Annotated in this window: 44 protein-coding genes, 2 tRNA genes and 2 pseudogenes (1 of these 48 running past the window's edge); 9 read left to right on the top strand and 39 right to left on the bottom strand. The window is 70.9% G+C overall.

Annotated elements, in window-relative coordinates; genetic code table 11:
* The 4 genes from AB0G52_RS23705 to proB form a co-directional block, all read right to left on the bottom strand.
* Window positions 1-137: the 5' portion of a hypothetical protein gene (locus tag AB0G52_RS23705; protein ID WP_132886801.1), read on the bottom strand. The gene continues 448 nt to the left of window position 1, outside the view; 137 of the gene's 585 nt are visible here — the first part of the coding sequence; its start codon is at window positions 135-137; its stop codon lies beyond the left edge, outside the window.
* Window positions 138-342: 205 nt separating this feature from the next.
* Window positions 343-1,629 (bottom strand): glutamate-5-semialdehyde dehydrogenase, encoded by a 1,287-nt coding sequence (locus tag AB0G52_RS23700; RefSeq protein WP_132886802.1) that lies wholly within the window; start codon window positions 1,627-1,629, stop codon window positions 343-345.
* Between the two features lie 96 nt (window positions 1,630-1,725).
* Window positions 1,726-2,154 (bottom strand): hypothetical protein, encoded by a 429-nt coding sequence (locus AB0G52_RS23695; protein WP_132886803.1) that lies wholly within the window; start codon window positions 2,152-2,154, stop codon window positions 1,726-1,728.
* Window positions 2,155-2,277: 123 nt separating this feature from the next.
* Window positions 2,278-3,384, bottom strand: a complete 1,107-nt coding sequence (proB, locus tag AB0G52_RS23690; RefSeq protein WP_132887055.1) for a glutamate 5-kinase — start codon at window positions 3,382-3,384, stop codon at window positions 2,278-2,280.
* Window positions 3,385-3,629: 245 nt separating this feature from the next.
* Here proB and AB0G52_RS23685 point away from each other — a divergent pair, with 245 nt between their 5' ends.
* On the top strand, window positions 3,630-5,024 hold the full coding sequence (locus AB0G52_RS23685; protein ID WP_361338363.1) for a polysaccharide pyruvyl transferase family protein: 1,395 nt from the start codon (window positions 3,630-3,632) through the stop codon (window positions 5,022-5,024).
* A gap of 47 nt (window positions 5,025-5,071) precedes the next feature.
* Here AB0G52_RS23685 and AB0G52_RS23680 read toward each other — a convergent pair whose 3' ends face one another.
* From AB0G52_RS23680 to AB0G52_RS23665, 4 genes are all read right to left on the bottom strand, one after another.
* Window positions 5,072-6,232, bottom strand: coding sequence for a glycosyltransferase family 2 protein (locus tag AB0G52_RS23680; RefSeq protein ID WP_132887056.1), 1,161 nt, complete (start codon window positions 6,230-6,232; stop codon window positions 5,072-5,074).
* Between the two features lie 390 nt (window positions 6,233-6,622).
* Window positions 6,623-8,737: a hypothetical protein gene (locus AB0G52_RS23675; protein ID WP_361338361.1), complete on the bottom strand. Its 2,115-nt coding sequence runs from the start codon at window positions 8,735-8,737 to the stop codon at window positions 6,623-6,625.
* Window positions 8,738-8,891: 154 nt separating this feature from the next.
* Window positions 8,892-10,391, bottom strand: a complete 1,500-nt coding sequence (locus AB0G52_RS23670; protein WP_132886805.1) for a bifunctional cytidylyltransferase/SDR family oxidoreductase — start codon at window positions 10,389-10,391, stop codon at window positions 8,892-8,894.
* A 262-nt stretch (window positions 10,392-10,653) separates the two neighbouring features.
* Window positions 10,654-11,208: a hypothetical protein gene (locus AB0G52_RS23665; protein ID WP_361338647.1), complete on the bottom strand. Its 555-nt coding sequence runs from the start codon at window positions 11,206-11,208 to the stop codon at window positions 10,654-10,656.
* 104 nt (window positions 11,209-11,312) lie between these two features.
* Here AB0G52_RS23665 and AB0G52_RS23660 point away from each other — a divergent pair, with 104 nt between their 5' ends.
* Entirely contained in the window at window positions 11,313-11,459 is a 147-nt protein-coding gene (locus AB0G52_RS23660) for a hypothetical protein (protein ID WP_361338644.1), read from the top strand.
* Here the strand turns inward: AB0G52_RS23660 and AB0G52_RS23655 are convergent.
* From AB0G52_RS23655 to AB0G52_RS23625, 7 genes and pseudogenes are all read right to left on the bottom strand, one after another.
* A pseudogene (locus AB0G52_RS23655) lies at window positions 11,396-11,845 on the bottom strand (PhoD-like phosphatase N-terminal domain-containing protein); the annotation flags it as partial. The gene AB0G52_RS23660 and the pseudogene AB0G52_RS23655 overlap by 64 nt on opposite strands.
* 223 nt (window positions 11,846-12,068) lie before the next feature.
* Window positions 12,069-13,508 (bottom strand): GTPase ObgE, encoded by a 1,440-nt coding sequence (gene obgE, locus AB0G52_RS23650; RefSeq protein WP_132886806.1) that lies wholly within the window; start codon window positions 13,506-13,508, stop codon window positions 12,069-12,071.
* Window positions 13,509-13,635: 127 nt separating this feature from the next.
* Window positions 13,636-13,890, bottom strand: a complete 255-nt coding sequence (gene rpmA, locus AB0G52_RS23645) for a 50S ribosomal protein L27 (protein WP_007381992.1) — start codon at window positions 13,888-13,890, stop codon at window positions 13,636-13,638.
* A gap of 14 nt (window positions 13,891-13,904) precedes the next feature.
* Window positions 13,905-14,225 (bottom strand): 50S ribosomal protein L21, encoded by a 321-nt coding sequence (gene rplU / locus AB0G52_RS23640; protein ID WP_004931419.1) that lies wholly within the window; start codon window positions 14,223-14,225, stop codon window positions 13,905-13,907.
* A 265-nt stretch (window positions 14,226-14,490) separates the two neighbouring features.
* Window positions 14,491-18,795, bottom strand: a complete 4,305-nt coding sequence (locus tag AB0G52_RS23635) for an Rne/Rng family ribonuclease (RefSeq protein WP_361338358.1) — start codon at window positions 18,793-18,795, stop codon at window positions 14,491-14,493.
* A 274-nt stretch (window positions 18,796-19,069) separates the two neighbouring features.
* Window positions 19,070-19,834 carry a TIGR03936 family radical SAM-associated protein gene (locus AB0G52_RS23630; protein WP_361338357.1) on the bottom strand — a complete coding sequence of 255 codons (765 nt, stop codon included), beginning with the start codon at window positions 19,832-19,834 and terminating at the stop codon, window positions 19,070-19,072.
* 120 nt (window positions 19,835-19,954) lie between these two features.
* Window positions 19,955-20,161, bottom strand: a pseudogene (locus AB0G52_RS23625) (hypothetical protein); the annotation flags it as partial.
* A gap of 264 nt (window positions 20,162-20,425) precedes the next feature.
* Between AB0G52_RS23625 and AB0G52_RS23620 the strand changes: the two are divergent.
* Entirely contained in the window at window positions 20,426-20,779 is a 354-nt protein-coding gene (locus tag AB0G52_RS23620; RefSeq protein WP_132886809.1) for a DUF805 domain-containing protein, read from the top strand.
* Window positions 20,780-20,837: 58 nt separating this feature from the next.
* Here the strand turns inward: AB0G52_RS23620 and AB0G52_RS23615 are convergent, their stop codons facing one another.
* Complete coding sequence (locus AB0G52_RS23615; protein WP_132886810.1) at window positions 20,838-21,305, bottom strand: hypothetical protein; 468 nt, start codon at window positions 21,303-21,305, stop codon at window positions 20,838-20,840.
* Between the two features lie 243 nt (window positions 21,306-21,548).
* Here AB0G52_RS23615 and AB0G52_RS23610 point away from each other — a divergent pair, with 243 nt between their 5' ends.
* Entirely contained in the window at window positions 21,549-23,294 is a 1,746-nt protein-coding gene (locus AB0G52_RS23610; protein ID WP_361338354.1) for a diacylglycerol kinase family protein, read from the top strand.
* A gap of 48 nt (window positions 23,295-23,342) precedes the next feature.
* Here AB0G52_RS23610 and AB0G52_RS23605 read toward each other — a convergent pair whose 3' ends face one another.
* From AB0G52_RS23605 to AB0G52_RS23595, 3 genes are all read right to left on the bottom strand, one after another.
* Complete coding sequence (locus AB0G52_RS23605) at window positions 23,343-26,072, bottom strand: HAD-IC family P-type ATPase (protein ID WP_361338352.1); 2,730 nt, start codon at window positions 26,070-26,072, stop codon at window positions 23,343-23,345.
* A 39-nt stretch (window positions 26,073-26,111) separates the two neighbouring features.
* A complete protein-coding gene (locus tag AB0G52_RS23600; RefSeq protein WP_132886812.1) occupies window positions 26,112-27,038 on the bottom strand; it encodes a polyphosphate kinase 2 family protein in 927 nt (308 codons plus the stop codon).
* 196 nt (window positions 27,039-27,234) lie between these two features.
* Complete coding sequence (locus AB0G52_RS23595; protein WP_132886813.1) at window positions 27,235-27,474, bottom strand: DUF6400 family protein; 240 nt, start codon at window positions 27,472-27,474, stop codon at window positions 27,235-27,237.
* Window positions 27,475-27,662: 188 nt separating this feature from the next.
* On the opposite strand from AB0G52_RS23595, the gene AB0G52_RS23590 reads away from it, so the two are divergent.
* A complete protein-coding gene (locus tag AB0G52_RS23590) occupies window positions 27,663-28,868 on the top strand; it encodes a cytochrome P450 (protein ID WP_132886814.1) in 1,206 nt (401 codons plus the stop codon).
* A 69-nt stretch (window positions 28,869-28,937) separates the two neighbouring features.
* Here AB0G52_RS23590 and AB0G52_RS23585 read toward each other — a convergent pair whose 3' ends face one another.
* From AB0G52_RS23585 to AB0G52_RS23535, 11 genes are all read right to left on the bottom strand, one after another.
* Window positions 28,938-30,920 carry a TIGR03960 family B12-binding radical SAM protein gene (locus AB0G52_RS23585; RefSeq protein WP_132886815.1) on the bottom strand — a complete coding sequence of 661 codons (1,983 nt, stop codon included), beginning with the start codon at window positions 30,918-30,920 and terminating at the stop codon, window positions 28,938-28,940.
* A 103-nt stretch (window positions 30,921-31,023) separates the two neighbouring features.
* Window positions 31,024-32,526: a CYTH and CHAD domain-containing protein gene (locus tag AB0G52_RS23580; protein ID WP_132886816.1), complete on the bottom strand. Its 1,503-nt coding sequence runs from the start codon at window positions 32,524-32,526 to the stop codon at window positions 31,024-31,026.
* A 137-nt stretch (window positions 32,527-32,663) separates the two neighbouring features.
* Complete coding sequence (rodA, locus tag AB0G52_RS23575) at window positions 32,664-33,863, bottom strand: rod shape-determining protein RodA (RefSeq protein WP_132886817.1); 1,200 nt, start codon at window positions 33,861-33,863, stop codon at window positions 32,664-32,666.
* Window positions 33,860-36,112 carry a penicillin-binding protein 2 gene (gene mrdA, locus AB0G52_RS23570; protein WP_361338348.1) on the bottom strand — a complete coding sequence of 751 codons (2,253 nt, stop codon included), beginning with the start codon at window positions 36,110-36,112 and terminating at the stop codon, window positions 33,860-33,862. The genes rodA and mrdA overlap by 4 nt, the downstream gene beginning before the upstream one ends.
* Before the next feature lie 85 nt (window positions 36,113-36,197).
* A complete protein-coding gene (gene mreD, locus AB0G52_RS23565; protein WP_132886819.1) occupies window positions 36,198-36,875 on the bottom strand; it encodes a rod shape-determining protein MreD in 678 nt (225 codons plus the stop codon).
* 13 nt (window positions 36,876-36,888) lie between these two features.
* Window positions 36,889-37,842, bottom strand: a complete 954-nt coding sequence (gene mreC, locus AB0G52_RS23560) for a rod shape-determining protein MreC (RefSeq protein WP_132886820.1) — start codon at window positions 37,840-37,842, stop codon at window positions 36,889-36,891.
* Between the two features lie 154 nt (window positions 37,843-37,996).
* The gene (locus AB0G52_RS23555) at window positions 37,997-39,016 is read right to left on the bottom strand and encodes a rod shape-determining protein (RefSeq protein ID WP_046734341.1); all 1,020 of its coding nucleotides are present in this window, start codon (window positions 39,014-39,016) and stop codon (window positions 37,997-37,999) included.
* 345 nt (window positions 39,017-39,361) lie between these two features.
* Window positions 39,362-39,775, bottom strand: coding sequence for a nucleoside-diphosphate kinase (ndk, locus tag AB0G52_RS23550; RefSeq protein WP_132886821.1), 414 nt, complete (start codon window positions 39,773-39,775; stop codon window positions 39,362-39,364).
* Between the two features lie 63 nt (window positions 39,776-39,838).
* Window positions 39,839-40,210, bottom strand: coding sequence for a DUF4233 domain-containing protein (locus AB0G52_RS23545; RefSeq protein ID WP_132886822.1), 372 nt, complete (start codon window positions 40,208-40,210; stop codon window positions 39,839-39,841).
* Window positions 40,211-40,212: 2 nt separating this feature from the next.
* Window positions 40,213-41,724: a folylpolyglutamate synthase/dihydrofolate synthase family protein gene (locus AB0G52_RS23540; RefSeq protein ID WP_361338345.1), complete on the bottom strand. Its 1,512-nt coding sequence runs from the start codon at window positions 41,722-41,724 to the stop codon at window positions 40,213-40,215.
* A gap of 601 nt (window positions 41,725-42,325) precedes the next feature.
* A complete protein-coding gene (locus AB0G52_RS23535; protein WP_132886823.1) occupies window positions 42,326-44,950 on the bottom strand; it encodes a valine--tRNA ligase in 2,625 nt (874 codons plus the stop codon).
* 136 nt (window positions 44,951-45,086) lie between these two features.
* On the opposite strand from AB0G52_RS23535, the gene AB0G52_RS23530 reads away from it, so the two are divergent.
* Window positions 45,087-46,073, top strand: a complete 987-nt coding sequence (locus AB0G52_RS23530) for a hypothetical protein (RefSeq protein WP_132886824.1) — start codon at window positions 45,087-45,089, stop codon at window positions 46,071-46,073.
* Between the two features lie 78 nt (window positions 46,074-46,151).
* Here the strand turns inward: AB0G52_RS23530 and clpX are convergent, their stop codons facing one another.
* The 5 genes from clpX to AB0G52_RS23505 form a co-directional block, all read right to left on the bottom strand.
* Window positions 46,152-47,438, bottom strand: coding sequence for an ATP-dependent Clp protease ATP-binding subunit ClpX (gene clpX, locus AB0G52_RS23525; RefSeq protein WP_132886825.1), 1,287 nt, complete (start codon window positions 47,436-47,438; stop codon window positions 46,152-46,154).
* Between the two features lie 202 nt (window positions 47,439-47,640).
* Complete coding sequence (locus AB0G52_RS23520) at window positions 47,641-48,306, bottom strand: ATP-dependent Clp protease proteolytic subunit (RefSeq protein WP_132886826.1); 666 nt, start codon at window positions 48,304-48,306, stop codon at window positions 47,641-47,643.
* Between the two features lie 70 nt (window positions 48,307-48,376).
* Complete coding sequence (locus AB0G52_RS23515; RefSeq protein WP_132887059.1) at window positions 48,377-48,982, bottom strand: ATP-dependent Clp protease proteolytic subunit; 606 nt, start codon at window positions 48,980-48,982, stop codon at window positions 48,377-48,379.
* Between the two features lie 344 nt (window positions 48,983-49,326).
* The gene (tig, locus tag AB0G52_RS23510) at window positions 49,327-50,727 is read right to left on the bottom strand and encodes a trigger factor (RefSeq protein WP_165939242.1); all 1,401 of its coding nucleotides are present in this window, start codon (window positions 50,725-50,727) and stop codon (window positions 49,327-49,329) included.
* 187 nt (window positions 50,728-50,914) lie between these two features.
* Window positions 50,915-50,991 (bottom strand) — tRNA-Pro (locus AB0G52_RS23505).
* A gap of 164 nt (window positions 50,992-51,155) precedes the next feature.
* Between AB0G52_RS23505 and AB0G52_RS23500 the strand changes: the two genes are divergently transcribed.
* Window positions 51,156-51,226 (top strand) — tRNA-Gly (locus AB0G52_RS23500).
* Window positions 51,227-51,324: 98 nt separating this feature from the next.
* Here AB0G52_RS23500 and AB0G52_RS23495 read toward each other — a convergent pair.
* Complete coding sequence (locus tag AB0G52_RS23495) at window positions 51,325-51,519, bottom strand: hypothetical protein (protein WP_046734331.1); 195 nt, start codon at window positions 51,517-51,519, stop codon at window positions 51,325-51,327.
* Between the two features lie 460 nt (window positions 51,520-51,979).
* On the opposite strand from AB0G52_RS23495, the gene AB0G52_RS23490 reads away from it, so the two are divergent.
* Window positions 51,980-53,125, top strand: a complete 1,146-nt coding sequence (locus tag AB0G52_RS23490; protein WP_361338341.1) for an acyltransferase family protein — start codon at window positions 51,980-51,982, stop codon at window positions 53,123-53,125.
* A 6-nt stretch (window positions 53,126-53,131) separates the two neighbouring features.
* On the opposite strand, the gene AB0G52_RS23485 is transcribed toward AB0G52_RS23490, so the two are convergent.
* Window positions 53,132-53,584, bottom strand: coding sequence for an HD domain-containing protein (locus tag AB0G52_RS23485; RefSeq protein ID WP_361338339.1), 453 nt, complete (start codon window positions 53,582-53,584; stop codon window positions 53,132-53,134).
* Window positions 53,581-54,744 (bottom strand): PP2C family protein-serine/threonine phosphatase, encoded by a 1,164-nt coding sequence (locus AB0G52_RS23480; RefSeq protein ID WP_361338337.1) that lies wholly within the window; start codon window positions 54,742-54,744, stop codon window positions 53,581-53,583. Before AB0G52_RS23480 ends, AB0G52_RS23485 begins: the two co-directional genes overlap by 4 nt.
* Before the next feature lie 174 nt (window positions 54,745-54,918).
* On the opposite strand from AB0G52_RS23480, the gene AB0G52_RS23475 reads away from it, so the two are divergent.
* The gene (locus tag AB0G52_RS23475) at window positions 54,919-56,160 is read left to right on the top strand and encodes a GNAT family N-acetyltransferase (protein ID WP_361338335.1); all 1,242 of its coding nucleotides are present in this window, start codon (window positions 54,919-54,921) and stop codon (window positions 56,158-56,160) included.
* A gap of 25 nt (window positions 56,161-56,185) precedes the next feature.
* On the opposite strand, the gene AB0G52_RS23470 is transcribed toward AB0G52_RS23475, so the two are convergent.
* The gene (locus AB0G52_RS23470) at window positions 56,186-56,989 is read right to left on the bottom strand and encodes a DNA-formamidopyrimidine glycosylase family protein (RefSeq protein WP_361338333.1); all 804 of its coding nucleotides are present in this window, start codon (window positions 56,987-56,989) and stop codon (window positions 56,186-56,188) included.
* Window positions 56,990-57,671 lie beyond the last annotated feature (682 nt).

Raw genomic sequence — 57,671 nt, 5'->3', positions numbered from 1 at the left:
TCGTGGATCACGGCCGCCTTCACGAAGGCCTCGTCGAAGACCACGGTGTCGAATTCCTCGTCCGACATTCCGTGGTCATGGTCGTCGTCGGGATCCCAGCCGTCAGAGAACGGCGTGCCCCCCACGTCCTCCGGCACGGATCCAGAGTAGACCTGGGGGGTCAATTTGGGCAGACGGTATGGAAATTCATAGACCCTGTGAGACGCCTCTCACCCCGGCGTCCCACGCCCCGCCAGGGCGCCGCACGCCCTGCCGCGCGCCGGTGCGCCGTACGACGCCCTGTTGGGCCGTACGGGTGCCGGCGGCGGCTGCGGTACCGCTCACCGCTACCGCTTACCGCTGTCAGCGGCGGATGTGGCCGTCGCCGGTGACGATGTACTTGGTGCTGGTCAGCTCAGGCAGCCCCATGGGGCCGCGGGCGTGCAGCTTCTGGGTGGAGATGCCGATCTCGGCGCCGAAGCCGAACTGGCCGCCGTCGGTGAACCGGGTGGAGGCGTTCACGGCGACGGTGGTGGAGTCGACCAGCTGGGTGAAGCGGCGGGCGGCCTGCTGCGAGGTGGTGACGATGGCCTCGGTGTGCCCGGAGGTCCACAGCCGGATGTGCTCGACGGCCTTGTCGAGGGAGTCGACGACGGCGGCGGCGATGTCGTAGGACAGGTACTCGGTCTCCCAGTCCTCCGGGACGGCCTCGACGACGGTCGCCTTGGAGTCCTTGGCGTAGGCCAGGACGCGTTCGTCGGCGTGGACGGTGACACCGGCCTCGGCGAGGGCGTCCAGGGCGCGCGGCAGGAACTCGGGGGCGATGTCCTGGTGGACGAGGAGGGTCTCGGCGGCGTTGCAGACGCTGACCCGCTGCGCCTTGGAGTTGATCAGGATGTCGATGGCCATGTCGATGTCGGCGTGGGCGTCGACGTAGACGTGGCAGTTGCCGGTGCCGGTCTCGATGACGGGGACCTTGGACTCCATGACGACGGTCTGGATGAGGGAGGCCCCGCCGCGCGGGATGAGGACGTCGACGAGGCCGCGGGCCCGCATCAGCTCGTGGACGGACTCGCGGCTCTCGCCGGGCACCAGCTGGACGGCGTCGGCGGGCAGCCCGGCGCCGCCGACGGCGTCCCGCAGGACCCTCACCAGTGCCGTGTTGGACTCGAGGGCGGAGGCGGAGCCGCGCAGCAGGACGGCGTTGCCGGACTTCAGGCAGAGGGCGGCGGCGTCGACCGTGACGTTCGGACGGGCCTCGTAGATGATGCCGACGACACCGAGGGGAACGCGGACCTGACGCAGGTCGATGCCGTTGGGGAGGGTGGAGCCGCGGACGACCTCGCCGACCGGGTCGGGCAGCTTCGCCACGTCACGGACGTCGGAGGCGATGGCGCGGACCCGCTCGGGGGTGAGCGTGAGACGGTCGACGACGGCTTCGCTGGTGCCGTTCTCGCGGGCCTTGGCGACGTCCTTGGCGTTGGCCTCGACGACTTCGCTCGTACGAACCTCCAGGGCGTCCGCGATGGCGAGCAGCGCGTCGTCCTTCACCGCACGCGGCAGCGGGGCGAGGTCGGCGGCTGCTGCCTTGGCGCGGTAGGCGGCCTGGGTGACCGGGGACATGGCGTCGTACGGCGAGAGCGTGGTCATGAGGGAAGGGTAGTGCGCCCCGGCCGGCCGTTCACGCGTCATCCCACCTCGCGAGACGTGGTCCTTGACGGGTGATACCGGCCGGGGGCGGGGGCGTCAGAACGGGTGGATACCGACCGGTGTCGCCGGGGGCGGGCCGTAGCCCTCGGCGATGCGCTGGTGGTAGGTGGCCCGGTCGATGACCTCCAGGCCGACGATCTCCCAGGCGGGCAGTCCGGCGGTCTGCCGGTGTTCGCCCCACAGGCGCAGCGCGACGGCGGCGGCGTCGTGGAGGTCCCGGGCCTCTTCCCAGTAGCGGATCTCGGCGTGGTCGCAGGCGTAGCGGCTGGTGAGCAGGAACGGGTGGTCGTGGGCCAGTTGTTCGAGTCCGCGGCGCAGTTCCGGCAGGGGGACCTCGGCACCGCGGACGCCGAGGGTGACGTGCCACAGCCGCGGCAGGTCCTTCGGCTCCTCGTAGGTGTCCCCGGCCGCGACGCTCGTCAGAGCTCCGCGGGAGGCCGCAGCCCCAGGGCGCACTCGTCTCACGACGGCCTCCTTCAGCTGTCCTCGTGCGGAACGTGGTCCTGAGACAAAGTTGAGCAGGCCGCAAGGGTTCGTGTGGCGGTTTTACGGAACGTCCCCCACCGGGGGCCGTCGTCGTGCCCGCTTTTACGGGTGCAGGATCACCAGGTCGTCCCTGTGTACGACCTCCCGTTCGTACGCCGGGCCGAGTTCGCGTGCCAGTTCCCTGGTCGATCGCCCGATCAGCTGGGGGATCTCCTTGGCGTCGAAGCTGACGAGCCCGCGTGCCACCGGCCGCCCGGCGGTGTCGCGCAGTTCCACCGGGTCACCGGCGCTGAAGTCGCCTTCGACGGCGGCGATCCCCGCGGGCAGCAGGGACTTGCGGCCCTGGACGACCGCGCGTACGGCGCCGTCGTCGAGGGTGAGCGAGCCCTGTGGGGTGGAGGCGTGCTGAAGCCACAGGAGGCGGTCTGCGGACCGTTTGCCCGCGGGGTGGAAGTAGGTGCCGGTGTCGCCGCCGAGGAGCGCCTCGGCGGCGTGCACGGCGCTGGTGAGGACGACGGGGATGCCGGCGGCCGCGGCGATCCGGGCGGCTTCGACCTTGGTGACCATGCCGCCGGTGCCGACACCGGCCTTCCCGGCGCTGCCGATCTCGACGCCGACGAGGTCCTGCGGCCCCTTCACCTCCGCTATCCGCGAGGTGCCGGGCCGGCTGGGGTCGCCGTCGTAGACGCCGTCGACGTCGGAGAGAAGGACCAGGAGGTCCGCGTGGACGAGGTGGGCGACGAGGGCGGCGAGGCGGTCGTTGTCGCCGAAGCGGATCTCGTCGGTGGCGACGGTGTCGTTCTCGTTGACGATCGGGAAGGCGCCCATCGCGAGCAGCTTGTCCAGGGTGCGCGAGGCGTTGCGGTGGTGGGCGCGCCGGCTCATGTCGTCGGAGGTGAGCAGCACTTGGCCGACCCGCACGCCGTAGCGGGCGAAGGAGGCGGTGTAGCGGGCGACGAGCAGGCCCTGGCCGACGCTGGCGGCCGCCTGCTGGCGGGCCAGGTCCCGGGGGCGGCGGCGCAGACCCAGCGGGGCGAGACCGGCGGCGATCGCGCCGGAGGAGACGAGGACGATCTCCCGTTCCCCGCCGCCGCGGCTCTTGGCGAGGACGTCGACGAGTGCGTCGACGCGGTCGGCGTCCAGGCCTCCGGAGGCGGTGGTGAGCGAGGAGGACCCCACCTTGACGACGATCCTGCGGGCCTCGCCCACGGCCTGCCTTGCCCTTGCCACGTCCCGTCCCCACTTCCTCGCGTGTGGCAGCAATCTACGCGAAGCGGTTGTGCGCGGACGCTTCGGTCCAGCCTCCGGACAGTGACACGGACAGCGGCACGAACAAGCCTGTGGTAACCGGTCGATCACGTTCCGCTCATGGCAAAAAGGTTGCCCTGACTCCTTATGGAAATCGAAGAGAACGCAAAGTTAATTTGAAGTTTGTGTCATCTAAAGTTCGAAGCGTGAAGCGCATCCTGCTCAGGTCGGGCAAGAACCCCTACGACGTCGTCACCCTTGAGGAGGCCCTGCACCGGGACGTCATCGCCACCAACTCGGGCAACCTGATCTTCAGCGACGCCGCGCACAAGATCCTCACGGCGCCGGACACCGATGTCGTCTCGAACGGCATACCCTCCGACGTCTCCGCAGCCGGACGCATCAACGACGAGTACGACGCGTTCGTCATCCCGCTCGCCAACGCCTTCCGGCCGTCCTTCGAGGGCTCGTTGAAGCGGATGACCCGGCTGATCTCGAAGTTGCGCATACCGGTCGTCGTCCTCGGAGTGGGAGCCCAGACCGGAGTCAGCTACAACCCGGAACGGCTCAGGCGCATGGAGCCGACCGTGCGGGAGTTCTGTTCCGCGGTGCTGGAGCGCAGCGCGTCGATCGGTGTGCGCGGCGAGTTCACCGAGCAGTACCTGAAGAACATGGGCTTCAAGGATGTCGAGGTGATCGGCTGCCCCTCGATGTTCATGTACGGCGATCGGCTGTCCGTGCACAAGACGGCACCGGAGTTGACGCCCCGGTCCCGGATCGCGCTCAACGGTTCGCACAGTGCCGTACGCACGCAGGGCCTGGACCGGATCATCACGCGCACTCACGAGCGCTACCCGAATCTGTGCTTCATCGGCCAGAACCTCAGTGACGCCCGCCAGTTGCACTGGCGGGACCTGTCGGACCCGAACGCCGCGGTGACCGCGATGCCGACCCACCCGGACCATCCGATGTACCGCGAGGACAAGGTCCGGGTCTACGTCGATCCGGTCACCTGGATCAACGATCTGCGTTCCTTCGACTTCTCCTTCGGTTCGCGCATCCACGGCAACATCGCGGCGCTGCTCGCGGGCACGCCGGCCACCGTGCTGTGCGGTGACTCGCGGACGCTGGAGTTGTGCCGGTACTTCGAAATTCCGCACCGGCGGCTGGACCAGGCGGTCAAGGACCCGGCCTCGGCGGACCCGGCGAAGCTGTACGCGCAGGCCGACTTCGGCGGCCTGCTCGGCGGCCACCTGGAGCGTTTCGACCGGTTCACCGGGTTCCTGGACCGGAACGGGCTGCAGAACACGTTCACGCACGGCGACGGCGGGGCGGCCTTCGAGGAGCGGATGGGCGCGCTGACGTTCCCCGCGGGTGTGCGCCCCTGGAACGACGCGGACCCGGCCTCGCTGACCTCGCGGTTCGGCTGGCTGCACACCCGGATCGACGAACTGTCGCTGGACAACGCCCGCCTGCAGAGGGAACTGGCGCGTTCCGGGGCCAGGATCAAGTCCGTCGGCGCGCAGCCGGCGTCGGTCTACCGGCGGGCCCGGCGGGCCGTGGGCCGGCCGATCCGCAAGGCGTTGGGGACGGGCCTGTAGGGCGGCGGGTGCCTTTGGGGCGGCTGATATGGACGCCTGGTTGCCGGTCAGGCCGCGGCGGCCTTGACTCCCCGTGCGGGCAGCGAGCGCCGGACCTTGCGCATGGCACGCCGCAGGAAGGTGTTGGCGGCGTCCTCGCGGTAGCCCTCGACGGAGCGGGCCTCCCGGGGTTCGGCGAGGTAGATCCAGTCGGGGACACCGGCCGACTTCGAGCGGAAGTACGGGTAGGCCAGGTAGACGGCGGTGCCGCGCTTCTCCAGGACGGCATCGGCCTGCTTCTTGGCGCGGACGAACTCGATGACGTCGAGGAGGAGGTCGGGGCGCCGTTCGGCGACCAGGTGAAGTCTCAGCCGTTCGTGCACTCTGAGCCGGCGGGCGACTTCCGGGTTCCAGTGGGCGTCCATCAGCGGCCCGGCCAACTCCATCTTGTGCCTGCGCACCTCGTCGTCGTCCTTGAGGAACTTGGGGCCGAACTGCGGGAGCAGGGTGACCAGGAACGGCCGGACCATGAGAGTGTCGCGACGCGGTCCTGCCGGAACCATGTCGGCGATCAGTTTCATCAGGGCGCGGGCGGAGTCGAAGCGCAGGGTGTAGCTGCCGCTCTTGGTGACGTGTTTTCCGTCGTCGCGGCCGACCAGGTAGTAGCAAGGGTAGTCGGCAACGACGGAGACGCCGTCGGCGCGGAGATAGGCCTCCATGGTGAACAGCGCGTCCTCGCCGGTCCACAGGGACTCGTCGAAACGCATGCCGTGCCGTTCCAGGAGCGCGCGGCGGAAGAGTTTCTGGGCGCTGAGCGTGAACTTGATGTTGGAGGAGAAGACGTCGGTACGGTCGAGGGTCTTGCCCCACATCGACGCGGGAGGTTTGCGGTTGATTCCCTCGACCTTGCCGAGGACGACGTCGGTGCCGTTCTTGTCCGCCATGGCGACCATGCGCTCCAGGGCCTCGTCGCCGAGGCGGTCGTCGGCGTCCAGGAAGAACACGTAGCGGCCGGTGGCCCTGGTGAGGCCGACGTTGCGGGGGCCGCTGGGGCCGCCGGAGTTCTCCTGGCGGATCACGGTCACGGGCATCGCGGCGCGGGCCGCGAACTCCTCCAGGCACTCCCCCGTGCCGTCGGCCGATCCGTCGTCGACGGCGATGACCTCCATGCGTGCCGGGTCGAGGGTCTGGCGCTCCACGGAGGCCAGGCATTCGACGAGGTACGGCATCGCCTCGTACGCCCCGATGATGACGGTCACATCAGGCTGCGCAACGACGGTCACGTTTCTCCCTAGTCAATGGTGCGTTCCCCCAGTGTCGGCTCAGTCGCAACGTTCTAGATGGCTGATCGACGCGACTGGTTGCCCAGGAACACCCTTTCGGTGACCCAGCTCACATGACAGGGATGCGGCCGGACGGTGTACGGCGGGTTACGTCGGACAGTACGGATGTGCAGTAAGAGCCACTCAGCGAATACCGCGAACCGCCGGTAAGAAGACGCGCCCACAATCACTAAGCAACGGTAAGAAGACGATTTCGAGGGACGCCGAACGGGCTCGGTCCCGGAGAGGAGTCCCCGGGACCGAGCCCGTTCGGTGTGTGGCGCGCGGGTGAGTGTGTCAGCCGGCGGTGGTGGTGCCTTCCGCTTCGCTGGCGGCCTTCAGCGTGTCTCCCGGCAGCGCCTCGGCGATGTCGGCCGCTTCCGCGTCACCGGCCGCGATGCGGGCCTGCTGGCCCAGGTTGCGGGCCTCGGCCTTGCGGGCGAGGGCGGCCACCGCGTCGTTGAACTGCTGGATGGAGGTCGGCTCGTCCGGGCCCAGCAGGTAGCGCTTGAGTTCTTCGCGGTCCGCGGCCAGCGGATCGGCGGACGGATCGCGGACGGCGTCCAGCAGGGCGCCGAGTTCCTTGGCGCTGTTGGAGAGGATCACGGCGGCCCGCACCGCGGTGTTGGCCTGCTTGAACTCCTCCACTCCGACGCCGGCGGAGTCGGTGACGGCGTACGGCTTGCCGCTCGCGATGAAGTCGGAGACCACGCTGGAGATGTCGGAGACCATGGCGTCGGAGACGTTGAAGCAGTCGTACAGGCGCGGTTCGGCGCCCGTGATGACCCGGTGCTGGTGCGTGGGGAAGGAACGCCACAGAGCGTCGTTCCACTCGGCGCGCAGCCGGGCGACTTCTTCGTGCTTCTTCAGGTCGACGACGTCGTCCCGGCTGGCCTCGGCCTCGTCGCGCTTCTCGTCGCCGGTGCCGGTCAGCTCGACCAGGCGGGCCTCGATACGGGTGAGCTCGGCCTGGGCTGCCGCCTGGGCGGCCGTGTCGGCGGTGAAGCGGGGGTCGGTGGCGCGCTGGGCGGCGGCCTTCTCGATGAGGGCGGTGACCCGCCGGTGGGCGGCGCCCGCCTCGGGACTGACCGTGCCGGTGAAGGGGTGCGGCTTGTACAGGACACGGACCGGCGGGTCCGCCTTGACCAGCTTCTTCACGATGTTCTCGCCGGCGAGCACGAGGGAGGTGTTGCCGGGGTTGCCGTCCCAGCCTTCCCAGGTGGGCGCGTAGAGAACGGTGGGGATCCGGCCGTCGGGTACGCCCTGCCAGTGCTGGATGGGGGCCAGCTGGGGGCGGCCGACCTCGACGATGTCTTCGTCGCGGACCCCGACGTCGGCGAGGGCGTAGCGGTCGCGGCCCGCACGGCCGGCGGTCCACACCTCGTCGTACACCTTGCTGAACGGGTTGACGCTGGCCAGCTTGTCGCTGTCGCCGTGGCCGATGAAGACGTGCTTCATCGTGGGGACGCGCAGCAGGTGGATGTTCTTGCCGACGTTGGCCGCGTAGAGGGCGACGCGGACCGTGGCGAGGTCCATGTTCATCAGGTGCACGCCGCCGGGCACGCAGATGACGGGGACCGTGGTCGGGGCGAGGCTCTGCAGGATGACGCGTTCGCGCAGCAGGATCAGCGGGCGTGAGTCCAGCTGCTCCATGGTCTCCAGCCACATGTTGACCTGGTAGGCGGAGTCCTTGGAGCCGGAGAAGTACAGGACGGTCTCGGGCTTGTACTCGCCGAGCCAGTCGTCGACGGCGGCCAGGACGGTGTCGGCGTCCGGCGGGGTCTTGCGGCCGCGTACGTAGGGCATCAGCACCAGCACGTACAGCGAGCCGAGGCCGAGGGTGAGGCCGATGCCGGTGATGCCGGCGACGGCGCTGGTGGTGACTCCCGAGATCAGCAGGCCGACGACGGCCGCGAGGTCGAGATGGAGCATCTTCTCGGCGGAGCGGTCCAGCAGGCCCTGCGGCGGGGCGTCCGGGATGCGGATGCGGGACTTGAGGTCGACGTTGCGGGTGGCGACCGGCATCCGGCGGCGGTTGCGGATCAGCTGGACCAGTGCGCCGTGCGGGGCCTGCAGGCCGTAGAAGGCGATGAAGCAGGCGATGGCGCCGTAGAAGATCAGACCGTTGTGGAGGTCCATGCGGGCCAGCAGCAGGATCAGCAGCAGCTGCCGGATCAGGAAGCGGATCGACAGGCCGGCCCGGACCTTGCTCAGACGGCTGATGAGGTAGCTGCCCTTGCGGTGCAGGTAGTGGTCCGCCAGGTACGTGACGGCGGCCGCGGCCGCGAAGGCGTAAACGCTCGGGACGAGCGCGGCGATCATGAGCACCGGGAAGCCCAGCATCATGAGTGCCGCCGCGGCCAGCTCGGCCGCGCTGCCCACCCGGGCGACGCGAATAGCGGTGGATATCACGGAGAACCTTTTGCTGACAAAAAGGCCTGTATTTGACCTTGCGGACGATCTGGTGTGGTAGTCGATCTGAGGTTTTTACGGTTCAGGCCCCTGTGAATGCTCAAGGAACACGCAACCACAGAGGCCTGAATTACAGATAACTATTGGAAGTTGATTATGCCACGCCGTCCTGCCGGTCCAGGACACTGGCCAGGGCCTGTTCGAAGCCGGAGGCCTGGCCGGCGGCGGCCGTCGGGTCCTGCTGGCGGACGTCGATGACGTGGCCGGTGAGTTCGGAGAGCAGCACGTCGAGGGAGGTGCGGGCGACGGCTTCGGAGGAGAGCAGGGAGCCTGCCGGTTCCTGGCCGAAGGCCTTGGTGCGCATGGGGGTGGCGGTGCGCTCGGGGTTGATGCAGTTGACCCGGATGGAGTCGCCGGCCCACTCGTCGGACAGCGCCTGGGTGAGGTTCACCATGGCGGCCTTGGTCGAGGAGTACAGGCTGTACTCGGCGCGGCCGCGGGTGTAGCTGCTGGAGGTGTAGAGGAGCAGCTGACCGTTGGTCTCGGCGAGGTACTTGTAGCTGGAGCGGGCGATCTGTACCGGGGCCAGGTAGTTGACCTTCAGGGCCTCTTCGATGGTGGCGTTGTCGGTCTCGGCGAGCTTGCCGATGCGCAGGACGCCCGCGGTGTTGACGACGTAGTCGATGCGGCCGGTCTCGGCGTAGGCCTTGGACAGGGCGTCGTCGACCTCTTCCGGGTTCTCCACGTGGGTGCCGGTGGTGGAGCGGCCCAGGGCGTAGACGGTGGCGCCGTAGGACTCGGCCAGTTCGGCGATGTCCTTGCCGATGCCGTACGAACCGCCGAAGATCACCGCGGTCTTGCCGGTGAGCAGTTCGCGGTAGGCGTCCTCGCCGTTCTGCTCGGGGGCGGCGGTGGAGGCGAGCTGGAAGAGCTTGTCGGCGATGAAGACGTCGACCGGCTGAGTGACCTTCATGTTGTACTCGTCGCCGGCGACGACGTGGATCGGCACGTCCGGAAGGTACTTCAGCACGACGGAGCAGTCGTCGGTGGCCTGGAAGTTGGGGTCGCCGGCGGCGACCTCGTAGGCCCGCTTGATCGTGGACAGCTTGAACGCCTGCGGGGTCTGGCCGCGGCGCAGCCGGGAGCGGTCCGGGATCTCGGTGATGAACTCGCCGTCCTCGCCGTGCGTGCGCGTGACGATGATGGTGTCGGCGGAGGGGATGGCGACGTCGACGGCCTGGTAGCGGTCCAGCGCGGCCACGCAGTCGTCGATGACGCGCTGCGACAGCAGGGGGCGTACGGCGTCGTGGAAGAGGACGTTGAGGTCCTCTCCGGCGGCCAGTCCCTCACCGAGGGCCTCGATGGCGCGCTCGGTGGTCTCGTTCCGCGTGTTGCCGCCCTCGATGACCTTCTTGACCTTGGTGAAGCCGGCCTTCGCCACGATCTTCTCGATGTCCGCGACGTAGCCCGGGGCCATCAGCACGATGATGTCGTCGATCGAGTCGGCCTTCTCGAAGGTGGCCAGGGTGTGCTCGATGACTGCCTTGCCGGCGATCTTCAGCAGCTGCTTGGGGATCGACAGACCCACCCGCTGGCCGGTGCCACCGGCCAGGATCACTGCGGTGGTTCGGGGCTTGGCTATGCGCTGGGACACAGGTGACCTACCTCGGGGCATCAGGGAACCTGGAAATGGTCCCACTTCCGGTAACCGCTGTGCAAGGTGAGCGCCGTCCACCGCATATGTACCCGCAACCTTTCATTCATCTTGCACCGCTGGTGACGGGTGCCGCTCGTCGGCCGTCCGGGGAAGTTCCGTGAATTCGCTGTGAGTAACTGCACAGTGCATTCCGATTGCGCTGCGTGACCCGACACGCCTCAGCGATGCTAAGCCGTGACATCCGGATGGCTTAGCAGAGCTAAGCCATCCGGCCCGCCCGGCTCACCGTCGTCGCAATCTCTTGAGGCATCGATGACCCAGTACCCGTACGAGTTCCCTCGATGACGTCTGGTGCACGGTCCTGGTCTTTGGCGTCGGCCGCCTGGGCGGTGCGGGCTTCTCCGGTCGCCGGTGCCGGCTGTTCGGGTACGACGGAGAGCAGGGCGAGGTCGCCGACGACGCGGACGCCCAGGGCGTCGATGCGTGCCGCCATCTCGGCGGCGATGCGGGCGGCGGCCTCGACGGCCCAGCCGGGGGTGCGGATCTTCACGTCACCGGCTGTGGGACTGCACGTGTTCTTCATATGCATGACCGCGCCGTTGCGGATGAGCTTTGAATAGAGCTCGTCGGGCAGGCCATTGCCGCGGAATTCCACGTTGAGCTTTCGCAGCATTTCGGTCTCGGCGAGGGTGAAGGAGCGGTTCGCCGCGTCCGGAACGTGCTGGAGGAGTTCTCCGGGGAGGCCGAGCAGGGCTTCGAAGGTCCGCAGCAGGCCGTCGCGGTCGCTGTCGTCGACCACGACGACGGTGATCATCCGGTTGGGGCCGACGGCGCGGCTCCAGCGTCCGACGAGCCGGTCGTGCCGGTGCTGGTGCCAGAAGCTGGGGCTGGGCTTCTCGTAGGGGCCTTGCGGAGCATGTGGTCCAGCCAGTCCTCGTCGCCCGTGCGTGGTCGTCGAAGGTGACCACCCAGGGGGCGTTCGCGCGCAACGCGGCGAGGTCGGGGGCGGTGCGGGTGCGGCTCGTCGGGGAGATCCGGCCGCCGGCGCGGAAGCGGTACCAGTAGGTGCGGCCGGGGCGCAGTCCTCGTACGTCCACGTGGACGCTGTGCCCGTAGGCGGTGCGGGCGTGCGCGGTGCCTCGGCGAACGACCTTGTGGAGGCGTTCGTCCTCGGCGATCTCCCATGCGACGGGCACGGTCTCGTCGGGCATGCCGCCGCCGTTCAGGGGGCGGGGCGAGGCGGGTCCAGAGCACGATGCCGTCGGGGAGGGGGTCGCCGGATGCGACGCCGAGGCCGAACACGTTTCGGGGAGGGGGGTTTCGGCGGCGTGGGCGGCGGTGGGCAGCCAGAGCCGGGTGGATGCGGTGGTCGTGAGGTCGGCGGCACCGGCGGTCAGAAAGCGGCGTCGGTCGGGCGGGCGGCGTCGGTCGGGCGATGGTCCTCCGGTCATGCGCGGACTCCCTTGCCACGGTGGCCTTTGGGGCGGTCTGACCTTGGGAAGCTCCCCTGGCGCGTGGGTCCGACCACTGAACCCGCCGAACGTGCGCATGACAATCAGAGGCTGACGGAAAGCCCGTTGCGGCGGGGAAGCAGATCCTGGCCGCAACGGGCGTGGTCGGGTGCGTCGGCGGACCGGCCGCTCCCGGAAGTCCGGGAGGGAGCCGGCGGCGCGGCTACTCGAAGGGGTCGAAGTCGCCGTACTCGCGCAGGGACTCGTCCCGTTCGGCCTGCCGGTCGCGGCGGCGCTGGACGGCCGGGCGCTGTTCCTCGAAGCGGTGGTCCTCGCCGCGCCGGCCGAGCATCTCGGCTCCGGACATCATGCTCGGCTCCCAGTCGAAGACGACGGCGTTGTCCTCGGGGCCGATGGCGACGCCGTCGCCGGCCCGGGCGCCGGCCTTCATCAACTGCTCCTCGACGCCGAGGCGGTTGAGACGGTCGGCGAGGTAGCCGACGGCTTCGTCGTTGTTGAAGTCGGTCTGGCGGACCCAGCGTTCGGGCTTCTCGCCGCGGACCCGGAAGAGGCCGTCGTCCTCCTTGACGACGGTGAAACCGGCGTCGTCGACGGCCTTGGGCCGGATGACGATGCGGGTCGCCTCCTCCTTCGGCTTGGCGGCGCGCGCCGCGCCGACCAGCTCGCCGAGGGCGAACGTCAGCTCGCGCAGGCCTGTGTGGGCGACCGCCGACACCTCGAAGACGCGGTAGCCGCGGGCCTCCAGGTCGGGCCGGACCATCTCGGCGAGGTCCTTGCCGTCGGGGACGTCGATCTTGTTGAGGACGACGATCCGGGGGCGGTCGCCGAGCCCGCCGTACTGCTTGAGCTCCTCCTCGATGACGTCGAGGTCGGAGACGGGGTCACGCTCGGACTCCAGGGTGGCGGTGTCCAGGACGTGCACGAGGACGCTGCACCGTTCGACGTGGCGCAGGAACTCGAGGCCGAGGCCCTTGCCCTGGCTGGCGCCGGGGATGAGGCCGGGGACGTCGGCGATGGTGTAGACGGTGGAACCGGCGGTGACCACACCGAGGTTGGGGACCAGGGTGGTGAACGGGTAGTCGGCGATCTTCGGCTTGGCCGCGGACAGCACGGAGATCAGGGAGGACTTGCCGGCGCTCGGGTAGCCGACCAGGGCCACGTCGGCGACGGTCTTCAGTTCCAGGACGACGTCCCCGAAGTCACCGGGCTCGCCGAGCAGGGCGAAGCCGGGGGCCTTGCGGCGGGCGCTGGCGAGGGCCGCGTTGCCGAGGCCGCCGCGGCCGCCCTGGGCGGCGACGTAGGAGGTGCCGTGGCCGACGAGGTCGGCGAGGACGTTGCCCGCCTTGTCCAGTACCACCGTGCCGTCGGGCACCGGCAGGACCAGGTCCTGGCCGTCCTTGCCGGCGCGGTTGCCGCCTTCGCCGGGCTTGCCGTTGGTGGCCTTGCGGTGCGGGGAGTGGTGGTAGTCGAGGAGGGTCGTCACGGACTGGTCGACGGTCAGGATGACGTCGCCGCCGCGGCCGCCGTTGCCGCCGTCGGGGCCGCCGAGCGGCTTGAACTTCTCCCGGTGCACGGAGGCGCAGCCGTGGCCTCCGTTACCCGCGGCGATGTGCAGCTCGACGCGGTCCACGAAGGTGGTCATGGTGCAGTGCCTCCAGATACTTGCGGGGTAATACCTATGTCAACACGCGAAAGGCGGACCCGCCTTCCCGATCGGGAAGTGAGGTCCGCCTCGCGAAACGTTCGGTCTGGGCCCTGAAGAATCAGGCTCAGGCGACCGGGACGATGTTCACGACCTTGCGGCCACGGTGGGTACCGAACTCCACCGCGCCGGCGTTCAGCGCGAACAGCGTGTCGTCGCCGCCACGGCCGACGCCCGCACCCGGGTGGAAGTGGGTGCCACGCTGGCGGACCAGGATCTCGCCCGCGTTGACGACCTGACCGCCGAAGCGCTTCACGCCGAGGCGCTGAGCGTTGGAGTCACGACCGTTACGGGTGGACGATGCGCCCTTCTTGTGTGCCATCTCTCCTCAGTCCCTTACTTCGCAGCCGCGGGGATCTCAGTGACCTTGATCGCCGTGTACTGCTGGCGGTGGCCCTGACGACGGCGGTAGCCGGTCTTGTTCTTGTAGCGCAGAATGTCGATCTTCTGGCCCTTGTGGTGGTCCACGACCTCGGCCTGGACCTTGATGCCGGCCAGCACCCACGGGTCGCTGGTCACAGCGTCGCCGTCGACAACGAGCAGGGTCGAGAGCTCGACCGTGTCGCCAACCTTGGCGGTGGAAATCTTGTCAACCTCAACGATGTCGCCGACAGCAACCTTGTGCTGGCGACCACCGCTGCGCACGATGGCGTACACGCGGATCTCACTCTCTCGCTCGGGAACGGCACCCCCGAAGTCCAGCCGCCCGGCATACGGGCGGCCTCTTCGGAACACCCTGTGCTCCGAAGGAAGAGGTTTACGGGGATGTGGCGCGTCCTCATATCCATGGACACGCCGACGGTCAAGGTTACGGGGCGGTGGCCGAGGGGGTCAAACCGGGCCCCGGGGTGTGGGGCCGGTCACTCGGCCCCGGGGGTGCGGTGCGGGGCCGGTCACGAGGACCGGCCCCGCGTGCCGGGCGTCAGCCCTCGTCGGAGGCGGCGGGGACCGTGGCGGTCTTCTTCGCCGTCGACTTGGCGGCGGCCGTCTTGGCGGTCTTGACCGCCTTCTTGGCCGTCGTCTTCTTCGCCGCGGTCTTCTTGGCGGCGGTCTTCTTGGCCGCCGTCTTCTTCGCCGCGGTCTTCTTGGCGGCCGTCTTACGGGCCGTCTTCTTGGCCGGGGCGGCCTCCTCGGCGGCCGGTTCCCCGGTCTCCTGGGAGGCCGGCTGCCCGGTCTCCGGGGCCTCGGCCGCCGGTGCCTCGGACTCCGCCGACGGTACGACCACGACGGCCGCCTCCTCGGACGCGGTCGGCGCGGTGGCCTTGCGCACCGCACGGCGGCGCGGACGGGCCGGAGCGGCGCTCTCGGCAGACGCGGCGGGCGCGGCCTCGGCGGCCGGTTCGGCAGCGGGCTCCGCAGCGGTTTCCGTGACCGTCTCAGCCACCGTCTGCGCCGGGGCGCTCTCGGCGACGACGGTCACCACGGCGGCCTCGGCCCCTGCCGGGGACCCGGCGGGCGCCGACACCTTCCGGGTGGCACGCCGACGCGTACGGCCCTTCGGCGCGGCCTCCTCCACTGCGGCCGGGGCCGGTGCGGCCTCCGACGCCTGGACGACCGGGTCCTCCACGGCGGGCGGTTCGGCGTGCGCCTCGGCGGCCGGCTCCGGCAGCACCTCGCGCTCGGCCGCCACGGCGGCCGGCACGGACTGCGCGGTCGGCGCGTCGGCCTCGGCGCCGCGGTTGCGGGACGCGCGCTCCCTGGGCGCGCCGGCCGGAGCGGAGGCCCGGCGGCTCGCCCGGCGGCGGGTGCGGCCGCGGCCGGCCGCGGCCTCCGCCTCGGCGACGCTGCTGTACAGCTCCTCGTCCGGCGCGAAGGCGGGCGCGGTCAGCGCGACGGGTTCGGCGACCTCGGCCGCCACCTCCGCCGCCGTCTCGACCGCGTGGACGGCCTCGGCGTGCTCGACGGCACCGTCGTCGACGATCTCGTGGGTCTCGTGGGTCTCGTGGACGTCGTGCTCGTGTCCGTCGCCGCCGCGGCCGCGCTTCTTGCGCTTGCCGCCGCCACCGCCGGCGGAGCCGGGCTGTTCCATGTGGACGATGACGCCACGGCCGTTGCAGTGCACGCAGGTCTCGGAGAACGACTCCAGCAGGCCCTGTCCGACGCGCTTGCGGGTCATCTGGACGAGTCCGAGCGAGGTGACCTCGGCCACCTGGTGCTTGGTCCGGTCCCGCCCGAGGCATTCGAGCAGGCGGCGCAGCACGAGGTCGCGGTTGGACTCCAGCACCATGTCGATGAAGTCGATGACGATGATGCCGCCGAGGTCGCGCAGCCGGAGCTGGCGGACGATCTCCTCGGCCGCCTCCAGGTTGTTGCGGGTCACCGTCTCTTCGAGGTTGCCGCCCTGGCCGGTGAACTTGCCGGTGTTGACGTCGACGACGACCATCGCCTCGGTCCGGTCGATGACCAGCGAACCGCCGCTGGGCAGCCAGACCTTGCGGTCCAGTGCCTTGGCGAGCTGCTCGTCGATCCGGTAGGTGGCGAAGACGTCGACCTCGGAGGTCCACTTCGACAGCCGGCCGGCGAGGTCGGGGGCGACGTGCGAGACGTAGCCGTGGACGGTCTCCCAGGCCTCGTCGCCGCTGACGACGACCTTGGAGAAGTCCTCGTTGAAGATGTCGCGGACGACACGGACGGTCATGTCCGGCTCGCCGTACAGCAGCGTCGGGGCGTTGCCGTTCTTCGACTTCTTCTGGATGTCCTCCCACTGCGCCTGGAGCCGTTCGACGTCGCGGCGCAGTTCGTCCTCGCTGGCGCCTTCGGCGGCGGTGCGCACGATGACGCCCGCGTCCTCGGGGACGATCTTCTTGAGGATGGTCTTCAGCCGGGCGCGCTCGGTGTCGGGCAGCTTGCGGCTGATGCCGGTCATCGAGCCTTCGGGGACGTACACGAGGTAGCGGCCCGGGAGGGAGACCTGGCTGGTCAGACGGGCGCCCTTGTGACCGATCGGGTCCTTCGTCACCTGGACGAGGACGGACTGGCCGGACTTCAGGGCGGACTCGATGCGGCGCGGGCCGTTGGCCATGCCGAGGGCCTCGAAGTTGACCTCGCCGGCGTACAGGACGGCGTTGCGGCCCTTGCCGATGTCGATGAAGGCGGCCTCCATCGAGGGCAGCACGTTCTGGACCTTGCCCAGGTAGACGTTGCCGACGTACGAGGTCGACTGCTCCTTGTTGACGTAGTGCTCGACGAGCACGCCGTCCTCCAGGACGCCGATCTGCGTGCGGTCGCCGTGCTGGCGGACGACCATGACGCGCTCGACGGCCTCGCGGCGGGCGAGGAACTCGGCCTCGGTGATGATCGGGACGCGTCGGCGGCCCTGTTCGCGGCCTTCGCGGCGGCGCTGCTTCTTGGCCTCCAGGCGTGTGGAGCCCTTGATGGACTGCACCTCGTCGGAGGGCTCGGAGGGCTTGCGGGGTTCGCGGACCTTGACGACGGTGCGCTCCGGGTCGCCCTCGCCGGGCTCGGCGTCGGCGGGGCTGTCCCCGGCGCGCCGCCTGCGGCGACGGCGACGGCGGCTGCTGGAGGAGGAGGCGCCGGCGTCGTCGTGGGCGTCCTCGTCGTCCTCTTCCTCCTGCTCGGCGGTGTCCTCGGCGTCCTGCTCGGCCTGCTCGGCGGCGAGCTCGTCGGAGCCGTCGTCGGCGCCGTCGCCGTCGGCGGCGTCACCACGGCGGCGGCGTCGGCCGCCCCGGCGGCGGCGCCGGCGGGAGCCGGACTCCTCGGTCTCGTCGTCGCCGTCGGCGGCGTCCTCGACGGAGTCCTCCGGCTCTTCGGTCTCGTCCTCGGCGGCGGCCTCGGCGACCGGGGCCTCCTCGACGGCGCCCCGGCGGCGACGGCGGCGCCGCGAACCGGCCTCGGCCTGCTCGGCGGAGTCCGGGCTGCCGGTGGAACCGGTGGCACCGGTGGGCGCGGGGGTCTCCGCGACCTCCTCGGGCTCCTCGGTGCCGACGGACGCGGCGGCGGCCTCGGCGGCGGCGCGCTCGGGGGTCTGGAACCTGGGCTCGGTGAACACGGGGGCCTGGAAGACGGCGACGGCGGGCCGGGCCGGGCGGCGCGGCTCCTCGTCGGCTCCGGCCGCGGCGGCGGGCTCGGAGAAGCCGGTGGCGGCCTGCCGTACGACGCGGCGCCGACGACGCGGGGCCTCGGCCTCGACGGGCTCGGCGGCCTCCGCGGCCGCGGGTGCGGAGGCGGCCGGGGCCTGGGCGGCCGGTGCGTCGGCTGCGCCCGTGTCGGCGGCGGCCTCGGGCGCCCCGGCGGGTGCGGACACCCGGCGGGTGGCACGACGGCGTGCGCGGGGGGCCGGTGCGGCCTCCTCGGTGGCCTGCGCGGTCTCGGTGGCCTGCGCGGTCTCGGTGGCCTGCGCGGTCTCGGTGGCCTGCGCGGTCTCGGTGGCCTGCGCGGTCTCGGTGGCTTCCGCGGCCTCGGTGGCGTCGGCGGCCGCTGTGGTCTCGCTCACCTCAGGTGCCTCGGTCGTCTCGGTCGCCTCGGTGGCGACGGCGGGCGCGGCGGTCTCCGCGGCGCTCTCGGGGGCTCCGGCGGGCGCGGACACCCGGCGGGTGGCGCGGCGACGGGTGCGCGGGGCGGGAGCGGGCGCGGCCTCCTCGACGGTCTCCGCGGCGGCGGCCTCGGCCGCCTCGGGGGCCGCCGCGGGGGCCGCCTGGGCCGCGGGGGTGTCGGCGGGCTCGGTCGCGGCCACGGCGGCCGGGGCTCCGGCGGGGGCGGAGGCGCGGCGCGTGGCGCGGCGGCGTGCCCGGGGCGGGGCGGTCTCCTCGTCGCTCTCCGCGCCCTTCGCGGCGGCCTCGGCCGGGCTCGCGGTGGGCTCGGCGACGGCGGCAGCGGGAGCCGCGGCCGTGGCGGGGACGACCGTCTCGGCGGTCTCGGTGGTCTCCGGGGTCCCGGCGGGTGCGGAGACCCGGCGGGTCGCACGACGGCGCGTGCGCGGGGCGGGGGCGGCCTCTTCCGTGGCCGCACCGCTCTGCGCCGCGTCGCCGGCCGCTGTGGCCTCGGTGGGCGCGGCAGCGGCGGCGGGCTGCGCCGCCTCGGTGGGCTCGGCGGCCGGTATGGCCGGAGCGGTGGTCTCGGCCTGGTCCGCGGTCACGGCCTCGGCCGCGACGGGCGGTCCCGCGGGGCGGGACGCGGCACGGCGACGCCTGCGCGGCGGCAGGGTGTCGCTGGGGGTGTTCGGTTCGGAGCCCGTAGGGGTCTCTGCGGGTTCGGTCGGTTCGAGCATGCGGGCGTTTCTCCCGTCAGGCTCCCGGGCGCCGCGCCTGGTCCGGAGTCACTCGTCGAGCGACCACCGGTGACGTCCGCGGCTCGCGCGGTGCGCGGTGCCGCCGTGTGGGGCGCGGGCGCCGCACAGGAGCTCTCTGTGTCCTGTCTCGCCGGTTCCGTACGCCTTGTCGCGGACGGCCTGGCGAAAGTCTTCTGGTCGGTGCGCTGCCCGACCCAGGTGGCTCCCGAGTACGAGGGCTGCGCTACGACGTCCGTCCTTCGCGGGACCTTCCTTACGCCGGCGCCGTCGCGGTGGCAGCGGGTTCGGCCTTCGAGAGGGCCTCCACTGCCTCGCGGTCGGGCGCGAGCGGGTCGGTCACCGTGCCGGTCTCTTCATCGAGCAGCCCCTGCGCCAGCCTGGTCACCGCTGCGGGGACCGGCGGCGCCAGGTCGGCCACGGCGCGGAGACCGGACAGGACGTCGTCGGGTCGTACGGCAGGCGTCACGTGCCGAACAACCAGCCGCAGTATCGCACAGGGCTGGTCGGTCGGCCTATCAGCCGTTTCACTCTGTGTTTCAAGTTGCACGACGGCGGGGCGGGCGTCGAAGGTGCGGACGCCGTTCTTGGTCATGCGCTGGACCTCGACGGCCGCGGCGGTGTTGAACGCGGCGACGGCCTGTTCGGCCTGGGCCGGGTCCACGCCGGGCAGCCGGAGCTCCCACACGGATGCGGTGAGCCGGTCGGCCAGTCCTGACGTGCGTGCCTCGACCGCGTCGACGATGTCGAGGCCGGTGGGCAGGGACTCGTCGAGGAGAGCGCGCAACCGCTCCGGGTCGCGGGGTGCGGTGAGCGCGATCTCCAGGTATTCCGCCTCACTGCCCGTGCCGGTGGGTGCGGCATTGGCGTACGACACCTTGGGGTGCGGTGTGAACCCCGCCGAGTAGGCCATCGGCACCTCGGCGCGGCGCAACGCACGCTCGAAGGCGCGCTGGAAGTCACGGTGGCTGGTGAACCGGAGGCGGCCGCGCTTGGTGTAGCGCAGTCGGATGCGCTGCACCGCGGGTGCGGGCGGCGGGCCTTCGGGCTGTCGCTTGCCCAGTGTCGTCAGTCCTTCGTGGTTCTCGTGAGGTTCTCGCGGAAGCGGCCGTACCGCTGTGGGCCGTACCGCTGTGTACTGCTATCCACCAAGAGTACGTGTGTCGCGGCCCGTGGGTTCCCGTCGGTCCGCGGGCGCCGGCCGGGCCGGGCTGCCGAGGAGGGCGCGGTGCAGGTCGGCGCGGGCCTGGCGGACGTGCGCGACCGGGGTGAGGACGGTCCGGTACGCCCGGTGCGCGGGTTCCACGAGGATCCACCGGAAGAGGGTGCCGGGTACTCGTCCGGCGGCCGTACCGGGCGTCCGAGGGCTGGTACGACGAGACCCTTCGGGGTCCCCGGTCGTCGGAGGCCGCCGCTGTGGCTGGTTCTGTGTGCCCATACCCGTACAGATGCTGCCGGGGGCCGCCCGGACGCGGCATCGCGCAGCCCCTTGATCACCGAATGGCGGCGACACGGTAACGGTTGACCCGCTCACGCCAATATGGATGGATCCAGCCAGGTCGGCTTGATTTGCTGAGGGCCAATCAAGCCTTGATCCCCGGGGGGACGAGTAATGAACTGGTACGTGGACGTACTCAAGAAGTACGCGGTGTTCAGCGGTCGCGCGCGCCGGCAGGAATACTGGATGTTCTTCCTGTTCAACCTGATCATCAGCATCGTGCTGGCGGTCGTCGGCCGGGCCATCGGGTTCGCCGCCCTCAGCTCGATCTACGCGCTCGCGGTCCTGCTGCCCGGCCTGGGCGTCGCGGTCCGCCGGCTGCACGACACCGGCCGGTCCGGCTGGGCGATCCTGATCGGCATCATTCCGCTGGTCGGCTGGATCATCCTGATCGTCTGGCTCGCCTCCGAGGGCAAGCCCGAGGAGAACCAGTACGGCCCCAACCCGAAGTACGCGGCCGCCGTCTGACCCCGCATCACCCGAAGGCCCGCCGGATCCGTCCGGCGGGCCTTCGCCCGTCCGGCGCCTATCCGGCTGCCGCCGAACCGCGCCGGTTGCGTTCGGCCTGGAGATGCAGGACCAGGAAGAGCACGCGCAGCAGGTCGTCGGGAAGGGCGGTCCAGCCGTCGGGCAGCCCGACGCGGCGGGGACGGCCGCCCAGGAAGTCGTACGACACGGAGAGCGGGCCCACCGCGCGCGCCCGCCCGCCGAACCTGGGGTGGTCCACCGGGTACGGCCCGATGCGCTGCGGGATGCCCGACCACGCGGCGCAGTCCACGTCCCAGGTGCCGAACGTCCTCGGGACGCTGCCCAGCCGTCCGTAGCCGATGTCCGTGTCGCCGATCCGCCGCAACCGGCTGCCGAGCATGTCGTACTCCAGCGGATGCGGGCCGAGCGCCAGGGGTCGGCCGCCCCACCGTCCGTAGGTGAGCGGGACGTCCCCGATGGCACGCAGTCGGCCGCCCGTCCAGTCGTAGCTGAGTTCCAGTTCCATGGCCGCCGGCTCCCCGTCGCTCGTCGCCCGCCTTCGGTTTCCCCGATTGTGCGGCCGGGCCGGTCCGGCGTGCGTGGCGGTCGTGTCACGGTTTCGCAGCGTCGTGGAAGGGTGCGGTCGCCGGCCGGGCGGGAGGAACGGTTCCCGGGTCACCCTGCCCGGGTGAGGCGTACGACGTCGGGCCGGGTGCATGCTCGACGCGGCAGGTGTCCGGCGTCGGGGAGCCGTGTCGGAGGGACGACCATGAACCCGCAGACCCGTCCGGCGCCGCGCTCCGACCGTCTGACGGCCTTCTCCTGGGCCCGGGTCGCGCTGCTCGCCCTGCTCGGCAGTCTCCTCGTCCTGCTCGTCAGCGCCGGGCTGCGGAGCCTCCTGTGGGTCCTGGTAGCCATCGCCGCGGTGGCCCTGGCCGCCGGGGGCCTGTGGTGGACACTCGCCCGTCCCGGACCGCTCCGCGCAGCCGGGGCGCTGCTGGCGGCGGCCGCCCCCGTGACCGCACTGGTCCTGTTCGCCACCCACGGCATGCTGGTGCCCGCCTGCCTGGCCCTCGGCCTGTGGCTGCTGGCGCTGACGGCGGCGCGGATCGCGACGACCCCCGCGGACCGGGCGGCCGTCAGCGCCGGTGCACCCGTCGCGGTGCCGCCCGCGCGACAGCCGTGGGTGGTCATGAACCCGCGCTCCGGCGGGGGCAAGGTGGCGCGCTTCGGGCTCGCCGAGAAGGCGAGGGCGGCGGGCGCCCGGGTGGTCCTGCTGGATCCGGCGCACCACCAGGACGTGGCGGAGCTGGCCCGGCGTGCGCTGGCGGAGGGCGCCGACCTGCTGGCGGTGGCCGGCGGGGACGGCACCCAGGCGCTGGTCGCCGAGGTCGCCGCCCGGCACGACGTGCCGTTCGTGGTGATCCCGGCCGGGACCCGCAACCACTTCGCCCTGGACCTCGGTCTGGACCGGGACGACCCCGCGGCCGCGCTGGAGGCGTTCACCGACGCCGAGGAGGTCCGTGTGGACCTCGGGTACGCCGCGGGGCGCGTGTTCGTCAACAACGCGTCCTTCGGCACGTACGCGGCCGTCGTGGGCGACCCCGGTTACCGGGACGCGAAACTGCGCACCGTCCTGCAGATGTTGCCCGCCCTGCTCACCGGTCCCGACGCGCCGCGCCTGAGCATGCGCGCCGGGCGGCGGCGCGCCCGGGGGCTGCAGGCCGTGCTCGTCAGCAACAACCCCTACCGGCCCCTGCCCGACCCGGCCCGCCCCGGGCTCCGGGAGGGCCTGGACTCCGGGCGGCTGGGCGTGCTCGGCGTGTGCGTCGACAGCCCCGGCCGGGCGGCCCGCCTGCTGACCCGCGGCCGTCGGTCGCCTGCCGTGACCAGACTGACCGCCCGCGAAGTCGTCGTCGACGCGCACACCCGCGCGGGCCCGGGACCGGAGGCCGGCGCAGGCCCGGGACCGGGTGCCCGCGCGGACACCGGCGCGGTTCCAGGACCAGGACCAGGACCAGGACCCGGCGCGAACGCCGATCCGGGATCCAGGTCAGGTCACGCGGTTCCGCGAGCGGCCCGCGACGCCGGCACCGGCCCGGTTCCGGGGGCCAATCCCGTCGACGCCGGCGCGGGCCCCGGTTCGGATCCGGGTACGGACGTCGACGCGGCGGCCGGTACGGACACCGGCACAGCAGCCGGTACGGGCATCGGCACGGCGGCCAATACCGGCGTCGGCACAGCGGCCGACACGGGCGTCGGCGCGGTGGCCGGTACGGGCATCGGGGCGGAGGTCGGCGTGCGGGGTGGCAGCGTGCCGGCCGGGATCGACGGGGAGTCCGTCGTGCTGCCCGCGCCGGTGGTCTGCCGGATCTCCCCCGGGGCGCTGCGGGTCCGGGTGCCCAGGCACCGGCCGGGCACCCCGCCGAACCGGCCCCCGGCCGACTGGCGGCGGGTGCTGCGCCTGGCGCTCACCCCGCGGGGACGGCGCACCGGTAGCCGTTCCCGCGGGTGAGCCCGCGGGAGCTCCCCGGGGTGGGCCGCGGAATCGGCGGGGCGCCTGTCAGGTCCCCGCGACCGGCCGGCCGTTCCAGCGGGCGAGGAACTTGCCGAGTTCCCACAGCACCAGCAGCGCCACGGCCGGGACGAGCGTCCAGGCGAACTGGGCCAGGTTCAGCTCGGTCGTCCCCAGCAGGCGGCGGAAGGCGTCCGTCTGGGTGACCAGGACCGCGAGGACGAACTCGATCAGCATCGCCCGGTTCATCTGCTTGCTGTCGAAGCTGGCGGTGGTCAGCACGGTGGCCCGTTCGCTGCGGCACTCCAGCGCGGCCACGATCAGGCAGAGCGCGAAGGACGTGAACGCCATCGACTGGCCGACCGCGACGCTGCCGTAGCGGGTCGTGCCGAGTTCGATCAGGCAGAGCAGCCCGATGGTGATCGTCAGCCCGGACAGGCCGACGGTGAGCATCACGCCCCGGGACAGCACGTGTGCGCCGCGCGGACGCGGCCTGCGGGCCATCAGGCCGGGGCTCTGCCGGTCGAAGCCGAGCGCGAAGCCGAAGGCCGCGTTGACGAAGAAGTGGATCCACAGCACCTGCGCCGGGGTGAACGGCTCCCCCGCGGCGATGTCGAACAGCGTCGCGCCGAGGAACGTCAGCACGAACACCACCAGCAGGACGAGCACGAACCGGATGTACTTGGTGAGGTTGTCGTAGATCTTGCGGCCCTGCTCGACGGCGTGGACGAGCGTGGCGAAGTTGTCGTCGGAGAGCACCATCCGGCCCGCGTTCTTGGCCACCTCCGTGCCGGAGCCCATGGCGATGCCGACGTCGGCGGCCTTGATGGCGGGGGCGTCGTTGACGCCGTCGCCGGTCATGGCCACCACGTGGCCCTTCTTCTTCAGGGTCTCGGCGAGCAGCACCTTGTGCTCGGGTGCCACGCGGCCGACGACACCGATGCCGTCGATCCGCGCGAGTCGTTCGCTTTCGGAAAGCGCCGCGAAGTCGGCGCCGAGCACGGCCTCGCCCTCGATGCCGAGCTGCCGGGCGATGGCGGCGCCCGTGACGACGTCGTCGCCGGTGACCATGCGGACCCTGATGTGTGCGGCCTGGGCGTCGGCGACGGCGGCCCTCGACTCGGCGCGCGGCGGGTCGACCATTCCCACCAGGCTGGTCATCTGCAGGTCGGTGACGTGGCCGAGGAGGTCGCCGTCCGGGTCGAAGTCGGCCGGGTCGAGATCGCGGCGGGCGGCGGCCATCACCCGGAGGCCCTCGCCGCCCATCCGGTCGACGTGCTCCTGCGCCCGTCGCCGCAGGACGTCGTCCCAGGCGACGGTCCTTCCCTCGCGCAGTGCGGTGGCCGCGCGGGCCATCACGGCGGGCGCCGCGCCCTTCACGAAACAGCGGACCACGGGACGGCCCGTCTCGTCGGTGGCCCGGTGGAAGGTGGCCATCAGCTTGTAGGCGGGGTCGAAGGGCAGCACGGCCAGCCGCGGCAGCCGCTCCCGGGTGGCGTCGACGTCCAGGCCCGCCTTGTGGCCGAGGATCAGCAGGGCGCCCTCCGTGGGGTCGCCGATCACCCTGCCGTCCACCAGGCGGGCGTCGTTGGCGACCAGGTAGGGCAGGATCGCGTCCGTCATGTCGGGGGCGCCGCCGACCGGGTGCCGGATCCTGCCCTCCAGGCCGTAACCGGTGCCGGAGACGGTGTAGCGGTCGCCGGGGTCGACGACCTCGACGACGGTCATCTGGTTCATGGTGAGCGTGCCGGTCTTGTCGGAGTTGATCGCCGAGGTGAACCCCAGTGCCTCCACCGAAGGCAGGTCCTTGACGATCGCCTGCCGCCGGGACAGGTCGATCGCGCCGATGGACAGGATCGTCTGGGACACGGTCGGCAGCGCCTCCGGGATGGCGGCGATCGCCAGGGAGACGGCGCTGACGAACAGCGCGTCCCAGGCCGTACCGCGGGCGCGGCCGAGCACGAACATCAGGATCATCGTCACCCCGGCGGTCGCCGTGATCCACAGGGTGAGCCGGTCCATCTCCCTGGTCAGCGGCGAGGCCTCCCGGCGGGTGCTCGACAGCATGCCGGAGATACGGCCGAGTTCGGTGTCCATGCCGGTGGCGGTGACCACCACGGTGCCGCTGCCGTGGGTGACGGGGGTGTTCATGAACGCCATGTTGTGGCGTTCGCCGGGCGGGAGACCGGTTCCGGTGAGCGCCCCCGGTTCCTTCGCGGCCGGCACGCTCTCACCGGTCAGTGCCGACTCGTCGATCGCCAGGGCGTTCGCCGTGACGATCCGGCCGTCCGCGGGCACCTCGTCGCCCGCCGCGAGCAGCACCACGTCGCCGGGGACGACCTCCTCGGCGGGCACCTTCGACTCGGTGCCGTCCCTGCGGACCCGCGCGGTCGCCCTCATCATCGACTTCAGCGCGTTCATGGCGCTGTCGGCCTTGCCTTCCTGGCGCATGCCGACGACCGCGTTGACCACGGTCAGGACGAGCAGCAGGACCCCGGTGCTCCACTCCCTGATGACGAGCGAGACGACGGCGGCCGCCAGCAGGACCAGCTGCATGTAGCTGCGGTACTGGGCGAGGTAGCGGCGCCAGCCCGGCAGCGGCTTCTCCTCGGGCAGTGCGTTGGGGCCGTGCGTACGGAGCAGTTCCGCGGCGCGTGCGGTGGTCAGTCCGACGGCCGGGTCCACCTCGAACGCCGCCGCCACCTCCGCCGGCGGACGCGCGTACCACGGGCGGCCGCCGGTGTCCCGGTCCTGCGGAGTGTCTGTCTGCGCGGTCATGAAGGTGCCTCCGTCCGGGGCCGGTCCGTCACTCCTTCGTCACCGGTGTTTTTTCTCGGCCTTCAGTTCCCTTTTGGCCTCGGCCAGTTCACGCCGGGCCGCGGCGCCGACGTGCGGGTAACGGGGGTCGATGTCGATGAGCGTGTGCGCCAGAACGGCGGCCGCGCACACCCGGGCGAACCACTTGTGGTCGGCGGGAACGACGTACCAGGGCGCCCACGGCGTGCTGGTACGGGACAGCATCTGCGAGAAGGCCTGCTGGTAGTCGTCCCATCGGGCCCGTTCGCGTATGTCGGCCGACGAGAACTTCCAGTTCCGCTCGGGAACGTCGATGCGTTTGAGGAAACGGGAACGTTGTTCTTCTTTGGAAAGGTTCAAAAACAGTTTGACGATCCTGAAGCCGTTGTCGCTCAGATAACGTTCCCAGTCGTTGATCTCCCGGTAGCGCCGTTCCCACACGTCGGGGCCGCGGGCAGCGTCGGGCAGCTTCTGCCGGAGCAGGTTCTCCGGGTGGACGCGGACGACGAGCACTTCCTCGTAGTGCGAGCGGTTGAAGATGCCGATCTCTCCGCGTCGGGGCAGTGCGCGGGTGTAGCGCCACAGGAAATCGTGGTCGAGTTCCTCGTCCGAGGGCACCTTGAAGCTGGACACGCGCACGCCCTGTGGGTTCACTCCGCTCATCACGTGGCGGATCGTGCCGTCCTTGCCGCCGGCGTCCAGGGCCTGCAGGCACAGCAGCACGCCGTAGGTGTCCTGGGCGGCCAGCCGCCGCTGGTAGTCGGCGAGCAGTTCGACGCCGGTGCGCAGTAGTGCGACGCCTTCCTTCTTCTTGCTGATGCCCGCCTTGTCCCCGGGGTCGAAGTCCTTGGCCAGCCGTACCTCGGTCCCGGGCCGGACCCGCAGCGGCTCGATGAACTCGGCTATGCGCTCCGCTCTCTCGTCGCGCTCCACCTTGTCGTCGCCCATCGTCCGTCGTCCCTTCGTCCGCTTCCCAGCAGCATCCGGTCGGGTCGCACCGGGGCGCCTCACCCCCGAGGGGTGGTTCCGGCGCCGGGCGCACGCTTGCTCAGGGACCGAGAAGCACCCGTCCACGGTGACCGTCACCCGTCGCGGACGCAAACACGGGTTCAAGGGACCCGAGGAACCAGGGGCGCGGGGAGGCTCAGGTGCGCCGGGGCAGGACTCCGGCCTCGACCAGGGAGTCGTACAGCCGCTGCTGCTCCGCGTCGAGCCCGGAGTACAGCATGTCGTACGCCTCCTCCTCGCCCCGCATCACTTCGACGGGGTCCCACTCGGCGCCCAGCGCGTTCATGACGTGGGCGCGCCGGGTCATCTCGTGCCCGGTGAGATCGACGGAGAACTCGACCGGCCCAGCGGGAAGGGAGGAATCTTTGTCGGACATATGACCGAATTTAGGGAGGCTGTCCGGTCCCGACAAGACCTCGTGGGGGACATCACAGCGACTCGGTGTTAGCCCACCTGGCCGGGTGCACCTGTGCCGGTCAGCGGCCGACGCGCACTCCCGTGCTTGCATTCCTGCGAGGGGAGGCCCACCACCGACGTCGTACCCAGCTCTGGAGGAACCGGCTGATGGCCGCGGACAACGAGACAAGCATCTGCCCGTTCGACTTCAGCGAAGCGCTCGACTTCGACCCGGCGCTCGCCGATCTGATGCAGCGCCGCTCCCCCGCACGCATCCGGCTGCCCTACGGCGCGGCCGACGCCTGGCTGATCACCGGCTTCGACGCCGTCAAGCAGGTCACCACCGACCCTCGCCTCAGCAGGGCGGGCATCATCGGCCACGACTACCCCCGGATGACGCCGGAGCCCATCGTCTCCCCGGAATCGATCAACGTGATGGACCCGCCGCACAGCAGCCGCGTCCGCCACCTGGCCTCACAGGCCTTCACCCAGCAGCAGGTCGACGGCATGCGCCCCCGGATCGTCTGGCTCGCGGACCGTCTCCTGGACGAGATGGAGAAGGACGGGGCGCCGGCAGACCTGGTCCGGCACCTGTCCAACCGGCTCCCCCAGCACGCCGTCCTCGACCTGCTCGGCATCGAGCGGGAGGACTGGCCCCGGATCGAGGAGTCCGTGCACCGGCTGCTCGTCGTCGGCGCGGGCAGCAAGGAGGCCGCCGCGACGGCCAAGGCCGAGCTGATCGACTACTTCGCCGAACTCGTCGCGCAGCGCCGTACCGCGCCCGGCCCCGACATCATCAGCGCGATGGCCGCGGCGCGGGAGGGCGAGGAGCAGCTCGACGACAGGGAGCTGGCGGTGATGACCCTGACGCTGGCGCTCAGCGGCCAGGACACGGCGACCTGCCAGATCAGCGACATCGTCTACCTGCTCCTGACCCGCCCCGAGCTGATGCGGCACCTCCGGCGCAGGCCCGAGACGCTGACCGACGTCGTGCACGAACTGCTGCGCTGGATCCCGTTCCGCAAGGGGGTCGGGATCCCCCGGGTGGCTCTGGAGGACGTGGAACTGGACGGGGCGCGGATCAAGGCGGGCGACTTCGTGCACGTGTCGTACCTGACGGCCAACCGGGACCCGCAGCGGTATCCGGACGCGCACGAGATCGACCTGGACCGTCCCGGCGTCCCGCACATGACGTTCGGCTGGGGCGGGCATCGGTGCATCGCGATGCCGCTGGCGATGGCGGAACTCGAAGTGGCCGTCGGCCGCCTCGTCGAGAGGTTCCCCGGCCTGCGTCTCGCGGTGCCCGCGGAGGAAGTGCGCTGGGACACGGAGACGATCAGACGCTTCCCGCTGGAACTGCCGGTGACCTGGTAGCAGTGACCTGGTGCCGGGCCGAATCCGGCCGGGAGGCACGCCCCCGGCCGGGTTCGGACCTCGCTGACCTCAGTGCACGTGCCCGCTCGAAGCAGGCGCCGGACCCGCGTTCTTGACCGTGAGCGGCAGCAGCTTCTTGCCGGTGGGGCCGATCTGGATGTGGGTGTCCATCTGCGGACACACCCCGCAGTCGAAGCACGGGGTCCAGCGGCAGTCCTCGACCTCTGTTTCGTCGAGGGCGTCCTGCCAGTCCTCCCAGAGCCAGTCCTTGTCGAGGCCCGAGTCGAGGTGGTCCCAGGGGAGGACCTCCTCGTAGGTGCGTTCGCGGGTGGTGTACCAGTCGACGTCCACGCCGTAGGGGGCGAGGGCCTTGTCGGCGCAGGCCATCCAGCGGTCGTAGGAGAAGTGCTCGCGCCAGCCGTCGAAGCGGCCGCCGTCCTCGTAGACCGCGCGGATGACCGCGCCGATGCGGCGGTCGCCGCGGGACAGGAGGCCCTCGACGATGCCCGGCTTGCCGTCGTGGTAGCGGAAGCCGATGGAGCGGCCGTACTTCTTGTCGCCGCGGATCTTGTCGCGGAGCTTCTCCAGGCGGGCGTCCGTCTCCTCGGCGGAGAGCTGCGGGGCCCACTGGAAGGGTGTGTGCGGCTTGGGGACGAACCCGCCGATGGAGACCGTGCAGCGGATGTCGTTGGAGCGGGAGACCTCGCGGCCCTTGGCGATGACCTTCGTCGCCATGTCGGCGATCTGGAGGACGTCGTCGTCGGTCTCGGTGGGCAGGCCGCACATGAAGTAGAGCTTCACCTGGCGCCAGCCGTTGCCGTAGGCCGTGGCGACGGTGCGGATGAGGTCGTCCTCCGAGACCATCTTGTTGATGACCTTGCGCATGCGCTCGGAGCCGCCCTCGGGGGCGAAGGTGAGGCCGGAGCGGCGGCCGTTGCGGGTCAGTTCGTTCGCCAGGTCGACGTTGAAGGCGTCGACCCGGGTGGAGGGCAGGGAGAGGCCGATCTTGTCTTCCTCGTAGCGGTCGGCGAGGCCCTTGGCGATGTCGCCGATCTCCGAGTGGTCGGCGGAGGACAGGGAGAGCAGGCCGACCTCCTCGAAGCCGGTGGCCTTGAGGCCCTTCTCCACCATCTCGCCGATGCCGGTGATGGAGCGCTCGCGGACCGGGCGGGTGATCATGCCGGCCTGGCAGAAGCGGCAGCCGCGGGTGCAGCCGCGGAAGATCTCGACGGACATCCGCTCGTGGACGGTCTCGGCGAGCGGGACCAGCGGCTGCTTGGGGTACGGCCACTCGTCCAGGTCCATGACGGTGTGCTTGGAGACGCGCCACGGGACGCCGGAGCGGTTGGGGACGACGCGGGCGATCCGGCCGTCGGGGAGGTACTCGACGTCGTAGAAGGCCGGGATGTAGACGGAGCCGGTCCTGGCGAGGCGGAGGAGGACCTCCTCGCGGCCGCCGGGGCGGCCCTCGGCCTTCCAGGCGCGGATGATCTCCGTCATGTCGAGGACGGCCTGTTCGCCGTCGCCGATGATCGCCGCGTCGATGAAGTCCGCGATGGGTTCCGGGTTGAAGGCCGCGTGGCCGCCCGCGAGGACGATCGGGTCGTCGAGGGTGCGGTCCTTGGACTCCAGGGGGATGCCCGCGAGGTCGAGGGCCGTGAGCATGTTCGTGTAGCCGAGCTCCGTGGAGAAGGACAGGCCGAACACGTCGAAGGCCTTCACGGGGCGGTGGCTGTCCACGGTGAACTGCGGGACGCCGTGCTCCCGCATCAGCGCCTCCAGGTCGGGCCACACGCTGTAGGTGCGCTCGGCGAGGACGCCGTCCTGTTCGTTGAGGACCTCGTAGAGGATCATGACGCCCTGGTTGGGCAGGCCGACCTCGTAGGCGTCCGGGTACATGAGCGCCCAGTGGACGTCGCAGGACTCCCAGGGCTTGACCGTGGAGTTGAGCTCTCCGCCGACATACTGGATCGGCTTCTGCACATGCGGGAGCAGGGCTTCCAGCTGCGGGAACACAGACTCGGCGACCTGGGCGGCGGCTTCGGCAGGCATGTCGCGGACCTTTGTGAGCTGACTGGGGGCACCCCCGGCCGAAGGCTGGGGGGAGGGTGACCATCTAGCCTAACGTGCCCGGCGGCGTCCCCCGTACGTCCGCTCAGCCGTGCGCCGCCTTCCTGGTCTTCTTCCAGGCGTGCGGGAGCCCGGCCTCGACGGCCGCCGCCCGCTGTTCCTCGCGGCCGTACAGCAGCCCGTAGGTGAAGGCGCTCTCGCCGGCGGCGTGCGCGACCGCGGACAGTTCCCGGAGGGTTTCGCGGGCCATCACGCTGTCCTGGTGTTCGCCGAGCTTGGACTGGAGCGACTTCATGACCTTGACCAGGGACTTCGCCGGACGGCCGAGGGCGGGTCGGGCGGCTTCGGCGGCGTAGCGGGTGCGCTTGGACTTCTTGCGGGCCTCGTGCAGGCCGAGGTCGCGGTCGCGGCCGGGGGGCTCGGCCATGGCCGTCTCGATCAGACCGGTGAGCTTGTCGAAGTCCTTGCGTACGGCCTTGGCGAGCACTTTCTCGGGGTTCTTGGCGGCCGCTTTCAGCAGGGGCGGGTCGGCGACGAGGGCGTCGAGGGTGTCGAGGAGGTCGAGGTAGCGGCGGGAGTCCAGGACGCCGAGCAGGCGGTGCCGGGAGCCGCGCTCACCGGCGTCGGCCCAGGCCCGCAGGCGGTCGTGGACGGGGCCGGAGACCAGGGCGGGGGGTACGTCGGCGAGGGCGCCGGTGAGGCGTTCGGCGAGGACTTCGAGGTCGCGGCCGAGGCCGAGTTCGCCGGCCAGCCATTTCAGTTCGGCGGCGACCGGGTCGGTGATCTTCCGGTCGAGGACCTTGCCGAAGGTGCGGAAGGTGCTGCGGAGCCTGCGGGTGGCGACCCGCATGTCGTGCACGCCCTCCTCGGTGCCGAGGCGGACGGCGGGGTCGAGGGCGACGAGGGCGTCGCGCTGGGCGCGGACGTAGGCGAGGACGTGGTCCCCGGCGGTGGTGGGTGTGCCGGGGGCGGGGGCGGGGTGCGGTCGGCCGCCCTTGGTCTCGGCGAGGGCGTGGGCCAGCTTGGACGGGGAGTCGGAGGGCCGTACGCCGGCCTTGCGCAGGCGTTTGTCCACCTTGTCGAGGAAGGCGGGGTCGCCGCCGTCGGCGAGTTCGACCTCGATCTCGGTCCACTGGGCGGTGCCCTCGCCGCCGAAGAGGCGTTCGGCGTGGACACGGTCCACGCTCACCTCGGCGAGCAGTCGGCCCCGGGCGTCGACGAGGTTGCGCACGTCGCGTGTGGTGCGCAGCCGGACGACGGGGACGAGCTGGCCTTCGCGGACCCGGGAGCGGGTGAGGGCGGCGAGTTCGCCGGGGACGGTGTCGGCGAGCGGGGCGTGGATCTCGTCGCGGACGCCGGGGGCGACGGGGAGCTTGAGGTGCCAGCCGGCGTCCGCGCCGCCCTTGCGGCGGCGCAGGGTGATCTTGGCCGTGGCCAGTCGTAGGTCCGAGGTGTCGTGGTAGGTCGCGTCGAGTTCCGTGGTGCCCTTGTCGAGGACGTGCGCCACGTCGGCGACTCCGGTCAGGTCGGGCAGGCCGCTGTCGTCGGACTCGTACTTGCGCTCGATTTCACGCTTCGTATCCGCCATGAGCTGAATCTAGTGGTTTGGCCGCCTCGGGCGGCAGACGTCGATGGAGGTGAATCCCTGGGAAACGGGACATGCAAAGGGGGTGAAGACACCGCTGCCGGTGTCCTCACCCCGCCGGGTTCCCCGGTCGGCTGCGCCTATGCCGACATCGGCCGCTGCGCCCTGATCGACTGGAGCAGTCCGACCGCCACCCAGACCGCGAACATCGAGGAGCCGCCGTAGGACACGAACGGCAGGGGAAGTCCGGTGACCGGCATGATCCCCAGGGTCATCCCGATGTTCTCGAACGCCTGGAACGCGAACCACGCGACGATCCCGGCCGCGACGATCGTGCCGTACAGCTCGGTCGCCTCGCGGGCGATGCGGCAGGCGCGCCACAGGATGACGCCGATGAGCAGGATGATCAGGCCCGCGCCGACGAAGCCGAGTTCCTCCCCCGCGACCGTGAAGACGAAGTCGGTCTGCTGCTCGGGGACGAACTGGCCGGTGGTCTGCGAGCCGTGGAACAGGCCCGCGCCGGTCAGGCCGCCGGAGCCGATGGCGATCCGGGCCTGGTTGGTGTTGTAGCCGACGCCGGCCGGGTCGAGGCTCGGGTTGGCGAAGGCGGCGAAGCGGGCGATCTGGTACTGGTCCAGGATGTGCAGCTGCCAGATCGTGATGCAGCCGATCACGCCGGCGGCGAGCAGGCCGAAGACCCAGCGGTTGGAGGCGCCGGAGGCGAGCAGCACGCCGAGGATGATCGTCACCATGACCAGGACCGTGCCGAGGTCGGGCATGAGAAGCACGATCATGATGGGCACCGCGGCCAGGCCGAGGGACTGCAGGACGGTGCGGTGGTCGGGGTACTTCTTGTCCCCGGCGTCGACCCGGGCCGCCAGTATCATCGCCATGCCCAGGATGATCGTGATCTTCACGAACTCGGCGGGCTGCAGTGAGAAGCCGCCGCCGAAGACGATCCAGTTGCGGCTGCCGTTGATGGTGGCGCCGAGCGGGGTGAGCACCGCGAGGATGCCGAGCAGCGACAGGCCGTAGAGGATCGGTACGGCGTTGCGCAGCTGGCGGTGGCCGACCCAGATGGTGCCGATCATCAGGGCGAGCCCGATGCCGGTGTTCATCAGGTGGCGGACCAGGAAGTAGTACTGGTCGCCCTGGTTGATCTCGGTGCGGTTGCGGGTCGCGGAGTAGACCAGCAGGGAGCCGAGCAGGGACAGGGCGACGGCCGCCAGCAGCATCGGCCAGTCCAGCCGGCGGGCCAGCGAGTCGCGGGCGAAGACCCTGGTCCAGCCGGGGCGGGCCGGCCCGTACCCGGAGACGGAGAAACTGTTGACGCCGGTCATGTGAGCATCCTCCGGCTGCCGCGCCTGCGGGGTTTCCTGCGGGTGGTGCGGTTGCCCGCCGACGGCGAGGCGGTGGTGGCGGCCGGGGTCTGCTGGCCGCCGTTCTGCTGGTCGCCCTGCTGCGAGGCCTGGAAGTCCTTCGCCGGGTCCCTGGAGATCTTCGGGGAGGCGATGGTGCCGTCGGTGCGGACCTTCGGCAGGCCCTGCTGCGGGGTGGGCAGCAGCGCCTTGTTCTTGTCGATGGAGCCGTCGGCCGACACGCCGTAGAGCGCGCTGTAGATGTTGCGGACCGCCTCACCGGAGGCACCGGAACCGGTACCGGCCTGGGCGATGGTCATGATGACCGTGTAGTCCTTGCTGTAGGTGGCCAGCCACGAGGTGGTCTGCTTGCCGTAGACCTCGGCGGTGCCGGTCTTGCCGTGCAGGGCGATCTTGTCCTGGGGCCAGCCGTTGAACTTCCAGGCGGCGGTACCGCGCGTGATGACGCCGGCGAAGGCGTCGTCCATGCCCTTGAGGGTGGCCTGGCTGACGGGCAGCTTGCGGACGACCTTGGGCTTGATCTCCTGGACGGACTTGCCGTCGGCGCTGATGACGGCCTTGCCGATGGTCGGCTGGTACTCGGTGCCGCCGTTGGCGACGGCGCCGTAGATCATGGCCTCCTGGATCGGCGTGACGAGGGTGTCGCCCTGGCCGATGGAGTAGTTGATCTCGTCGCCCTCGCGCATCTTGTTGCCTTCGAGGCAGTTCTCGTACTCGATCCGCTCGACGTAGGAGCCGTCCTTCTTGCCGGACTTGCACCAGGCGTCCTTGTTGGCCTTCCAGTAGTCGAGCTTCCACTGGCGGTCGGGGACCCGGCCGGTGACCTCGTTGGGCAGGTCGACGCCGGTCTCCTTGCCGAGGCCGAACTCGTGGGCGGTCTTGAAGAACCAGTCCTTGGGCTCGCCCTTCTTCGGGTTGATGCCGCCGTCCTTCTTCCACTCGCGGTCGGCGAGGCCGTAGAAGACGGTGTCGCAGGAGACCTCCAGGGCGCGGCCCAGGGAGATGTCGCCGAAGTTCTCGCCCTCGAAGTTCTTGAAGACCTGGCCGCCCACCGAGTAGGAGCTGGTGCAGGGGTAGCCGCCGTCCCAGGCGTACCCGGCCTGGACGGCGGCGGCGGTGGAGACCACCTTGAACGTCGAACCGGGCGCGGCCTGACCCTGTATGGCGCGGTTGAGCAGCGGGTAGTCGGAGTCCTTGCCGGTGAGGGCCTTGTAGTCCTTGGCGGAGATGCCGCCGACCCAGACGTTCGGGTCGTAGTCGGGGGCGGAGGCCATGGCGACGATGCGGCCGGTCTTGGCCTCCATCACGACGACGGCGCCGGAGTCCGCCTTGTAGTTCTCGTGGGTGATGTCGTCGTACTGCTGGCGGGCGGTCTTCATGGCCTTGTCCAGCTCGTACTCGGCGACGCGCTGGACGCGGGAGTCGATGCTGGTGACGAGGTTGGCGCCGGGTTCTGCGGCGTCGGACTTGGCCTTGCCGATGACGCGGCCGAGGTTGTCGACCTCGTAGCGGGTGACGCCGGCCTTGCCGCGCAGTTCCTTGTCGTACTCGCGCTCCAGGCCCGAGCGGCCGACCATGTCGGAGCGCAGGTACGGGGAGGAGGTGTCCTTGGCCTGCTGGATCTCGGCGTCGGTGACCGGGGAGAGGTAGCCGAGGACCTGGGCGGTGTGGGCCTTGCCGGGGGCCGGGTAGCGGCGTACGGCCTCGGGTTCGGCGGTGATGCCGGGGAAGTCCTCGGAGCGTTCGCGGATCTGCAGGGCCTGCTTGGCGGTGGCCTCGTCGGTGATGGGGATCGGCTGGTACGGGGAGCCGTTCCAGCAGGGCTGGGGGGTCTTGGCGTCGCAGAGGCGGACCTTCTGCAGGACCTCCTCGGGTTTCAGGCCGAGGACGCCCGCGAGTTTGGTGAGGACCGCCTTGCCGTCGTCCTTCTGCTTGAGCAGGTCGGTGCGGGAGGCGGAGACGACGAGGCGGGTCTCGTTGTCGGCCAGGGGCACTCCGCGCGCGTCCAGGATCGAGCCGCGCACCGCGGGGTCGACGACCTGCTGGACGTGGTTGCCGGAGGCCTCCTTCTGGTAGGCGGCGCCCTCACGGATCTGCAGGTACCACAGGCGGCCGCCGAGGGTGCCGAGCAGGGACAGGACGAGGATCTGGATGACGACGAGACGGATCTGGACCCGTGGGGTCCGACCGGTCTCGGGAATATTGGTCACTGGGCTGCCTCCCCCTCTCAGCGGTGTGTGTTCGTGTCATATCCGACGGAGCTGTGAACGGCTCCGTCGCCCGACTCCCCCGTGCTCACAGTCGCTTGACCCCCTTGATGCGGCCGACCCGGACGTTGCGGGTGCGGGCCCTGGCCTTCAGGGAGCCGAGGGCGCCGCGCTGGCCGCCGACGCGCAGTCCGGTGCCGGAGGAGATCCAGCCCGAGGAGACGTTCCCGGCCTTGGTGCCGGAGTTGGCCTCCGTGAGGGGGTCGTTGTCGGCGCGGCGGGCCAGCGCCATCACGCCGGGGACGACGAACGGGGCGAGCAGCAGGTCGTAGAGGCCGGCGGTGACGAGGAGGCTGGTCATGCCGACGTGCCGGGCGGCGGTGTCGCCGACGAGGGCGCCGACGCCCGCGTACAGCAGAGTGGAGCCGACGGCGGCGGCGACCACGACGAGCATCGGGCCGGTCGCGGACTTCAGCCGGCCGTTCTCCGGTTTGATCAGGCCCGCGAAGTAGCCGACGACGCACAGCACCAGGGCGTAGCGGCCGGCCGCGTGGTCGGCGGGCGGGGCGAGGTCGGCGAGGAGGCCGGCGCCGAAGCCGACGAGGGCGCCGCCCACATGGCCGTAGACCATGGCGAGGCCGAGGACGGTGAGGAGCATCAGGTCGGGGACGGCGCCGGGCAGGTGCAGGCGGGCGAGGACGCTCACCTGGATCACCAGGGCGACGACGATGAGGGCCGAGGAGAGCAGGATCCGGTTGACGCGCATGGGGATTCAGCTCCTACTGCTGCTGGCCGGTGGTGTCGGACGCGTTGGCGCTCGCGTCCGCGGACGGGGTGACCGTGACGGTCACCGTGGGGGTCGGGGTCGGCTTGGGCTTGGCCGGGAGCACCTCGTCGCGCGGGTCCTTCTTCGGTGCCTCGACGACCACGCCGACGACGTCGAGCTTGGTGAAGGACACGAACGGCGTGACGTACAGGGTGCGGGTGAGGCCGCCGTTGGAGGGGTCGACGCCGGTGACGGTGCCGACCGGGACGCCGGGTACGAAGGGCTTGTCGGCCTGGGAGCCGAAGGTGACGAGCCGGTCGCCCTTCTTCACCTCGGCCTTGCCGTTGAGGAGTTCGACGCGCAGCGGGCGGTCGCCCTGTCCGGAGGCGAAGCCGAGTTCGTCGCTGCCCTCCATGCGGGTGCCGACGGTGAAGTCCGGGTCGTTGGCGAGCAGCACGGTGGAGGCGTCGGGGCCGACGGTGGTGACGCGGCCGACGAGGCCGTCGCCGTTGAGGACGGTCATGTCGCGTGTGATGCCGTCGTTGTAGCCGACGTCGATGGTGATGGTCCAGGAGAAGCCCTGGGCCGACCCTATGGCGATGACCTGGGCGCCCTTGATGCCGTACTGGCCCTCGGCGGCGATGTTGAGCATCTTGTCGAGCTGGCGCAGGCGGCTGCGGTTGCGGTCGTCGCTGCCGAGTTTGGCCTTGAGGGCGGCGTTCTGGTTCTCCAGGCGGGCGAGGCGGTCGTGGCGTTCGCCGGAGTCGCGGATGGCGGAGACGGCGTTGCCCACCGGGTCCACGACCGTCGACATGCCGTTCTCGATCGGGCCGAAGACCGCGGCCGCGGCCTGCCGGGCGCCGTCGACCGGGGAGTTCCGGCCCCCTCGGATGTCCACCGTGATCAGCGCGAACGCGATGGCGATCAGCAGCACCAGGAGCAGCCGGCTCTCTTTCGTGTCCCTCACGTGCGGCGGCCGTGCCTTCCTCAATAGGAACTTGGGGAGCTTGTTGTACGGGGGGTGGGTGAACAGCGCTCGTTTTGTGTCAGCTTATGCCTCTATATCAACGATCCGCCGCACGAGAGGAGATCATCTCGTACGGCGGAATCGAAGAGTTACCTCATCTGCGCGGCTGGGCGTCCAGGACCTGCTGGAGCGCCTCGAATTCCTCGACGCACTTGCCGGAGCCGAGCGCCACGCTGTCCAGCGGGTCCTCGGCGATGTGGATCGGCATGCCGGTCTCCCGGCGCAGCCGCTCGTCCAGACCGCGCAGCAGGGCTCCGCCGCCGGTCAGAACGATTCCCCTGTCCATGATGTCGCCGGACAGCTCCGGCGGGCACTTGTCGAGGGTGGTCTTGACGGCGTCGACGATCGCGTTGACCGGTTCCTCGATCGCCTTGCGGACCTCGGCGGCGGAGATGACGACGGTCTTCGGCAGGCCGGAGACCAGGTCGCGGCCGCGGATCTCGGTGTGTTCGTCGGAGTCGAGTTCGTACGCGGAACCGATCGTGATCTTGATTTGTTCGGCCGTCCGCTCACCGAGGAGGAGGCTGTACTCCTTCTTGATGTGCTGGATGATCGCGTTGTCCAGTTCGTCGCCGGCGACGCGGATGGACTGGGCGGTGACGATGCCGCCGAGCGAGATGACCGCGACCTCCGTGGTGCCGCCGCCGATGTCCACCACCATGTTGCCGGTGGCCTCGTGGACCGGCAGGCCGGAGCCGATGGCGGCGGCCATGGGCTCCTCGATGATGTGCACCTGGCGGGCGCCGGCCTGCGACGACGCCTCGATGACCGCGCGGCGCTCGACACCGGTGATACCGGAGGGCACGCACACGACCACGCGCGGGCGCGCGAGGTAGCGCCGCTTGTGGATCTTCAGGATGAAGTAGCGGAGCATCCGCTCGGTGATCTCGAAGTCGGCGATCACGCCGTCCTTCAGCGGCCGGACGGCGACGATGTTGCCGGGCGTGCGCCCGATCATCTTCTTCGCCTCCGCGCCGACCGCGAGAATTCCACCGGTGTTCGTGTTGATCGCGACGACGGACGGCTCGTTGAGTACGATCCCGCGACCCCTGACGTACACCAGCGTGTTGGCGGTCCCGAGGTCGACAGCCATGTCACGGCCGATGAACGACATTGAGTTCCCCATCAGGATTCGTCTGGCCTTCCTGGGAGCTTTTGAGGGCATTTCAGGTCGGCGAAGTGGGTGCTGTGACGTGAAGGCTTCCATCGTAGACGCGCCTGCACGAACACTGCGCGAGGGTCTTCGCCATTGTCAGCATGTACGGGGCCGCCTCGCTTGTGGAGACGGCCCAACGGGGCCATGCGTTCCCCCGATCGGCACGCATATGCCGAGGGACGGCCGAAATCGTTCGGCCGCCCCAGGTCATGCGGATCGACGGACTGACGCCACATCAGAAAGATCCACGAAAACTCCGTACGGGGCGTACCGGGGCCTCGTGGTGCCGGGGCGCGGCACGCCCTAGGCGCGGCCCGGGAAGAAGATCTTGACCTCGCGTTCGGCGGACTCCTCGGAGTCGGACGCGTGGATCAGGTTCTCACGGACGATCACGCCGAAGTCGCCGCGGATGGAGCCGGGCGCGGCGGCGATCGGGTCGGTGGGGCCGGCGAGGGCGCGGATGCCCTCGATGACCCGCTCGCCCTCGACGATCAGGGCGACGACCGGGCCGGAGGACATGAACTCGACGAGCGGCTCGTAGAACGGCTTGCCGACGTGCTCGCCGTAGTGCTGCTCCAGGGTGGCCCGGTCCAGGGTGCGCAGTTCCAGCGCGGTGATCTGCCAGCCGGCCTTGCGCTCGATACGGCCGATGATCTCGCCGGTCAGGCCGCGACGGACGGCGTCGGGCTTGAGCAGGACGAGGGTGCGCTGGGTCACGAGGGCTCCTTCGGTACTGACGTGTGCGGTGAGGGCAGGCTACAGGGCGGGTCCGGGGACCCGTTACGCAGCGTCAGGTGCGGAGGGGGCCCCGGTCCCCGCGGCGGCCTGCGCCGCGAAGCGGGCCTTGGCCTCGTCGATCTTCCGGCCGTAGTGCACCGAGGCCCACCACAGACCCGCGAAGACCGCGCCCAGGAAGTACATCGTCGGGACGAAGACCCCGGAGGCGATCAGGGCGAGCTGCAGGGCCCAGCCGAGAGCGACGCCGCCCGGGCGGGTGATCACCCCGCACAGGGCCACGCACAGGGCCATCGCGACCCCGCTGACCAGCCACACCGTGGCGGCGGACAGGCCGGGGTCCTTCATGGCGACCAGGGCGGCGAAGCCGATCACGAAGAACTCGCCGATCAGCGTGGACGAACACAGCGTGCGCATGGTCAGCCCCTCCCGAGGAGCAGTCGGGCCTCGCCCACGGTGATGACGGAGCCGGTGACCAGCACCCCGCCGCCGGCGAACTCGCCCTCCTCCTCGGCCAGCGTGATCGCGGCCTCCAGGGCGTCCGGCAGCCGCGGTTCGACCTGGACGCGGTCCTCGCCGAAGACGTCGACGGCGATCGCGGCCAGTTCGTCCGCGTCCATCGCGCGGTGACTGGTGTTCTGGGTGATCACGACCTCGGCGAAGACCGGCTCGAACGCCTCCAGCAGGCCCCGGACGTTCTTGTCGGCGCTGGCCCCGACCACGCCGATCAGCCGGCTGAAGTCGAAGGCCTCGCCGACGGCCTCGGCGGTGGCGCGGGCGCCGGCCGGGTTGTGGGCGGCGTCCAGGACGACGGTGGGAGAACGTCGTACGACTTCGAGGCGGCCCGGCGAGGAGACCCCGGCGAACGCCTTGCGGACCGTGTCGATGTCGAGGGGCTCGGGGCGCTGGGAGCCGACCCCGAAGAACGCCTCGACGGCGGCGAGCGCGACGGACGCGTTGTGGGCCTGGTAGGGGCCGTGCAGCGGGAGGTAGACCCCGCTGTACTCGCCGCCCAGGCCGCGCAGGGTGAGCAGCTGGCCGCCGACGGCGATCTGGCGGGCGACGACGCCGAACTCCAGGCCTTCGCGGGCCACGGTCGCGTCCACCTCGACGGCCTTCTTCAGCAGCACCTGGGCCGCGTCCACCGGCTGCTGGGCCAGGATGACCGTCGCGTCCTGCTTGATGATCCCGGCCTTCTCGGCGGCGATCTCCGCGGTGGTGCCGCCGAGCCGGTCGGTGTGGTCGAGGTCGATGGGGGTGACCACGGCGACGTCGCCGTCGATGACGTTCGTGGCGTCCCAGGAGCCGCCCATGCCGACCTCGACGACCGCGACGTCCACGGGGGCGTCCGCGAACGCCGCGTACGCCATGCCGGTGAGCACCTCGAAGAAGGACAGCCGGTAGTCCTGCTGGGAGTCGACCAGGTCGAGGTAGGGCTTGATGTCCTGGAACGTCTCGATGAACCGCTCGGCGGAGACCGGGGCGCCGTCGAGGCTGATGCGCTCGGTGATCGACTGGACGTGCGGGCTGGTGTAGCGGCCGGTGCGCAGTTCGAAGGCGCCGAGCAGGGCCTCGATCATGCGGGCGGTGGAGGTCTTGCCGTTGGTGCCGGTGATGTGGATCGAGGGGTACGAGCGCTGCGGCTCGCCCAGCACGTCCATGAGGGCGGCGATACGGGCGACCGAGGGCTCCAGCTTGGTCTCGCCCCAGCGGGTGGCGAGCTCCGCCTCCACCTCGCGCAGGGCACGGTCGACCTCGGGGTCCTCGGGGCGGGCCGGGACGTCGGGCTGCTGCGGACCGCCCTGGGTACGCAGGGTCCGGCTGCCGGCCTCGATCACCGCGAGATCGGGGTCGCGGTCCGTCTCGGCCGAGATGATCTCGTCGAAGTCGTCGAAACTCTCGTTGGGGTCGCGCGGGGGCAGATCACTCACGCAACCAGTCTACGGAGCCCCCCGCCCCCACGTACGCGCGGTCACGCCGACGACTGCGCATGGAGCCGCCTTTCCGGCGCGGGCCGGGCGGAGCCGACGGGGAGCAGCGCCGGCGGCCGGCGTCGGGGACGGTTCGCCGGCCGCGGGGGCTGTCTCCCCGGCGTGGGCCACCGGCTGCCCGGTGCGGCGCGCGCGGAGCCGACGGGGAGCAGCGCCGGCGGACGGCGTCGGGGACGGTTCACGACCGCCCGCGGGGGTCTGCCGGTCGGGGGGCGGGGACGGGCGATGCGTACCCGGCGGCGCGGGCCCCGGGTGCCCCGGCGCGGGCGGGCCGGTCGGCCGCTGCGGGACGGGGAAGGCGCCAGGGCGGACGGCGTCGGACGACCGGGGGTGACTTCCTCGACGCCCGCGCAGGGATGCCGGGTGGCCGTGTGGCTGGGCGGCGGGGCTGGGCCGGGGAGCGGGCACGGGCGGTGTGCTCGGCGCCTGCGGGAGGGGGCGCCAGGTGGCGTCATGGTCGGTGGACGGGGGGGCGACGCGGGCGCAGGCGGGTGCCCCGCTCTCCTGGTGGAGGGCGGGGCGCCCGTCGGGGGGTTGGGGGTCAGGCCTCGGGGAGGCGGTTCAGTTGGGTCTGGAGGCGGGTGATGTCCTCCTCCGCCTTGGCGAGGCGGCCGCGGATCTTGTCCACCACGTTGTCCGGGGCCTTCGCCAGGAACGCCTCGTTGCCGAGCTTGGCCGTCGCCTGTGCCTTCTCCTTCTCGGCCGCCGCGAGGTCCTTCGCCAGGCGCTTGCGCTCGGCGGCGACGTCGATGGTGCCGGACAGGTCCAGGGCGACCTCGGCGCCGGCGACCGGCAGGGTGGCGGTGGCGGTGAAAGCGTCGCCCTCCGGCTGGAGGCGCAGCAGCTGGCGGATCGCGGCCTCGTGCGGGGCCAGCGCCGTGCCGTCCAGGGTGAGGCGCGCCGGGACCCGCTGGCCGGGCTGGAGGCCCTGGTCGGCGCGGAAGCGGCGGACCTCGGTGATGACGGACTGGAGGGTTTCGATCTCGCGTTCGGCGGCCTGGTCCCGGAAGCCCGAGTCCTTCGGCCAGTCGGCGATCACGACGGACTCGCCGCCGGTCAGCGTGGTCCACAGGGTGTCCGTGACGAACGGGACGACCGGGTGGAGCAGCTTGAGCGTGACGTCGAGGACCTCGCCGAGGACGCGCTGGGAGACCTCGGCGCCCCGGCCGCCCGCCTGGAAGGTGGTCTTGGACAGCTCGACGTACCAGTCGAAGACCTCGTCCCACGCGAAGTGGAAGAGGGAGTCGGACAGCTTCGCGAACTGGAAGTCGTCGTAGAACGCGTCGACTTCCGCGACCGTCTCGTTCAGGCGGGAGAGGATCCAGCGGTCGGTCGCCGACATCTCGGCGGCGTCCGGGAGCGGACCCTCGACGGTCGCGCCGTTCATCAGCGCGAACCGGGTCGCGTTCCAGATCTTGTTGGCGAAGTTGCGGGACGCCTGGACCCAGTCCTCGCCGATCGGGACGTCGGTGCCGGGGTTGGCACCGCGGGCCAGGGTGAAGCGGACGGCGTCGGAGCCGTACTTGTCCATCCAGTCCAGCGGGTCGACGACGTTGCCGAAGGACTTCGACATCTTCTTGCCGCGCTCGTCACGGACCAGGCCGGTCAGCGCGATGGTGCGGAAGGGGACCTCGCCGTCCATGGCGTAGAGGCCGAACATCATCATCCGGGCGACCCAGAAGAAGATGATGTCGTGGCCGGTGAGCAGGACGTCGGTCGGGTAGAACTTCCGCAGGTCGGCGGTCTGTTCGGGCCAGCCGAGGGTGGAGAACGGCCACAGGCCGGAGGAGAACCAGGTGTCGAGGACGTCGGTGTCCTGCGTCCAGCCCTCACCGGTGGGCGGCTGCTCGTCGGGGCCGACGCAGACGACCTCGCCGTCCGGGCCGTACCAGACGGGGATGCGGTGGCCCCACCACAGCTGGCGCGAGATGCACCAGTCGTGCATGTTGTCGACCCAGTCGAAGTACCGCTTCGACATGTCCTCGGGGTGGATCTTGACCCGGCCGTCGCGGACCGCGTCGCCCGCGGCCTGCGCGAGCGGGCCGACCTTGACCCACCACTGCATGGACAGGCGCGGCTCGATGGTGGTCTTGCAGCGCGAGCAGTGGCCGACGGAGTGGACGTAGGGACGCTTCTCGGCGACGATCCGGCCCTGCGAGCGCAGGGCGCCGACGATCGCGGAGCGCGCCTCGAAGCGGTCCAGGCCCTGGAAGGGGCCGTGGGCCGTGATGACGGCGCGCTCGTCCATCACGGTGATGGCCTCCAGGCCGTGACGCTGGCCGATCGCGAAGTCGTTCGGGTCGTGGGCCGGGGTGACCTTGACGGCGCCGGTGCCGAACTCCGGGTCGACGTGCGTGTCCGCGACGACCGGGATGGTGCGGTCGGTCAGCGGGAGCTTGATGCGCTTGCCGACGAGGTGGCGGTACCGCTCGTCGTCGGGGTGGACGGCGACGGCCGTGTCACCGAGCATCGTCTCCGCGCGGGTGGTGGCGACGACCAGCGTCTCCTCGCCTTCGCCGTACTTGATGGAGACCAGCTCGCCGTCGTCCTCCTGGTACTCCACCTCGATGTCCGAGATGGCCGTCAGACAGCGCGGGCACCAGTTGATGATGCGCTCGGCGCGGTAGATCAGCTCGTCGTCGTAGAGCTTCTTGAAGATGGTCTGGACGGCCTTGGACAGCCCCTCGTCCATGGTGAAGCGCTCGCGGTCCCAGTCGACGCCGTCGCCGAGCCGGCGCATCTGGCCGAGGATCTTGCCGCCGTACTCTTCCTTCCACTGCCAGACCCGCTCGACGAACTCCTCGCGGCCCAGGTCGTGGCGGGACTTGCCCTCCTCGGCGAGCTGCTGCTCGACCTTGTTCTGGGTGGCGATGCCGGCGTGGTCCATGCCCGGCAGCCACAGCGCCTCGAAGCCCTGCATGCGCTTGCGGCGGGTCAGCGCGTCCATCAGCGTGTGCTGGAAGGCGTGGCCCAGGTGCAGTGAGCCGGTGACGTTCGGCGGGGGGATGACGATGGTGTACGCGGGCTTGTCGCTCTTGGCGTCGGCCGCGAAGTAACCGCGCTCCACCCAGCGCTCGTACAGCGTCCGCTCTACATCGGCCGGCGCGTACTGGGTCGGCAGTTCGGTGCTGGGCGCGGTGGGCTGCTGCTGAGCGTTGTCGGTCACGGGCTCAGTTTAGAGGTGTCCCGGGCGTGTCCCGAAACGCGTTTGTTCTGTAACGGCGAAGACCCCCGCGCCATGGGTCCCCTGTGACTGCGCCAGGATGTCAGGAACACATGAGCATCTGGAGGGGAACCCAGAGATGAGCTACAACCAGCCGGGCCCGTACGGGGGGCCGCCGCCTCAGCAGCCGGGACCGTACGGGCAGCAGCCGGGTCCGTACGGCTCGCCGCCGCAGGCGCCCCAGCCCGGCTACGGCTACCCCCAGCAGGCGCCGCCGGCCCAGCCCGGGCCCTACGGGCAGCAGCCCGCGCAACAGCCGGGGTACGGCTACCCGCAGCAGCAGGGCGTTCCCCCGCAGCAGAACCCGTACGGTCAGCAGCCGCCGCCCTACGGTCAGCCCCCGTACGGCCAGCCGCCCTACGGCGCTCCGCAGCCGCCGGCTCCGGGGGGCGGGAAGAAGAAGACGGGCCTGGTCATCGGGGCGGTGGCGGTGGTGGCCGCCGTCGCGGTGGGCGCGTACTTCGTGCTCGCGGGCGGCGGGAGCGGGCTGAAGGACGACGGGCCGCACAAGCTCACCGCGCCGGCCTCCCTGCTGTCCGCCAAGTACCAGCGGGTGGGTGACTCCAGCGAGGAGAAGACGAGTTCGAGCGACGCGAAGGACCTCGCCCAGGCCGGTGTCACCGACGCCACCTCGGTCAACGCGATCTACTCGACCGTCGACCTGCAGTCCCTGAAGCTCACCGATCCGACGGACGTGGCGAAGGCGCAGACCGCCGAGAACGTCACCCTGTTCGGGCTGTACGGCACGGTGAAGGACCCGCAGACGGCGCTCGACACCACCTTCGCGAACATGAAGAAGGACGGTTCCTCGTCCGACGGCGTGCAGTTCGTCGGCGACGCGCAGTCCGTGTCCCCGGCCGGCCTGGACGGCGCGGTGATGAAGTGCCAGCAGGCGAAGGGCAAGAACCAGCTCACCGGCAAGGTCCAGACGGCGTACCTGTGCATCTGGGCGGACTACAGCACCATCGGCATCGTGGAGCCGACGGCGGCGGTGAAGTCGTACAGCGTCGACGAGTCGGCGAAGATCGCCGCCGACGTGCGGGGTGAGGTGCGCGTCGCCAGGTAGGCGGGCGGAGGAGGACGAAAGCGCCGGGCACCTCCGAGGAGGGCCCGGCGCTTCCGTGTGCTTGTGTGTCGAGCGCGGTCACGCCGACTTCTGCTCGCCCGACCCCCGGCCGCGGGCGTCGCGGGGGATCAGGGTCGGGTTGACGTTGGAGTGGACGACGTCGGCCGTGATGACGACGCGGGCCACGTCCTTGCGGGACGGCACCTCGTACATCACCGACATCAGGACCTCCTCCATGATGGCGCGCAGGCCGCGGGCGCCGGTCTGGCGGAGGATGGCCTGGTCGGCGATGGCCTCCAGGGCCTCGCGCTCGAAGTCCAGTTCCACGCCGTCGAGTTCGAACAGGCGCTGGTACTGCTTGACCAGCGCGTTGCGCGGCTCGACGAGGATCTGGAGGAGGGCTTCCCGGTCCAGGTTGTGGACGCTGGTGATGACGGGGAGGCGGCCGATGAACTCGGGGATCATGCCGAACTTGACCAGGTCCTCGGGCATGACGTCCTCGAACTGGTCCTTGGCCTCCAGCTCCCGCTTGGAGCGGATGGTGGCGCCGAAGCCGATGCCCTTGGCGCCCGCCCGGGACTCGATGATCTTCTCCAGTCCGGCGAACGCGCCGCCCACGATGAACAGCACGTTCGTCGTGTCGATCTGGATGAACTCCTGGTGCGGGTGCTTGCGGCCGCCCTGCGGCGGCACGGAGGCCGTGGTGCCTTCGAGGATCTTCAGCAGGGCCTGCTGGACGCCCTCGCCGGAGACGTCCCGGGTGATCGACGGGTTTTCGCTCTTCCGGGCGACCTTGTCGATCTCGTCGATGTAGATGATCCCGGTCTCGGCCTTCTTGACGTCGTAGTCGGCGGCCTGGATCAGCTTGAGGAGGATGTTCTCGACGTCCTCGCCCACGTAGCCGGCCTCCGTCAGCGCGGTGGCGTCGGCGATCGCGAACGGGACGTTCAGCATGCGGGCCAGGGTCTGCGCCAGGAGGGTCTTGCCGGAGCCCGTGGGGCCCAGCAGCAGGATGTTGGACTTCGCCAACTCGATGGCGTCGTCACGGCCTTGGGCGCCGCCGTTCTCCCCTGCCTGGACGCGCTTGTAGTGGTTGTACACCGCGACCGAGAGGGCCTTCTTGGCGGGCTCCTGGCCCACCACGTAGCCCTCCAGGAACTCGTAGATCTCGCGGGGCTTGGGGAGTTCCTCCCAGCGCACCTCGCTCGTCTCGGCGAGCTCCTCCTCGATGATCTCGTTGCAGAGATCGATGCACTCGTCGCAGATGTACACACCGGGCCCTGCGATGAGCTTCTTGACCTGCTTCTGGCTCTTGCCGCAGAACGAGCACTTGAGCAGATCGCCGCCGTCACCGATGCGTGCCACGGTGTGCTTCCCCTTCGCCTGGGAGACGCCTGGACTCTGTCGAATCCAGCGGCTCCTGGTGCTGCCTTATGTCGACGGTACCTTGCCGGGCCCCCCGTACGGGCCCCCCTTGGCACGGTTCACTGTGACGTGCGCCTTGCCGGGCACGTGGTCAAACCGTGCCAAGGGCGGCAGAGAATACATCCTCTGTCAGCGGCCTCGGTCAGCGGACGGACGAGTTGTTCATCTTCCGGGTGGAGATGATCTGGTCCACGATGCCGTACTCGAGCGCTTCCTCGGCCGTGAGGATCTTGTCGCGCTCGATGTCCTCGCGGACCTGCTCGATCGGCCGGTTGGAGTGCTTGGCCAGCATGTCCTCCAGCTGGTCGCGCATCCGCGTGAACTCGTTGGCGATGATCTCCAGGTCGGAGAGCTGGCCCCGGCCGGTGGAGCCGGCCGGCTGGTGGATCAGCACCCGGGAGTTCGGCAGCGCCATGCGCTTGCCGGGCGTGCCGGCGGCCAGCAGGATGGCCGCGGCGGAGGCCGCCTGGCCCATGCAGACCGTCTGGATGTCGGGCTTCACGAACTGCATCGTGTCGTAGATCGCCGTGAGGGCGGTCATGTCGCCGCCCGGGCTGTTGATGTAGATCGAGATGTCCCGGTCGGGGTCCATCGACTCCAGGCACAGCAGCTGCGCCATGACGTCGTTGGCGGAGGCGTCGTCGATCTGGACGCCGAGGAAGATCACGCGCTCCTCGAAGAGCTTCGCGTACGGGTCGTACTCGCGGATGCCCTGGGAGGTGCGCTCGACGAAGCGCGGGATGACGTAGCGGGCGTCGGGCCGGGGCCCGTCGTAGCGGGCGTCAGCGGCGCCGGGGAAGTTGCTCATGAGGGTGTTCACCGTCCTGGTGGCGTTCGGGGGGCTGGAGTCGCGGAGCGTGGCGTGGCCGGGCCTGGTCTCAGGCGCCGGTGCCACCGCCTCCCGGAACACCGGAGGCATGCGTGATGATCCCGTCGATGAGACCGTACTCCTTGGCCTCTTCCGGGGTGAACCAGCGGTCGCGGTCGGCGTCGCGGAGGATCGTCTCGATCGACTGGCCGGAGTGCAGCGCGGTCAGCTCCGTCATGGTCTTCTTGGTGCGCAGCAGGTACTGGGCCTGGATCTTGATGTCCGAGACCGTACCGCCGAGGCCCGCGGAGCCCTGGTGCATCATGATGTCCGTGTGCGGCAGGGCGAAGCGCTTGCCGGCGGTGCCGCCGGTGAGCAGGAACTGGCCCATCGAGGCCGCCATGCCCATGCCGATGGTCACCACGTCGTTCGGGATGAACTGCATGGTGTCGTAGATCGCCATGCCGGCCGTCACCGAGCCGCCGGGGCTGTTGATGTAGAGGAAGATGTCCTTGTCGGGGTCGGCCGCAAGGAGCAGCAGCTGCGCGGTGATCTTGTTGGCGATGTCGTCGTCGACCTGCTGGCCGAGGAAGATGATCCGCTCGCCGAGCAGCCGGTTGTAGACCTGGTCGCCGAGGCCACCACCGATGGAAGGCTCGCCGGCGGCGGAGGGCATCAGATTCGTCACGTATCCACCTGCTCGTCTTACGACGGCGCCGGGCCGTCTCACGTTTCCGTAGCCGGGGGCTTGGCTGCCCTCGTACTCATGGACCCTAACGCGATGGTCCCTTCGGGGAATCCCGGTAAGAGGGCTGTTCGCCGGGGGCGTAGCGGCTACGGCGGCGGGCCGGTCGCCACGCGCCGTGGTTGTGGGGCGCCTGGGCGCGTGCGCGTGCGCCGTGGCTCGTCGCGCGGTTCCGCGCGCCCCTCAGGGGCGCGTCGCAGCCCGGGAACGACGGAAGGGCCCCGGGGATGCGCGGTCCCAGGGGCCCCTGTACGCCGTTACGGGCGCCGGAGGGCTCAGCCCTCGGTCTTCTCCTCGCCGGTGGCGTCGGCGGCCTCGGCGGCGGCCTCAGGGGCCTCCGTCGCGGTCTCCGCCTCGTCCTCGTCCTCGTCGTCGAGGTCGACGATCTCGCCGTTGGTGTCCTTCACCGTGGCGGCCTCGACCACGACGGCCAGGGCCTTGCCGCGGGCGACCTCGCCGACCAGGAGCGGGACCTGGCCGCCCTCGACGACGGCCTGGGCGAACTGGTCGGGGGACATGCCGGAGGAGGCCGCACGCCGCATGAGGTGCTCGGTGAGCTCCTCCTGGTTGACGTTGAGGTTCTCCTTCTTGACCAGCTCGTCGAGGACGAACTGGGTCTTGATGCCCTTGACCGCGGCCTCGCGGGTCTCGGTCTCGAACTCCTCGGCGGTCTTGCCCTGGATCTCCAGGTACTTCTCGAGGTCGAGGCCCATCTGGCCGAGCTGGTGGTGCTCCAGGTTGTGCTTGCGGGTGTTGATCTCGTCCTCGAGGAGCTTCTCGGGGACGGGCACCTCGACGAGCTCCAGGAGCTTCTCGAGGACGCGCTCCTGGGCCTGGGTGGCCTGGTCGTACGTCTTCATGTTGGCGAGCCGCTTGCGGCTGTCCGCCTTCAGCTCCTCCAGGGTGTCGAACTCGGAGGCGAGCTGCGCGAACTCGTCGTCCAGCTCGGGCAGTTCACGCGCGGCGACCTGGGTGATCTTTACGGTGACCTCGGCCTCCTTGCCGGCCGCGGAGCCGCCCTTGAGCTCGGAGGTGAAGGTGGCCTCCTCGCCGGCCGACTTGCCCTTGACGGCGTCGTCGATGCCGTCGAGCAGCTCGCCGGAGCCGATGGTGTAGGAGACGCCGTTGGCGATGCCGTCCTCCAGCACCTCGCCGTCGACCTTGGCCTCCAGGTCGATGGTGACGACGTCGCCGTCCTCGGCGGGGCGCTCGACGGGAGAGGTCGAGGCGAAGCGCTCGCGGAGCTGCTCCACGGACTTCTCGACGTCCTCGTCGGTCACCTCGACGGCGTCGACCTCGACCTCGATGCCGGTGTAGTCCGGGATCTCGAGGGCGGGGCGGACGTCGACCTCGGCGGTGAAGTTCAGCGTGTCGCCGTCCTTCAGCTCGGTGATGTCGACGTCGGGCTGGCCCAGGGGGCTCAGCTCGGCCTCGTTGACCGCGTCGGTGTAGAACTTCGGAAGCGCGTCGTTGACGGCCTCCTCCAGGACCGCACCGCGGCCGAACCGCTGGTCGATGACGCGGGCCGGGATCTTGCCCTTGCGGAAGCCCTTCACCGTGACCTGCTGGTTGATCTTCTTGTACGCCGCGTCGAGGCTGTCCTTGAGCTCCTCGAAGGGCACCTCGACAGTGAGCCGAACCCGGGTCGGGTTCAGGGTCTCCACGGCGCTCTTCACGGTTCGGTCTCCTTGTGGCTGACTTCTCGGGTTCTGCCGGGGCCAGAGGGGCCCGGCGGAGTTTCGCCGCCCGGAGGAGTTCGTAGGCCGCCGTCTGGCGGGCCGGGACACACGGGCGCGCAGCTTGCATAGTAACCGCAGCCGCTCAGCGCCCCAAAAGGCGATCAAGACGGACGCCGTCAGGTGGTGGTCGGGGTGGCGGGATTTGAACCCACGGCCTTCCGCTCCCAAAGCGGACGCGCTACCAAGCTGCGCCACACCCCGTTTCGGTGCGACACGTAGGGTACATGCCCGGGCACGCCCGCGTCGGCCGCATTGTGCACCCGGGCCGGGCGCGCGTCCCCGCCGCCCGGCCTGTTGGCCTCGGCACCGGGCGACCCGCTACGATGCCTCCTGTGCCGCGGTCACCGACCTGCGGCGCGTGCTGTGCGGGCGTAGCTCAATGGTAGAGCCCTAGTCTTCCAAACTAGCTACGCGGGTTCGATTCCCGTCGCCCGCTCTGTATGCCGAAGGCCCAGGTGTGAGGGTAGGTCTACCCGCTCCCTGGGCCTTCGGCGTGCCCAGGGAGCGGTCCGTCGCGTGGTTCGTCGCGCGGGATCAGAAGTTGATCGAGTTTATGGTCTGCGCCAGCGAGTCGAGGAAGCGCTGGATGGACGGGGCCATCCCGGTCGAGGCGAGGAAGAAGCCGAAGAGCACGGCGACGATGGCGGGGCCCGCCTTGATGCTGCCCCCTCTCATCAGCACTACCAGGACGATCGCCAACAGCAGCACCACAGACAGTGAAATGGCCACAACTGATCACACCCTCGGTCGGTCCGCTCTCCCGGCCCAGGGGTACGGCCCGCACCCCCGCCAGATCCATCGTGCCACCAACCCGGCCGCACTATGCGGCTCGTGACACAACGTGGACAACAGGCCCCACTCCGACAACCGCTCGCACGGTAATTCGAGGGCCCACCCGCCCTCGGGCGCACGGTAATTGACGGCCTTGGTTTCCATGTCCACACAACCCGTGCGCAGGTAATTCGAATTGTCCTCACAGGCGCGGCAAGGGCGGCGCACAACGGGCCGATATGCGGCATTTCATCAGGATGAAAAGGGACATCACGGATGGAAGTGCGGGATGGAACCGCATAGGGATCGGCGTCAATCCGCTTGCGTCATCCGGCGTTTCGGTGGCAGTGGTCGCGCATAAGCAGTATTCGCTTCGGTGGTTTTACGAAATCGCACAGGCGCCGCTAGGGTGCCTCAGATGTCTGACGCCGCCACGTCCCCCGGCCAGAACCGAACACCCCGCCTCCCGGCCCCGCCGCCGCCCGGCAGACCCCGCGACGCGTTCTTCGACAACGCCAAGTATTTGGCGATCGTGCTGGTCGCGATGGGTCACTCATGGGAGCCGCTGAAGGGCGACAGCCGCGTCCTGGAGGCGATGTACACCGTCGTCTACGCGTTCCACATGCCGGCGTTCATCATCATCTCCGGCTACTTCTCGCGGACCTTCGACATGCGCCCGGACCGGGTGCGGAAGCTGGTCACCGGCGTCGTGGTGCCGTACGTCCTGTTCGAGACGGCCTACTCCCTCTTCCAGCGCTACGTCGGCGGGGCCGCCGACCAGGACATCAGCCTGCTCGACCCCTGGTACCTGACCTGGTTCCTGTGCGCCCTGTTCGTCTGGCGGCTGACCACCCCGATCTGGCGGACCGTCCGCCACCCCCTCCCGCTCGCCTTCGTCGTCGCGATGCTGGCGTCCGTCTCCCCCAGCATCGGTGACGACCTGGACCTCCAGCGGGTGCTGCAGTTCCTGCCCTACTTCGTGCTCGGTCTGTGCCTGCGGCCCGAGCACTTCCGGCTGGTGCGCCGGTGGCCGGTGCGGATCGCCGCGGTGCCGGTGTTCGCCGCCGCGCTGCTGTTCGCGTGGTGGTCGGTGCCGCGCATGAACACCGGCTGGTTCTACCACCGTGACTCGGCGCAGGAACTGGGCGCGCCGTGGTGGTGCGGGCCGGTGATGGTGCTCGCCCTGTTCGGCTGCTCGCTGCTGCTGACCGCCTGCTTCCTCTCCTGGATACCGGGCCGGCGGATGTGGTGCACGGCCCTGGGCGCCGGCACGCTCTACGGCTACCTGCTGCACGGTTTCGTCGTGAAGTACGCCGACCACGAGGGCTGGTTCGACGCGCGGTGGCTGCACGGGCCGCTCGGCGAGATCCTCGTCACCGCGGTCGCCGGGGCGGGGGTGACGCTGCTGTGCACCGGCCCGGTCCGGCGGGTGTTCCGGTTCGCCATGGAGCCGAGGATGGACTGGGCGTTCCGGCGCGACGCGGTGGCGGCGGCCCGGGAGCGGGGGCGTCAGGGTCAGGAGAGCGCGCGGAGCCGGGGCAGCCGGGAGCCGGTCAACGCCTGACGCACACTACGCCGGCAGGCCGAGGAGGGCGCGCATCCGGGCGTACTTCTCCGTCAGCCGTTTCCGGGTGGCCGCGTCCAGTACGGCGAGCCGCCCGGGGTCGGCGTTGTGCGCGAGGTCGGCCTCCTTGACGAGCAGTGCGCCCGGCGTGCCGAGGATGCGGCCGGCGTACGACTCGGGCGGCTCGCCCGCACGCCTGGTGAGGGCGAGTACGACGGCTTTCGTACGGTCGCTCAGCGGCGCGGCCGCCAGCCACTGCTCGGTCAGGGCCTCGTCCTCGACCGAGTCGTGCAGCCAGGCGGCGGCGATCTGGTCGTCGTCCCCGCCGCGGGCCCGTACCCCGTCGGCCACGGCCGCCAGGTGCTCGACGTAGGGACGGCCCGCCTTGTCGGTCTGACCGGCGTGGGCGGCCCGGGCGAGTCTCTCGACCTCGGGGAGGGAGAGGCGGGGCGCGGTCATCTCGCCGCCTCGCGGCAGATCAGCAGCAGGGCCCGGTCGTCGTTCACGTCCTTGGCGACCGCCTCGATCAGGTGCCAGGCCGCGCCGTGGAAGCCGCCGGCGACATAGCGGTCGGCCTCGCCCGTCAGTCGGTCGATGCCCTCCACGATGTCCCGGTCGGACGTCTCCACCAGGCCGTCCGTGAAGAGCATCAGGACGTCTCCGGGGCGCAGGGAGCCCTTGACGGAGTCGAACTGGGCGCCGTCGTACACGCCGAGGAGCGGGCCCTCCGCGGCCTTCTCCTCCCAGCGGCCGCTGCCCGCGCTGAGCTGGAGGCCCGGCGGGTGGCCCGCGGAGTACAGCTCGTAGTCACCGGAGTCGAGGTCGAGGACCAGGTGGATGGAGGTCGCGAAGCCTTCGTCCCAGTCCTGGCGGAGCAGGTAGCCGTTGGCGGCCGGGAGGAAGGCGTGCGGGGGCAGGGAGCCCAGCAGGCCGCCGAACGCCCCGGAGAGCAGCAGCGCCCGGGACGCGGCGTCCATGCCCTTGCCGGAGACGTCCGTGAGGACGACCTCCATGGTGCGGCCGTTGTTCGTACGGGCCGCGACCACGAAGTCACCGGAGAAGGACTGCCCGCCGGCCGGCCGCAGGGCCATCTCGCGGTGCCAGCCCGGCGGCAGCTTCGGCAGCTTGCTCTGCACCCGGATGCGTTCGCGCAGGTCGAAGAGCATGGTGCCGCCGCGCCGCCAGGGCACGCCGACGCGGCTGCGGAACTGTGCGGTGAGCAGTCCGAAGAAACCGCAGGCGGCCACGGTCAGGACCACTCCGGGAGTGACCCGCGAGGGACCCTCCGTGTAGGGGCCCAGCCGTACCGACTCCACGATCAGGGCCGTCGCCGCGGCCGCGTACAGGCCGAGCAGGCTCGCCGGGCGCAGCAGCAGGCCGCCCGCGACGATCGGCAGGACCAGCGTGGCCGGGGAGAACCACACGGAGTTGGCGAGGGTCATGGCCGCGAGGACGGGGATGGTCAGGAGCAGTCCGGCGAGGGCGATCCAGTCGGAGCCGTCGCCGCGGAAGTAGTCCACGGCGCTTCTGCGCACGCCGACGCGGGCCCGGTGCCACTGCATCTTCCACCGGGCCGTCAGCGTCTCGGCCTTCCCGCGCCGCTCTCCGTCTGCTGCCATCAGTTCGGGACCCTATCCATCGGACCAGCTGCTTGGCACGGGAGGTCCCACTTGTCCCCCGTCCGAGACTCAACTTCAGGTGCGACTTCACAGTGAACTTCACCGGAAGGCCTCGCGTCGCCGTCCGGGAGAAATTCGCTGGCTCGTCCTGCAATGCCCTGGTAGGCATGACGCATGACGACCGAACGCCCGACCGACGTGAAAGTCCTGCGTAGCGAGGAGTTCGACGGGTGGTGGGACCACCTGGTGCGGGCCTTCGGGGCGGGTCCGGCCTCGGTCGGGGAACGCGAGCTGGACCGGTCCCTCACCGAGACCGAGCGGGCGCTGGCCGTGTGGGACGGGGCCGAACTCGTCGGTACGACCGCGGCGTTCCGCTTCCGCATGACCGTGCCGGGCGGTGCCGTGCTGCCCGCCGCGGGCGTCACCATGGTGAGCGTGTCCGCGACGCACCGGCGGCGCGGGGTGCTGACGTCGATGATGCGGCGCCAGCTGGACGACGTGCGGGAGTGGGGCGAGCCGCTCGCCGCGCTCACCGCCTCCGAGCCGGCGATCTACGGCCGCTTCGGGTACGGCGCCGCGACCCACCAGCTGCTCGCCGACATCGACACGAGCCGGGTGACGCTGGACGTGCCGGCCGGCACCGACGCCGTACGGCTGCGGTACGCCGGGCCGGCCGAGGCGCTCGCCGAGTGCGAGGCGGTGTACGCGCGCACCGTGCCGCTGCGCCCCGGGATGCTGGTCCGGCAGCCCGGCTGGGAGCAGGTGGGGCTGCTGGACCCGGAGAGCGAGCGGGACGGGGCGTCGGCGCTGCAGTGCGTGGTCGCCGAGCGGGACGGGGAGGTCACCGGGTTCGCCCGGTTCCGTACGAAGCTGGGCTGGGGGGCGGGCGGGCACGACGGCACGGTGACGCTGGAGGAGCTGGCCGCCCTCGATCCGGCGACCGACGCGGCGCTGTGGCGGTTCCTGTTCGGCATCGACCTGATGACGACGCTGGTGGTGCGCAGGCGGCCGGTCGACGACGCCTGGCAGTACCTGGTCTCCGACATCCGGCGCTGCCGTACGCGGCTGCGGGACATGGGGTACGTGCGGCTCGTCGACGTCGGCGCGGCGCTCACGGCGCGTACGTACCAGGCCCCGGTGGACGTGGTGCTGGAGGTGGCCGACGCCTTCTGCCCCTGGAACGCGGGGCGTTGGCGGCTCACCGGGGACGCCAAGGGCGCGTCCTGCGAACGTACGTCCGACGCGGCCGACCTCGCGTTGTCCGTGCGGGAGTTGGGGACGGTGTACCTCGGCGGGGTCTCCCTGCTGTCGCTGGCGCGGGCCGGGCGGGTGCGGGAGCTGCGGCCGGGGGTGCTGGCGGAGGCGTCGGTGGCGTTCGGGTCGCCGGTGCCGCCGTGGCTGCCGCACGGTTTCTGACACGCGGTCGCCCGGGGGGCGGCGGTCAGCTCCGCTGGCAGCCGGGGCACCAGAAGAGGTTGCGGGACGCGAGGTCGGCGGTGCGGATCTCGGTGCCGCAGAGGTGGCAGGGCAGGGTGGCCCGGCGGTAGACGTACACCTCTCCGCCGTGGTCGTCGACGCGCGGCGGGCGGCCCATCGCCTCCGGGGTGTGCTCGGGCCGGACGGTGTCGATCCGGTTGTTGCGGACCCCCTCGTGCATGAGGGCGACGAGGTCGGCCCAGACGGCGTCCCACTCCGCCGGGGTGATGTCCCGGCCGGCGCGGTAGGGGTCGATGCGCTGCCGGAACAGCACCTCGGCGCGGTAGACGTTGCCGACGCCCGCGACGACCTTCTGGTCCATGAGCAGCGCGGCGACGGTGGTGCGGCTGCGGGAGATCCGCCGGTAGGCGAGGCCCGGGTCGGCGTCGTCGCGGAGCGGGTCGGGGCCGAGCCGGGCGTGTACGGCCGCCTTCTCCGCGTCGTTGATCAGGGCGCAGGTGGTGGGGCCGCGCAGGTCGACGTAGGAGGTGGCGTCGGTGAGGCGCAGCCGGACCGTGTCGGCGGCCGGGGGCGCGGGGACGGGGCCGAAGGTGACCTTGCCGAAGAGGCCGAGGTGGATGTGCACCCAGTCGCTGTCGCGGAAGCCGAGGAAGAGGTGCTTGCCGTGCGCCTCGGTACGGGCGAGGGGGGCGCCGTCGACGAGGCTCGCGGCGTCGGAGAACTTGCCCTGCGGGCTGCTGGCGCGGACGGGGCCGGTGAGACGGCCGTAGTCCAGCGCCAGCCGGTGAATCGTGTGCCCTTCTGGCACGAGCCGGGTTTCCTTTCCGCCCACCTGCTGACTCGATCGACCGAGGAGCGAGGAGCGAGGGGGCCGGTGGACGGGGGGCCGCTGACCCGAGGTCAGCGGGCCGGCGGATCGGTGGGCCGGGGCCCGGGGTTCGCAGGCCCGGGGGCCGAGGGCCCGGTGGCCCGCAGGCCAGGTGGGCCGGTGGGCCAGGGGCCGGGGTTCGCAGGCCCGGGGGGGGCCGAGGGCCCCGTGGCCCGCAGGCCAGGTGGGCCGGTGGGCCAGGGGCCGCAGGCCCGGTGGGCCCGAGGCCCGGTGACCCGGAGGTCCGCAGGCCCTGAGGGCCGAGGGCCCGGTGGCCCGGAGGTCCGAGGTGCGCAGGCCCGGTGACCCGGGACCCACCGCCCAGTAGGCCGGGGGCCCGCAGGCCCAGTGGCCCGCAGGCCCGGTGACCCGCGGGCCCGGTGACCCGCGGGCCCGGGAATCGAAGGCCCGGGGTCCGCAGGCCCAGTGGCCCGCAGGCCCGGGGTCCGCGGGCCCCGGTGGCCCCGGGGTCCTTGGGGCCGAGGGCCGGTGACCCAGGATGTGCAGGCCCGGCGGGCCAGGGTCCGCGGCCCGGCCGGGGCCGGCCCGGGGGTTAGGGGGGGGGGGGGGGGGGGGGCAAGGGGGGGAGGGGGGCCGGGATTTAGTAAAACAACCCCAAAAA

Origin of the sequence: Streptomyces sp. NPDC021562 (assembly GCF_040640875.1) — a bacterium.
In the GTDB taxonomy this organism is placed as follows: domain Bacteria; phylum Actinomycetota; class Actinomycetes; order Streptomycetales; family Streptomycetaceae; genus Streptomyces.
This window is presented reverse-complemented; position numbering and strand designations above follow the sequence as displayed.

Excerpts from the sequence above, each read along its gene's own strand:
- AB0G52_RS23480 (WP_361338337.1), bottom strand. The coding sequence starts at position 54,744 with ATGGCAGCAGACGGAGAGCGGCGCGGGAAGGCCGAGACGCTGACGGCC.
- rodA (WP_132886817.1), bottom strand. The coding sequence starts at position 33,863 with ATGACCGGCGTCAACAGTTTCTCCGTCTCCGGGTACGGGCCGGCCCGC.
- AB0G52_RS23610 (WP_361338354.1), top strand. The coding sequence starts at position 21,549 with ATGAACCCGCAGACCCGTCCGGCGCCGCGCTCCGACCGTCTGACGGCC.
- AB0G52_RS23585 (WP_132886815.1), bottom strand. The coding sequence starts at position 30,920 with ATGCCTGCCGAAGCCGCCGCCCAGGTCGCCGAGTCTGTGTTCCCGCAG.
- AB0G52_RS23680 (WP_132887056.1), bottom strand. The coding sequence starts at position 6,232 with ATGCCGTACCTCGTCGAATGCCTGGCCTCCGTGGAGCGCCAGACCCTC.
- AB0G52_RS23580 (WP_132886816.1), bottom strand. The coding sequence starts at position 32,526 with ATGGCGGATACGAAGCGTGAAATCGAGCGCAAGTACGAGTCCGACGAC.
- AB0G52_RS23475 (WP_361338335.1), top strand. The coding sequence starts at position 54,919 with ATGACGACCGAACGCCCGACCGACGTGAAAGTCCTGCGTAGCGAGGAG.
- AB0G52_RS23485 (WP_361338339.1), bottom strand. The coding sequence starts at position 53,584 with ATGACCGCGCCCCGCCTCTCCCTCCCCGAGGTCGAGAGACTCGCCCGG.
- AB0G52_RS23490 (WP_361338341.1), top strand. The coding sequence starts at position 51,980 with ATGTCTGACGCCGCCACGTCCCCCGGCCAGAACCGAACACCCCGCCTC.
- AB0G52_RS23520 (WP_132886826.1), bottom strand. The coding sequence starts at position 48,306 with ATGAGCAACTTCCCCGGCGCCGCTGACGCCCGCTACGACGGGCCCCGG.
- AB0G52_RS23555 (WP_046734341.1), bottom strand. The coding sequence starts at position 39,016 with ATGTCGTTCATCGGCCGTGACATGGCTGTCGACCTCGGGACCGCCAAC.
- AB0G52_RS23530 (WP_132886824.1), top strand. The coding sequence starts at position 45,087 with ATGAGCTACAACCAGCCGGGCCCGTACGGGGGGCCGCCGCCTCAGCAG.
- AB0G52_RS23590 (WP_132886814.1), top strand. The coding sequence starts at position 27,663 with ATGGCCGCGGACAACGAGACAAGCATCTGCCCGTTCGACTTCAGCGAA.
- AB0G52_RS23620 (WP_132886809.1), top strand. The coding sequence starts at position 20,426 with ATGAACTGGTACGTGGACGTACTCAAGAAGTACGCGGTGTTCAGCGGT.
- rpmA (WP_007381992.1), bottom strand. The coding sequence starts at position 13,890 with ATGGCACACAAGAAGGGCGCATCGTCCACCCGTAACGGTCGTGACTCC.
- AB0G52_RS23595 (WP_132886813.1), bottom strand. The coding sequence starts at position 27,474 with ATGTCCGACAAAGATTCCTCCCTTCCCGCTGGGCCGGTCGAGTTCTCC.
- AB0G52_RS23635 (WP_361338358.1), bottom strand. The coding sequence starts at position 18,795 with ATGCTCGAACCGACCGAACCCGCAGAGACCCCTACGGGCTCCGAACCG.
- mreD (WP_132886819.1), bottom strand. The coding sequence starts at position 36,875 with ATGCGCGTCAACCGGATCCTGCTCTCCTCGGCCCTCATCGTCGTCGCC.
- obgE (WP_132886806.1), bottom strand. The coding sequence starts at position 13,508 with ATGACCACCTTCGTGGACCGCGTCGAGCTGCACATCGCCGCGGGTAAC.
- AB0G52_RS23665 (WP_361338647.1), bottom strand. The coding sequence starts at position 11,208 with ATGATCACCGTCGTCGTGGTCGACGACAGCGACCGCGACGGCCTGCTG.
- AB0G52_RS23700 (WP_132886802.1), bottom strand. The coding sequence starts at position 1,629 with ATGACCACGCTCTCGCCGTACGACGCCATGTCCCCGGTCACCCAGGCC.
- AB0G52_RS23515 (WP_132887059.1), bottom strand. The coding sequence starts at position 48,982 with ATGCCCTCCGCCGCCGGCGAGCCTTCCATCGGTGGTGGCCTCGGCGAC.
- AB0G52_RS23605 (WP_361338352.1), bottom strand. The coding sequence starts at position 26,072 with ATGACCGCGCAGACAGACACTCCGCAGGACCGGGACACCGGCGGCCGC.
- AB0G52_RS23545 (WP_132886822.1), bottom strand. The coding sequence starts at position 40,210 with ATGCGCACGCTGTGTTCGTCCACGCTGATCGGCGAGTTCTTCGTGATC.
- AB0G52_RS23615 (WP_132886810.1), bottom strand. The coding sequence starts at position 21,305 with ATGGAACTGGAACTCAGCTACGACTGGACGGGCGGCCGACTGCGTGCC.
- AB0G52_RS23600 (WP_132886812.1), bottom strand. The coding sequence starts at position 27,038 with ATGGGCGACGACAAGGTGGAGCGCGACGAGAGAGCGGAGCGCATAGCC.